The organism is Streptomyces sp. NPDC002092 (assembly GCF_053593775.1).
The window spans coordinates 114,337-172,007 of the sequence record NZ_JBSFDG010000019.1; the positions used below are offsets into that span (position 1 = coordinate 114,337).

52 protein-coding genes and 1 pseudogene (2 of these 53 only partly in view) are annotated in these 57,671 nt (G+C 70.1%); 11 read left to right on the forward strand and 42 right to left on the reverse strand.

The features are described 5' to 3' along the window. The 6 genes from carB to pyrR form a co-directional block, all read right to left on the reverse strand. Positions 1–1,631, reverse strand: partial view of a carbamoyl-phosphate synthase large subunit gene (carB, locus tag ACWCRD_RS35940; RefSeq protein WP_450969913.1) — the 5' portion only. Its footprint begins 1,678 nt before the window's first position; only the first 1,631 of its 3,309 coding nucleotides appear in the window; it begins with the start codon at positions 1,629–1,631; the stop codon falls past the left edge of the window. Further along, on the reverse strand, positions 1,624–2,781 hold the full coding sequence (gene carA, locus ACWCRD_RS35945; protein WP_351466651.1) for a glutamine-hydrolyzing carbamoyl-phosphate synthase small subunit: 1,158 nt from the start codon (positions 2,779–2,781) through the stop codon (positions 1,624–1,626). Before carA ends, carB begins: the two co-directional genes overlap by 8 nt. Continuing rightward, positions 2,778–3,347, reverse strand: a complete 570-nt coding sequence (locus tag ACWCRD_RS35950; protein WP_450969914.1) for a PH-like domain-containing protein — start codon at positions 3,345–3,347, stop codon at positions 2,778–2,780. The genes carA and ACWCRD_RS35950 overlap by 4 nt, the downstream gene beginning before the upstream one ends. Next, a complete protein-coding gene (locus tag ACWCRD_RS35955; RefSeq protein ID WP_450969915.1) occupies positions 3,344–4,630 on the reverse strand; it encodes a dihydroorotase in 1,287 nt (428 codons plus the stop codon). The genes ACWCRD_RS35950 and ACWCRD_RS35955 overlap by 4 nt, the downstream gene beginning before the upstream one ends. Before the next feature lie 5 nt (positions 4,631–4,635). Further along, positions 4,636–5,622, reverse strand: coding sequence for an aspartate carbamoyltransferase catalytic subunit (locus ACWCRD_RS35960; protein ID WP_344405789.1), 987 nt, complete (start codon positions 5,620–5,622; stop codon positions 4,636–4,638). 143 nt (positions 5,623–5,765) lie between these two features. Next, complete coding sequence (gene pyrR, locus ACWCRD_RS35965; RefSeq protein WP_450969916.1) at positions 5,766–6,356, reverse strand: bifunctional pyr operon transcriptional regulator/uracil phosphoribosyltransferase PyrR; 591 nt, start codon at positions 6,354–6,356, stop codon at positions 5,766–5,768. Positions 6,357–6,609: 253 nt separating this feature from the next. On the opposite strand from pyrR, the gene bldD reads away from it, so the two are divergent. Beyond that, positions 6,610–7,110: a transcriptional regulator BldD gene (bldD, locus tag ACWCRD_RS35970; RefSeq protein WP_099927449.1), complete on the forward strand. Its 501-nt coding sequence runs from the start codon at positions 6,610–6,612 to the stop codon at positions 7,108–7,110. Positions 7,111–7,274: 164 nt separating this feature from the next. Here the strand turns inward: bldD and nusB are convergent, their stop codons facing one another. The 13 genes from nusB to ACWCRD_RS36035 form a co-directional block, all read right to left on the reverse strand. Then, positions 7,275–7,709, reverse strand: coding sequence for a transcription antitermination factor NusB (nusB, locus tag ACWCRD_RS35975; RefSeq protein ID WP_030946863.1), 435 nt, complete (start codon positions 7,707–7,709; stop codon positions 7,275–7,277). A gap of 2 nt (positions 7,710–7,711) precedes the next feature. Next, positions 7,712–8,278, reverse strand: coding sequence for an elongation factor P (gene efp / locus ACWCRD_RS35980; RefSeq protein WP_020117452.1), 567 nt, complete (start codon positions 8,276–8,278; stop codon positions 7,712–7,714). Positions 8,279–8,358: 80 nt separating this feature from the next. Continuing rightward, positions 8,359–9,465 (reverse strand): aminopeptidase P family protein, encoded by a 1,107-nt coding sequence (locus ACWCRD_RS35985; protein WP_450969917.1) that lies wholly within the window; start codon positions 9,463–9,465, stop codon positions 8,359–8,361. A 151-nt stretch (positions 9,466–9,616) separates the two neighbouring features. Next, positions 9,617–10,498, reverse strand: coding sequence for a Pro-rich N-terminal domain-containing protein (locus tag ACWCRD_RS35990; RefSeq protein WP_450969918.1), 882 nt, complete (start codon positions 10,496–10,498; stop codon positions 9,617–9,619). 285 nt (positions 10,499–10,783) lie between these two features. Continuing rightward, the gene (aroB, locus tag ACWCRD_RS35995) at positions 10,784–11,875 is read right to left on the reverse strand and encodes a 3-dehydroquinate synthase (RefSeq protein WP_450969919.1); all 1,092 of its coding nucleotides are present in this window, start codon (positions 11,873–11,875) and stop codon (positions 10,784–10,786) included. After that, on the reverse strand, positions 11,872–12,387 hold the full coding sequence (locus tag ACWCRD_RS36000) for a shikimate kinase (protein ID WP_450969920.1): 516 nt from the start codon (positions 12,385–12,387) through the stop codon (positions 11,872–11,874). The genes aroB and ACWCRD_RS36000 overlap by 4 nt, the downstream gene beginning before the upstream one ends. Continuing rightward, positions 12,384–13,568, reverse strand: a complete 1,185-nt coding sequence (gene aroC, locus ACWCRD_RS36005; RefSeq protein ID WP_450969921.1) for a chorismate synthase — start codon at positions 13,566–13,568, stop codon at positions 12,384–12,386. Before aroC ends, ACWCRD_RS36000 begins: the two co-directional genes overlap by 4 nt. A 155-nt stretch (positions 13,569–13,723) precedes the next feature. Beyond that, a complete protein-coding gene (locus tag ACWCRD_RS36010) occupies positions 13,724–14,539 on the reverse strand; it encodes a shikimate dehydrogenase (RefSeq protein ID WP_450969922.1) in 816 nt (271 codons plus the stop codon). Further along, complete coding sequence (gene mltG, locus ACWCRD_RS36015; protein WP_450969923.1) at positions 14,539–16,224, reverse strand: endolytic transglycosylase MltG; 1,686 nt, start codon at positions 16,222–16,224, stop codon at positions 14,539–14,541. Before mltG ends, ACWCRD_RS36010 begins: the two co-directional genes overlap by 1 nt. A gap of 121 nt (positions 16,225–16,345) precedes the next feature. Continuing rightward, entirely contained in the window at positions 16,346–16,810 is a 465-nt protein-coding gene (gene ruvX, locus ACWCRD_RS36020) for a Holliday junction resolvase RuvX (protein ID WP_275774424.1), read from the reverse strand. A 2-nt stretch (positions 16,811–16,812) separates the two neighbouring features. Next, positions 16,813–19,485, reverse strand: coding sequence for an alanine--tRNA ligase (gene alaS / locus ACWCRD_RS36025; RefSeq protein WP_450969924.1), 2,673 nt, complete (start codon positions 19,483–19,485; stop codon positions 16,813–16,815). Continuing rightward, positions 19,485–19,847 carry a hypothetical protein gene (locus ACWCRD_RS36030; protein WP_450969925.1) on the reverse strand — a complete coding sequence of 121 codons (363 nt, stop codon included), beginning with the start codon at positions 19,845–19,847 and terminating at the stop codon, positions 19,485–19,487. Before ACWCRD_RS36030 ends, alaS begins: the two co-directional genes overlap by 1 nt. An 8-nt stretch (positions 19,848–19,855) precedes the next feature. Next, positions 19,856–20,302 carry a DUF948 domain-containing protein gene (locus ACWCRD_RS36035; RefSeq protein ID WP_351466611.1) on the reverse strand — a complete coding sequence of 149 codons (447 nt, stop codon included), beginning with the start codon at positions 20,300–20,302 and terminating at the stop codon, positions 19,856–19,858. A 161-nt stretch (positions 20,303–20,463) separates the two neighbouring features. Between ACWCRD_RS36035 and ACWCRD_RS36040 the strand changes: the two are divergent. Next, a pseudogene (locus tag ACWCRD_RS36040) lies at positions 20,464–22,054 on the forward strand (ATP-binding protein). Positions 22,055–22,078: 24 nt separating this feature from the next. On the opposite strand, the gene rpsD reads toward ACWCRD_RS36040, so the two are convergent. The 3 genes from rpsD to ACWCRD_RS36055 form a co-directional block, all read right to left on the reverse strand. After that, positions 22,079–22,693, reverse strand: coding sequence for a 30S ribosomal protein S4 (rpsD, locus tag ACWCRD_RS36045; protein WP_015661793.1), 615 nt, complete (start codon positions 22,691–22,693; stop codon positions 22,079–22,081). A 303-nt stretch (positions 22,694–22,996) separates the two neighbouring features. Then, a complete protein-coding gene (locus tag ACWCRD_RS36050; protein WP_450969926.1) occupies positions 22,997–24,352 on the reverse strand; it encodes a replication-associated recombination protein A in 1,356 nt (451 codons plus the stop codon). 71 nt (positions 24,353–24,423) lie between these two features. Further along, complete coding sequence (locus tag ACWCRD_RS36055) at positions 24,424–25,086, reverse strand: vitamin K epoxide reductase family protein (RefSeq protein ID WP_450969927.1); 663 nt, start codon at positions 25,084–25,086, stop codon at positions 24,424–24,426. A 146-nt stretch (positions 25,087–25,232) separates the two neighbouring features. On the opposite strand from ACWCRD_RS36055, the gene ACWCRD_RS36060 reads away from it, so the two are divergent. From ACWCRD_RS36060 to ACWCRD_RS36075, 4 genes are read left to right on the forward strand one after another with little or no spacing between them, the layout of a single operon-like run. Continuing rightward, a complete protein-coding gene (locus ACWCRD_RS36060) occupies positions 25,233–26,099 on the forward strand; it encodes an ABC transporter ATP-binding protein (protein WP_450969928.1) in 867 nt (288 codons plus the stop codon). Beyond that, positions 26,096–26,941: an ABC transporter permease gene (locus tag ACWCRD_RS36065; RefSeq protein WP_450969929.1), complete on the forward strand. Its 846-nt coding sequence runs from the start codon at positions 26,096–26,098 to the stop codon at positions 26,939–26,941. The genes ACWCRD_RS36060 and ACWCRD_RS36065 overlap by 4 nt, the downstream gene beginning before the upstream one ends. Then, entirely contained in the window at positions 26,938–28,149 is a 1,212-nt protein-coding gene (locus ACWCRD_RS36070; RefSeq protein WP_450969965.1) for a sensor histidine kinase, read from the forward strand. The genes ACWCRD_RS36065 and ACWCRD_RS36070 overlap by 4 nt, the downstream gene beginning before the upstream one ends. Further along, a complete protein-coding gene (locus tag ACWCRD_RS36075; protein WP_450969930.1) occupies positions 28,146–28,769 on the forward strand; it encodes a response regulator in 624 nt (207 codons plus the stop codon). Before ACWCRD_RS36070 ends, ACWCRD_RS36075 begins: the two co-directional genes overlap by 4 nt. Before the next feature lie 191 nt (positions 28,770–28,960). On the opposite strand, the gene hisS is transcribed toward ACWCRD_RS36075, so the two are convergent. Further along, a complete protein-coding gene (gene hisS, locus ACWCRD_RS36080) occupies positions 28,961–30,223 on the reverse strand; it encodes a histidine--tRNA ligase (RefSeq protein WP_450969931.1) in 1,263 nt (420 codons plus the stop codon). 11 nt (positions 30,224–30,234) lie between these two features. Further along, positions 30,235–30,948, reverse strand: coding sequence for an MBL fold metallo-hydrolase (locus ACWCRD_RS36085; RefSeq protein ID WP_450969932.1), 714 nt, complete (start codon positions 30,946–30,948; stop codon positions 30,235–30,237). 167 nt (positions 30,949–31,115) lie between these two features. Here ACWCRD_RS36085 and ACWCRD_RS36090 point away from each other — a divergent pair, with 167 nt between their 5' ends. Both ACWCRD_RS36090 and ACWCRD_RS36095 read left to right on the forward strand, forming a co-directional pair. Then, positions 31,116–31,970: a peptidylprolyl isomerase gene (locus tag ACWCRD_RS36090; protein ID WP_450969933.1), complete on the forward strand. Its 855-nt coding sequence runs from the start codon at positions 31,116–31,118 to the stop codon at positions 31,968–31,970. A gap of 135 nt (positions 31,971–32,105) precedes the next feature. Then, a complete protein-coding gene (locus ACWCRD_RS36095; protein WP_450969934.1) occupies positions 32,106–33,335 on the forward strand; it encodes a DUF349 domain-containing protein in 1,230 nt (409 codons plus the stop codon). Positions 33,336–33,403: 68 nt separating this feature from the next. Here ACWCRD_RS36095 and ACWCRD_RS36100 read toward each other — a convergent pair whose 3' ends face one another. The 15 genes from ACWCRD_RS36100 to pgsA all read right to left on the reverse strand — a co-directional run bounded on the left by ACWCRD_RS36100 (position 33,404) and on the right by pgsA (position 49,179). Then, positions 33,404–35,938, reverse strand: coding sequence for a RelA/SpoT family protein (locus ACWCRD_RS36100; protein WP_450969935.1), 2,535 nt, complete (start codon positions 35,936–35,938; stop codon positions 33,404–33,406). A gap of 662 nt (positions 35,939–36,600) precedes the next feature. Then, a complete protein-coding gene (locus ACWCRD_RS36105) occupies positions 36,601–37,140 on the reverse strand; it encodes an adenine phosphoribosyltransferase (RefSeq protein ID WP_450969936.1) in 540 nt (179 codons plus the stop codon). Next, positions 37,137–38,255 carry a protein translocase subunit SecF gene (gene secF, locus ACWCRD_RS36110; RefSeq protein ID WP_450969937.1) on the reverse strand — a complete coding sequence of 373 codons (1,119 nt, stop codon included), beginning with the start codon at positions 38,253–38,255 and terminating at the stop codon, positions 37,137–37,139. The genes ACWCRD_RS36105 and secF overlap by 4 nt, the downstream gene beginning before the upstream one ends. Before the next feature lies 1 nt (position 38,256). Continuing rightward, a complete protein-coding gene (secD, locus tag ACWCRD_RS36115) occupies positions 38,257–40,029 on the reverse strand; it encodes a protein translocase subunit SecD (RefSeq protein ID WP_450969938.1) in 1,773 nt (590 codons plus the stop codon). Positions 40,030–40,161: 132 nt separating this feature from the next. After that, positions 40,162–40,653 carry a preprotein translocase subunit YajC gene (gene yajC, locus ACWCRD_RS36120; RefSeq protein ID WP_450969966.1) on the reverse strand — a complete coding sequence of 164 codons (492 nt, stop codon included), beginning with the start codon at positions 40,651–40,653 and terminating at the stop codon, positions 40,162–40,164. Between the two features lie 187 nt (positions 40,654–40,840). Beyond that, positions 40,841–41,911, reverse strand: coding sequence for a Holliday junction branch migration DNA helicase RuvB (gene ruvB / locus ACWCRD_RS36125; RefSeq protein WP_450969939.1), 1,071 nt, complete (start codon positions 41,909–41,911; stop codon positions 40,841–40,843). Positions 41,912–41,945: 34 nt separating this feature from the next. Beyond that, the gene (ruvA, locus tag ACWCRD_RS36130) at positions 41,946–42,551 is read right to left on the reverse strand and encodes a Holliday junction branch migration protein RuvA (RefSeq protein WP_450969940.1); all 606 of its coding nucleotides are present in this window, start codon (positions 42,549–42,551) and stop codon (positions 41,946–41,948) included. Continuing rightward, on the reverse strand, positions 42,548–43,087 hold the full coding sequence (gene ruvC, locus ACWCRD_RS36135; protein WP_099927474.1) for a crossover junction endodeoxyribonuclease RuvC: 540 nt from the start codon (positions 43,085–43,087) through the stop codon (positions 42,548–42,550). Before ruvC ends, ruvA begins: the two co-directional genes overlap by 4 nt. Before the next feature lie 143 nt (positions 43,088–43,230). Then, positions 43,231–43,983: a YebC/PmpR family DNA-binding transcriptional regulator gene (locus ACWCRD_RS36140; RefSeq protein ID WP_099927475.1), complete on the reverse strand. Its 753-nt coding sequence runs from the start codon at positions 43,981–43,983 to the stop codon at positions 43,231–43,233. Between the two features lie 65 nt (positions 43,984–44,048). Continuing rightward, the gene (gene pdxT, locus ACWCRD_RS36145) at positions 44,049–44,648 is read right to left on the reverse strand and encodes a pyridoxal 5'-phosphate synthase glutaminase subunit PdxT (protein ID WP_450969941.1); all 600 of its coding nucleotides are present in this window, start codon (positions 44,646–44,648) and stop codon (positions 44,049–44,051) included. 13 nt (positions 44,649–44,661) lie between these two features. After that, on the reverse strand, positions 44,662–45,573 hold the full coding sequence (gene pdxS, locus ACWCRD_RS36150; protein WP_450969942.1) for a pyridoxal 5'-phosphate synthase lyase subunit PdxS: 912 nt from the start codon (positions 45,571–45,573) through the stop codon (positions 44,662–44,664). Positions 45,574–45,690: 117 nt separating this feature from the next. Continuing rightward, positions 45,691–46,242 carry a hypothetical protein gene (locus ACWCRD_RS36155; RefSeq protein ID WP_450969943.1) on the reverse strand — a complete coding sequence of 184 codons (552 nt, stop codon included), beginning with the start codon at positions 46,240–46,242 and terminating at the stop codon, positions 45,691–45,693. A gap of 164 nt (positions 46,243–46,406) precedes the next feature. Beyond that, positions 46,407–47,576 (reverse strand): glycosyltransferase family 4 protein, encoded by a 1,170-nt coding sequence (locus ACWCRD_RS36160; protein WP_450969944.1) that lies wholly within the window; start codon positions 47,574–47,576, stop codon positions 46,407–46,409. Beyond that, a complete protein-coding gene (locus tag ACWCRD_RS36165; protein WP_450969945.1) occupies positions 47,573–48,502 on the reverse strand; it encodes a phosphatidylinositol mannoside acyltransferase in 930 nt (309 codons plus the stop codon). The genes ACWCRD_RS36160 and ACWCRD_RS36165 overlap by 4 nt, the downstream gene beginning before the upstream one ends. After that, the gene (pgsA, locus tag ACWCRD_RS36170) at positions 48,499–49,179 is read right to left on the reverse strand and encodes a phosphatidylinositol phosphate synthase (RefSeq protein WP_450969946.1); all 681 of its coding nucleotides are present in this window, start codon (positions 49,177–49,179) and stop codon (positions 48,499–48,501) included. The genes ACWCRD_RS36165 and pgsA overlap by 4 nt, the downstream gene beginning before the upstream one ends. Positions 49,180–49,460: 281 nt before the next feature. On the opposite strand from pgsA, the gene ACWCRD_RS36175 reads away from it, so the two are divergent. Both ACWCRD_RS36175 and ACWCRD_RS36180 read left to right on the forward strand, forming a co-directional pair. Beyond that, on the forward strand, positions 49,461–51,659 hold the full coding sequence (locus ACWCRD_RS36175) for an elongation factor G-like protein EF-G2 (protein ID WP_450969947.1): 2,199 nt from the start codon (positions 49,461–49,463) through the stop codon (positions 51,657–51,659). 214 nt (positions 51,660–51,873) lie between these two features. Then, positions 51,874–53,535: a hypothetical protein gene (locus ACWCRD_RS36180; RefSeq protein WP_450969948.1), complete on the forward strand. Its 1,662-nt coding sequence runs from the start codon at positions 51,874–51,876 to the stop codon at positions 53,533–53,535. A gap of 21 nt (positions 53,536–53,556) precedes the next feature. Here the strand turns inward: ACWCRD_RS36180 and ACWCRD_RS36185 are convergent, their stop codons facing one another. Next, positions 53,557–54,105 carry an HIT family protein gene (locus ACWCRD_RS36185; RefSeq protein ID WP_450969949.1) on the reverse strand — a complete coding sequence of 183 codons (549 nt, stop codon included), beginning with the start codon at positions 54,103–54,105 and terminating at the stop codon, positions 53,557–53,559. Positions 54,106–54,184: 79 nt separating this feature from the next. Between ACWCRD_RS36185 and ACWCRD_RS36190 the strand changes: the two genes are divergently transcribed. After that, positions 54,185–54,841 (forward strand): potassium channel family protein, encoded by a 657-nt coding sequence (locus tag ACWCRD_RS36190; protein WP_450969950.1) that lies wholly within the window; start codon positions 54,185–54,187, stop codon positions 54,839–54,841. Positions 54,842–54,893: 52 nt separating this feature from the next. Here the strand turns inward: ACWCRD_RS36190 and thrS are convergent, their stop codons facing one another. Both thrS and ACWCRD_RS36200 read right to left on the reverse strand, forming a co-directional pair. Next, on the reverse strand, positions 54,894–56,870 hold the full coding sequence (gene thrS, locus ACWCRD_RS36195) for a threonine--tRNA ligase (protein WP_450969951.1): 1,977 nt from the start codon (positions 56,868–56,870) through the stop codon (positions 54,894–54,896). A gap of 120 nt (positions 56,871–56,990) precedes the next feature. Continuing rightward, positions 56,991–57,671, reverse strand: partial view of a hypothetical protein gene (locus tag ACWCRD_RS36200; RefSeq protein ID WP_450969952.1) — the 3' portion only. 546 nt of this gene lie beyond the right edge of the window; the window shows 681 of its 1,227 coding nt (coding positions 547–1,227); the start codon falls outside the window, past its right edge; it ends in the stop codon at positions 56,991–56,993.

Below are 57,671 nucleotides of genomic sequence, written 5' to 3' on the forward strand. Positions count from 1 at the left end.
TAGAAGTACGGCGTCTTGGCGGCGAACTCGGCGGCGCAGGTGTCGACCGTCTTGTAGACCGGGCGGATGCCCAGCGCGTGCCGGACCTCGCGCACGACGTCCTCGCGCAGGCCGCGGATCTCGGCGACCTGCTGGTCGGAGAAGCCGTGCCGCTTGGCCTCGGCCAGCAGCTCGCGGGTCAGCTCGGGCGCCTCGGCGAGCTCGTCCGCGATCTCCTTGATGAGGAAGAGCTGGTCGACGAACCAGGGGTCGATCTTCGTGTACTCGAAGACCTCCTCCTGGGTGGCGCCGGCGCGGATGGCCTGCATGACCGTGTTGATACGGCCGTCGGTCGGGCGGACGGCCTCTTCGAGGAGCTGCGCCTTGTCTCCGGGGTCGCCGACGAAGGTGAACTGGCTGCCCTTCTTCTCCAGCGAGCGCAGCGCCTTCTGGAAGGCCTCGGTGAAGTTGCGGCCGATGGCCATGGCCTCGCCGACCGACTTCATGGTGGTGGTCAGCGTGGAGTCGGCCTGCGGGAACTTCTCGAAGGCGAACCGCGGGGCCTTGACGACCACGTAGTCGAGCGTCGGCTCGAAGGAGGCCGGGGTCTCCTGGGTGATGTCGTTCGGGATCTCGTCGAGCGTGTAGCCGACGGCCAGCTTGGCGGCGATCTTGGCGATCGGGAAGCCGGTCGCCTTGGAGGCGAGGGCCGAGGAGCGCGACACGCGCGGGTTCATCTCGATGACGATCACGCGACCGTCCTCGGGGTTGACCGCGAACTGGATGTTGCAGCCGCCGGTGTCGACGCCGACCTCGCGGATGACCGCGATGCCGATGTCCCGCAGGAGCTGGTACTCGCGGTCCGTCAGCGTCATCGCGGGCGCGACGGTGATCGAGTCGCCGGTGTGCACGCCCATGGGGTCGAAGTTCTCGATGGAGCAGACGACCACCACGTTGTCGTGCTTGTCGCGCATCAGCTCCAGCTCGTACTCCTTCCAGCCGAGGATGGACTCCTCCAGGAGCACCTCGGTGGTCGGCGAGAGCGTGAGGCCCTGGCCTGCGATGCGGCGCAGCTCCTCCTCGTCGTGCGCGAAGCCGGAACCGGCGCCGCCCATGGTGAAGGACGGGCGGACGACGACCGGGTAGCCGCCGAGGGTCTCGACGCCCGCGAGGACGTCGTCCATGGAGTGGCAGATGACCGAGCGGGCGGACTCGCCGTGGCCGATCTTCTGGCGGACGGCCTCGACGACCTCCTTGAACAGGTCGCGGTCCTCGCCCTTGTTGATGGCCTCGACATTGGCGCCGATCAGCTCGACGCCGTACTTGTCGAGGGTGCCCGCCTCGTGCAGCGAGATGGCCGTGTTGAGGGCCGTCTGGCCGCCCAGGGTGGGCAGGAGCGCGTCGGGGCGCTCCTTGGCGATGATCTTCTCGACGAACTCCGGGGTGATCGGCTCGACGTACGTGGCGTCCGCGATCTCCGGGTCAGTCATGATCGTCGCCGGGTTGGAGTTGACGAGGATGACCCGCAGGCCTTCGGCGCGCAGGATGCGGCACGCCTGGGTGCCGGAGTAGTCGAACTCGGCGGCCTGGCCGATGACGATCGGGCCGGAGCCGATGACCAGGACGGACTGGATATCGGTGCGCTTAGGCACGCTGGCCCTCCATCGAGACTGTGCTCATCAAAGACGTGAAACGGTCGAACAGGTAGGCGGCGTCGTGCGGTCCCGCTGCCGCCTCCGGGTGGTACTGGACGCTGAAGGCCGGCTGGTCGAGGAGCTGCAGGCCCTCCACCACGTTGTCGTTGAGGCAGACGTGGGAGACCTCGGCGCGGCCGTAGGGGGTGTCGGAGACCTTGTCGAGCGGGGCGTCCACGGCGAAGCCGTGGTTGTGCGCGGTGACCTCGACCTTGCCGGTGGTGCGGTCCTGCACCGGCTGGTTGATGCCGCGGTGGCCGTACTTGAGCTTGTACGTGCCGAAGCCGAGCGCGCGGCCCAGGATCTGGTTGCCGAAGCAGATGCCGAAGAGGGGGGTCTTGCGCTCCAGCACGCCCTGCATGACGGAGACGGCGTGGTCGGCGGTGGCCGGGTCGCCCGGGCCGTTGGAGAAGAACACACCGTCGGGGTTCACGGCGTACACGTCCTCGACGGTCGCCGTGGCGGGCAGCACGTGCACCTCGATGCCGCGCTCGGCCATGCGGTGCGGGGTCATGCCCTTGATGCCGAGGTCGATGGCAGCGACGGTGAACTTCTTCTCACCGATCGCCGGGACGACGTACGCCTCCTTGGTGGCGACCTCCGCGGAGAGGTCGGCGCCCTTCATCTCGGGGGCCTGGCGGACCTCGGCGAGCATGGTGCCCTCGTCGGGCAGCGCGTTGCCGGAGAAGATGCCCACCCGCATGGCGCCGCGCTCGCGCAGATGACGCGTGAGCGCGCGTGTGTCGATGCCGGAGATCCCGACCACGCCCTGGTGGCGCAGCTCCTCGTCCAGCGAGCGGCGGGAGCGCCAGTTGGACGGCACGCGCGCGGGGTCGCGCACGACATATCCGGCGACCCAGATCTGCTTGCTCTCCGGGTCCTCGTCGTTGACGCCGGTGTTGCCGACGTGCGGGGCGGTCATCACGACGACCTGGCGGTGGTACGAGGGGTCGGTCAGGGTCTCCTGGTAGCCGGTCATGCCGGTCGAGAAGACCGCCTCGCCGAAGGTCACCCCCACGGCCCCGTAGGCACGACCGCGGAAGATCCGGCCGTCCTCCAGGACGAGTACGGCGGGAACCTTGGCGGCTCCCCTGGTGGAGGTTGTCATCGTGCGCCTTCCGTCTTGTTGATCATCAGGTTCAGGGCCTCGACCCATTCGGTGTGCTCGGCCGCGCGGTCCGAGCGGAAACCGGAGTCGATCAGCCGGTCGCCGTGCGCCCAGGTCACCACGAGCAGTCCGCCCTCGGTCAGCACCTTGCCGGCGATGCCCTTGTCGAGCCGGGCCTCGCGCAGTTGCGCGGCCGGGACGAAGAAATCGCTCGCACCCGGGCGTACGACATCCAGTCCCGCGTCCGTCAGCGTGAGCTCGACCCGGCTGCGGGTGCCGAGGCCGTGCGCGACGATGCGGTCCAGCCACTGCCCGGCGGTGGTGGAGCCGTGGTAGCGGCCGCTCATCGACAGCACAGTCAGTCTCGCCTCGCCCGGCTCGTCCGGCGCGCTGGGCAGCTCCGGCAGGTCACCCTGGAGGGTGCCGCGCCACTTCCAGCCCTCGCGCATCAGCCAGTAGACGAGCGCGATGAAGAGGGCGAGGCCGACGAGCCAGCCGACCCGGGCGGCCCAGTCGGTGACCTCGGCCGACTTCTTCTCGGCTGCGAGCAGGATTACAGGTGTCACGTGAGCTTCCCGTCGACGAGCGTGGCCTTGCCCCGGAGCCACGTGTGCGTGACACGGCCCGGCAGCTCACGCCCCTCGTACGGAGTGTTGCGGCTGCGCGAGGCGAAGCCCGCGGGGTCCACGGACCCACGGTATTCCGTGTCGACGAGCGTGAGGTTGGCGGGCTCACCAGCCGAGACGGGACGCCCGTGTCCCTTGGCCTGCCCGATCCGGGCGGGCGTGCAGGACATGCGGTCGGCGACCTCGGCCCAGGTGATCAGCCCGGTGTCCACCATGGTCTCCTGCACCACTGACAACGCGGTCTCCAGGCCGACCATCCCCATGGCGGCGGCGGCCCACTCGCAGTCCTTGTCCTCGTGCGGGTGCGGGGCGTGATCGGTGGCGACGATGTCGATGGTGCCGTCGGCGAGCGCCTCACGCAGGGCGAGGACATCGCGCTCGGTGCGCAGCGGCGGGTTCACCTTGTAGACCGGGTTGTACGTCCGCACCAGCTCGTCGGTGAGGAGCAGGTGGTGCGGGGTGACCTCGGCGGTGACGTCGATGCCGCGGGACTTGGCCCAGCGGACGATCTCGACCGAGCCGGCCGTCGACAGATGGCAGATGTGGACTCGGGACCCCACGTGCTCGGCGAGCAGGACATCCCGGGCGATGATCGATTCTTCGGCCACCGCCGGCCAGCCGCCGAGGCCCAGCTCGGCGGAGACGATGCCCTCGTTCATCTGGGCGCCCTCGGTCAGCCGCGGCTCCTGCGCGTGCTGCGCGACGACCCCGCCGAAGGCCTTCACGTACTCCAGCGCCCGGCGCATGATCACGGCGTCGTCGACGCACTTGCCGTCGTCGGAGAAGACGGTGACACCCGCGGCCGACTCGTGCATGGCGCCCAGTTCGGCGAGCTTCTTGCCCTCCAGGCCGACGGTGACGGCGCCGATGGGCTGCACATCGCAGTAGCCGTGCTCCTGGCCGAGTCGGTAGACCTGCTCGACGACGCCGGCGGTGTCGGCGACCGGGAAGGTGTTGGCCATGGCGAACACGGCCGTGTACCCGCCGCTCGCCGCCGCGCGTGTGCCGGTCAGCACGGTCTCGGAGTCCTCGCGCCCGGGCTCGCGCAGATGGGTGTGGAGGTCGACCAGCCCCGGCAGCAGCACCTTGCCGGCCGCCTCGACGACCTCGGCGCCCTCGTCACTGAGACCGACGCCCACCTCGGCGATCGTCTGGCCGTCGATCAGCACGTCCTGCGGCTCGCCGCCGAGCACCTTCGCACCACGGATCAGGATCTTGCTCATGGGTCTTACTTCTCCTCGGAACCGGTGGGGCGGGTGTGGGTGACGGCGGGCTCGTTTCCACCGAGCAGCAGATACAGAACGGCCATCCGGATGGAGACTCCGTTTGCGACCTGCTCGACGACGGTGCAGCGCTCGGAGTCGGCGACCTCGGCGGTGATCTCCATGCCGCGGACCATCGGGCCGGGGTGCATCACGATGGCGTGCTCGGGCATCCGCGCCATGCGGTCGCCGTCGAGCCCGTAGCGCCGCGAGTACTCGCGCTCGGTCGGGAAGAACGCGGCGTTCATGCGCTCGCGCTGCACGCGCAGCATCATCACCGCGTCGGACTTGGTGAGGGTGGAGTCGAGGTCGTACGACACCTCGCAGGGCCAGGTCTCGACGCCGACCGGCACCAGGGTGGGCGGCGCGACGAGGGTGACCTCGGCGCCCAGCGTGTGCAGCAGGTCGACGTTGGAGCGGGCGACCCGGCTGTGCAGCACATCGCCGACGATCGTGATCCGCTTGCCGGACAGGTCCTGCCCTATCCCGGCGTCCCGGCCGACCAGGCGGCGGCGCATGGTGAACGCGTCGAGCAGGGCCTGGGTGGGGTGCTGGTGGGTGCCGTCGCCGGCGTTGATGACGGCCGCGTCGATCCAGCCGGAGTTGGCGAGGCGGTAGGGGGCCCCGGAGGCGCCGTGCCGGATGACCACGGCGTCGACGCCCATGGCCTCCAGGGTCTGGGCGGTGTCCTTCAGGGACTCGCCCTTGGAGACGCTCGACCCCTTGGCGGTGAAGTTGATGACGTCCGCGGACAGGCGCTTCTCCGCGGCTTCGAAGGAGATACGCGTGCGTGTGGAGTCCTCGAAGAAGAGGTTCACCACGGTACGGCCGCGCAGGGTCGGCAGTTTCTTGATCGGCCGGTCGGCGACCCGGGCCATCTCCTCGGCGGTGTCGAGGATCAGGACGGCGTCGTCGCGGGTGAGGTCGGCGGCCGAGATGAGATGACGCTGCATCTGTCAGGCTCCGTAAGGCAGTTCAGGTTTGTGGGAGGCCGGGGGTCCGGGGCCCGCGGCGGCAGCCGCCGGTATCAGGCCCCAGAGGGCACCGCCGGGCATACGGGCGCGCAGGCGCGCGCTCGGAGTCGTACGACCGAGTGCTACTGCTGCTCGCCCGGGGCGGCCGGCTTCGCACCGAGCAGCACGGTGTCGCGACCGTCCTCCTCGGCGAGCTGGACCTTGACCGTCTCCCGCAGCGACGTGGGGAGGTTCTTGCCGACGTAGTCGGCGCGGATGGGCAGTTCACGGTGACCGCGGTCGACGAGGACGGCGAGCTGCACCGCGCGCGGCCGCCCGATGTCGTTCAGGGCGTCCAGGGCCGCGCGGATGGTGCGGCCGGAGAAGAGCACGTCGTCGACGAGGACGACCAGGCGGCCGTCGATGCCGTCACCGGGGATATCGGTCCGGGCCAGCGCACGCGGGGGATGCATGCGCAGGTCGTCGCGGTACATGGTGATGTCGAGCGAACCGACCGGGATCTTCCGGTCGGTGATCTCCTCGAGCTTGGCGGCGAGCCGCTGGGCGAGGAAGACCCCTCGGGTCGGAATGCCGAGGAGCACCACGTCGTCGGCGCCCTTGGCGCGCTCGACGATCTCGTGGGCGATGCGGGTCAACACCCGCGCGATGTCGGGGCCTTCGAGAACCGGCCGCGCATCGGACGCCGGATTCCCGGATGTGTCCTGCTTGTCCATACGAAACGGACCTCCTTCTCCGCCTCACGGGACGGACCTTAAAGGACGTCGGATTTGCGCCATCCACGGTAGCAGGCCCGGGCGGCGCCCCTGATCACCCCCCTGGCGTAATCGGCCACCGCGGCCACGGAAGAGTCGGTGTGGACCATTCGGCTTGACGCAGAAGAGTCACGCTGCGTAACCTCACAGTGAGTTACCAGACGCGCGGCTCGGACCCTCTGCAGCCGCGTCGACACAGTGTCCGGGGAGCTATATGTCCAGCGAATACGCCAAACAGCTCGGGGCCAAGCTCCGGGCCATCCGCACCCAGCAGGGCCTTTCCCTCCACGGTGTCGAGGAGAAGAGCCAGGGACGCTGGAAGGCGGTCGTGGTCGGTTCGTACGAGCGCGGCGACCGTGCCGTGACCGTACAGCGCCTCGCCGAACTGGCGGATTTCTATGGGGTCCCGGTGCAGGAGCTCCTGCCGGGCACCACCCCGGGCGGCGCCGCCGAGCCGCCGCCGAAGCTGGTCCTGGACCTGGAGCGGCTGGCGACCGTGCCGGCCGAGAAGGCGGGCCCGCTGCAGCGCTATGCGGCGACGATCCAGTCGCAGCGCGGTGACTACAACGGCAAGGTGCTGTCGATCCGCCAGGACGACCTGCGCACACTCGCCGTCATCTACGACCAGTCCCCCTCGGTCCTCACCGAGCAGCTGATCAGCTGGGGCGTGCTGGACGCGGACGCGCGCCGCGCGGTCGCCCACGAGGACGCCTGACATGGCCTGACCGCCCTGAGCAGAAACGTGCCGCCGGGGTGGCCGGAACCAGACGGTTCCGGCCACCCAGGCGGCTTTCTGCGGCCTTCGAGGACCACACAGGTACAGGAACGCCAGGGGGCCCGCAACAGTCACGCTGCGGGCCCCCTGGCGATGCCTGCCTCTTACGCCTCGTCGCGGCGCAGTGAGGGCTTCAGCTCCTTGAGCCGGCCCAGCAGGCCGTTGACGAACGCGGGCGACTCGTCCGTGGAGAACTCCTTCGCCAGCTGCACCATCTCGTCCAGCACGACGGCGTCCGGGATCTCGTCGGCCCAGATCAGCTCGTAGGCGCCGAGACGCAGGACGTTGCGGTCGACGACCGGCATGCGGTCGAGCGTCCAGCCGACCGAGTACTGCGCGATCAGCTCGTCGATGCGCTTCGCGTGCTTCGCGTAGCCCTCGACCAGCTGCATCGTGTACTCGCTGACCGGCGGCTGCCGGGTGTCGTCCCGGGACAGCCGGATCCAGTCCGCGAGGACCGTCAGGACGTCGGCGCCACGCTGGTCGCCCTCGAAGAGGATCTGGAAGGCGCGCTTGCGGGCCGTGTTGCGGGCAGCCACGGTTAGCTGTTCACCCGGCCGAGGTAGTCGCTCGTACGGGTGTCGACCTTGATCTTCTCACCGGTGGTGATGAAGAGCGGGACCTGGATCTGGTGGCCGGTCTCCAGCGTGGCGGGCTTGGTGCCGCCGGTGGAGCGGTCGCCCTGCAGGCCCGGCTCGGTCTCCTGGACGACGAGCTCGACGGCGGCCGGGAGCTCGACGAAGAGCACCTCGCCCTCGTGCTGCGCGACGGTGGCCGTGAAGCCCTCGATGAGGAAGTTGGCGGCGTCGCCGACAGCCTTGCGGTCGACCATGAGCTGGTCGTAGGTCTCCATGTCCATGAAGACGAAGTACTCGCCGTCCATGTACGAGAACTGCATGTCGCGCTTGTCGACAGTGGCCGTCTCGACCTTGACGCCGGCGTTGAACGTCTTGTCGACGACCTTGCCGGAGAGCACGTTCTTCAGCTTGGTGCGCACGAAGGCCGGGCCCTTGCCGGGCTTGACGTGCTGGAACTCGACGACGGACCACAGCTGGCCGCCTTCGAGCTTGAGCACCAGGCCGTTCTTGAGGTCGTTCGTGGAAGCCACGGTTGCGGAATCTCCTGGACTGACGTGGACGACCCCGGCGCACGCACCCGCCGGCGGCGCCAGGGTCTTCCCTGGGGTCGCTAGAGTGCGAGCAGCTCCTTGGTCGTGATGGTGAGTAGCTCGGGTCCGCCGTCCGCCTCGGGGCGGACGACGAGCGTGTCATCGATCCGGACGCCGCCCCGGCCCGGGAGGTGGACCCCCGGTTCGACGGTGACCGGCACGCAAGCGTCCAGTTTACCCATGGCCGCAGGGGCCAGCTGCGGGTCCTCGTCGATTTCGAGCCCCACGCCGTGCCCCGTCAGGGCCGGGAGCCCCTGCGCGTACCCCGCGGAATCCAGCACCTGACGCGCGGCGCGGTCCACATCGCGGCAGGCCGCGCCGGGCACCAGCGACTCCCGTCCGGCGCGCTGGGCGGCGAAGACGAGGTCGTACAGCTCGATCTGCCAGTCCGCGGGAGAGGTGCCGATGACGAAGGTACGGCCGATCTCGCAGCGGTAGCCGCGGTAGGCGGCGCCCAGGCAGACGGAGAGGAAGTCACCCTCCTCGACACGGCGGTCGGTGGGCCGGTGGGCGGGTCTGCCGGCGTTGGGGCCGGTGGCGACGGAGGTCGGGAAGGCGGGCCCGTCGGCGCCGTGGTCGACGAGTCGCCGCTCCAGCTCCAGGGCGAGATGCCGTTCCGTGCGGCCGACGAGGATGGACTCCAGGAGTTCCCCGAGGGCCTGATCGGCGATCTCGGCGCCGATGCGGAGGCAGGAGATCTCCTCCTCGTCCTTGACGACCCTGAGCTGCTCCACGGCTCCGCCGAGGTCGGTCAGGCGCAGGCGTGGGACGACCGAGCGGATCTCCCGGTGCCGGGCCACCGTGAGGTGGTGTTCCTCCACGGCGAGGGTGTCGGCGCGCTGGGCCTCGGCGAGGTCGGCGGCGGCCACCGCGGGATCACCCGCGGTGCCGGGCAGGGTCTGCACGCGCAGCGCCTCGTCCGGCCGGCCCTCGGCGGGCCGGGCGTCCGGCGGGCCGGCGCAGAGCAGCAGGTCGTGGGTCTTGCCCAGGAGCAGGACGGCGCCCCGCGGGGCGGTGCCCGCGAGGTAGCGGACATTGGCGGGGCGCGAGATCAGCGCGGCCTGGCTGCCGCCGGCCTTGCAGCGGTCTCGCAGCCTTGCTCGGCGGAGTGCGTACACCTCTGACATGAGATGAGCGTAGGAGCGGTGGGGGAATTGTGCCGGTTGGGGTGTCGTTCGGGGGACGGGGGTGCCAGGTCTTGTTGTGTGCCCAGTGCGGGTGAGTGGGGGCTGGTCGCGCAGTTCCCCGCGCCCCCGAGAAAGCTGCGTTCCCCTGCGATTACCAGTTCGGGGGGCTCGCGATGGACCTCGCCAGGACGTCGTCCAGGACTCTGGCGGTCTGGGGGACGTCCAATTGGGAGTTGTCGATGATCGGGAGGCCCGAGCCGTACCAGCCCGCCATGCGGCCGTGGATGCGGGCGACCTCCTCGTCGGTGAGGCGGCGGTTGCCGGAGCGTTCCGCGTTGCGTTCCAGGACGATCTCCAGGCCGGGGAGGAGCACCACCGGGAGGAGACCGGGGCCCACGTGGCGCTTCCAGCCGCCGAGGCCGACGACCGGGCGGTCGGGGAAGACGGCGTCGTCGAGGATGCAGGAGATGCCGTTGGCCAGGAAGTTCCGGGCGGCGAAGCCGCAGGTGCGGCGGGCCAGGCGGTACTGCGCCTCCGAGTGGTCGTTCCACCCCGACTGCGGGTCGGCGAAGCCGGAGCGGACCCATTCGCGTACGTCGTCGAGGCTGATGTGGGCGGTGGGGACCCGGCGGTGGTCCGCCCAGTACTTGGCGACGCTCGTCTTGCCGGCGCCCGCGGGGCCGATGAGCAGCACCGCGAGGGTCGTGGCGGCGGGGTCGGGCGCGCTGGTGGCGGGCGGCGCGCTGGGCATCGCGACGGGGGCCCCGGGGGGCAGCGGGACGTGGCCGGTGGTGTCCGGGGCCGGTGGGGCCGGGGCGTGCTGCGGTGTGGGCGGGACCGGGGGCGAGGACGCCCCGGGGTAGCCCGGTGCCGGGGGCGGCGGGGGCACGGGGGCGGAGCCCTGGTGCGGGCCCGCCTGGTGCGGACCCGGCTGGTGCGGACCCGGCTGGTGTGCGGCCGGCGACCAGCCTCCGGCCGGTCCGTGCCCCGGCTGATGGGGCGGCGGCAGCGGAGAACCCACTGCGTGCTGCATCCGGTGCCACTCCGTCTCGTTCTTTGGGCTCGGTCCACCTCCGGGGCAGTGCAGCCGGTCTTGAGAGCCCGACCGTGCTCAGCCCTCCGGGCCTCCGCGTGCTCGACCTCTCGACACCGGCGCGCCCCTTCGGCTCACTCGCCGCAGGCAATTGGCGCTGGCAGCGGGGCCCGAGGCCCGCTCCCTACCGAACGGTACCTGCCCCGGCCGCCGTTTGGTGAACGGCCGGGGGCGGCCCGAAGTGCCCATGTCCGTAAGGCGAATCGGACGGATGCTCCGGCGGACTTACTCGCCCACTTCGCCGTACGCGGCCAGCAGGACGGCCGGGTCGGGGCTCTCCAGGACGGTCGGCTTGGCCAGGCCGTCCAGGACGATGAAGCGCAGCAGGTCACCGCGGGACTTCTTGTCGACCTTCATCGTCTCCAGCAGCTTGGGCCACTGGTCGTAGCGGTAGTGGAGGGGAAGACCGACGGATTCGAGGATCGTGCGGTGCCGGTCGGCGGTGGCGTCGTCCAACCGCCCTGCCAGACGGCCGAGTTCGGCGGCGAAGTGCATGCCGACCGAGACCGCGGCGCCGTGCCGCCACTTGTAGCGCTCGTTCTTCTCGATGGCGTGGCCCAGGGTGTGCCCGTAGTTGAGGATCTCCCTGAGGCCCGCCTCCTTCAGGTCGGACGAGACGACCTCGGCCTTGACCCTGATGGAGCGCTCGATGAGCTCGGCGGTGTGCGGGCCTGCGGGGGTCCGCGCGGCCTGCGGGTCGGCCTCGATCAGCTCCAGGATGGCCGGGTCGGCGATGAAGCCGGCCTTGATGATCTCGGCGAGCCCGGACACGTAGTCGTTGACCGGCAGGGAGTCCAGAGCCGCCAGGTCGCACAGCACACCGGCGGGCGGGTGGAAGGCGCCGACGAGGTTCTTGCCCTCGGCGGTGTTGATGCCGGTCTTGCCGCCGACCGCGGCGTCCACCATGGCCAGCACGGTGGTGGGGACCGCGATCCAGCGCACCCCGCGCAGCCAGGTGGCGGCCACGAACCCGGCGAGGTCGGTGGTGGCGCCGCCGCCGACGCCGACGATGACGTCGGTGCGGGTGAACCCGGACTGGCCCAGCGCCTTCCAGCAGTAGGCGGCGACCTCGGCGGTCTTGGCCTCCTCCGCGTTCGGCACCTGGATGGCGACGGCCTCGAAGCCCTGCCCGGCCAGGTCGGCACGGAGGGCGTCACCGGTCTCGGCGAGCGCCTCGGGGTGGACGACGGCGACCCGCTTGGCCTTGTCGCCGATCAACCCGCCCAGCTCGCCGAGCAGTTGACGCCCCACCAGGACCTCATACGGGTCGGTGCCCGCGCTCCCGCCGACCTGGATCCGGGTGACTGCCTCGCTCATGCTTCCTTCAACTCCAGTGCGTCCAAGGCGACTTGGGTGACTTCTTCGGGTGTACGGCCGTCGGTGGCCACGACTGCCGTGGCCACCTCCTCGTACAGCGACCGCCGGGCCTCCATCAGCTCGCGCCACTGCTTGCGCGGGTTGACGGCGAGCAACGGCCGGGCCGCGTTCAATCCGGTGCGCTTGACGGCCTCTTCGACGTCCATGGAGAGGTAGACCACGCGCTGCCCGGCCAGTAGCGCCCGCGTGTCCGCGTCCAGGATGGAGCCGCCGCCCAGGGCGAGGACACCGTCGTGCTCGGCCAGCGCCTTGTGCACGGCGGCCTTCTCGATCGCCCGGAAGACCGGCTCACCCTCATCGACGAAGATCTCCGCGATCGAACGGCCCTGCTCGGCCACGATGTCGTCGTCGGTGTCCCGGTAGCCGACCCCGAGCCGCTCGGCCAGCAACCTGCCGACGGTGGACTTGCCCACACCCATCGGACCGACCAGCACCACCTCAGGAGCGGTCACCGGATGGCCAGGTTGTCGAGGTAGGACTGCACATTACGGCGGGTCTCGGCCACGCTGTCGCCCCCGAACTTCTCCGCCACCGCGTCCGCCAGCACCAGGGCGACCATCGCCTCCGCGACGATGCCCGCCGCCGGCACCGCGGAGACATCGGAGCGCTGGTGGTGGGCCTGGGTCGCCTCACCGGTCGTGACGTCCACGGTCTGCAGCGCCCGCGGCACGGTCGCGATGGGCTTCATCGCCGCCCGCACCCGCAGCAGCTCACCCGTGGTCAGGCCACCCTCCGTGCCGCCCGAGCGGCCAGAGGTACGCCGGATGCCCTCGGGCGTGCCCACGATCTCGTCATGCGCCTTGGAGCCCGGCACCCGGGCCAGCTCGAACCCGTCGCCGACCTCCACGCCCTTGATCGCCTGGATGCCCATCAACGCTCCGGCCAGGCGGGCGTCCAGCCGGCGGTCCCAGTGCACATGCGAGCCAAGGCCCACGGGCACGCCGTACGCGAGGATCTCCACCACCCCGCCCAGGGTGTCACCGTCCTTGTGAGCCTGGTCGACCTCCGCGACCATCGCCTTCGACGCATCCGCGTCCAGGCAGCGCAGCGGATCCGCGTCCAGCCTCTCGACATCGGCAGGCGTCGGGTACACCCCCTGCGGGGCCTTCACGGAGCACAGCTCGACGACATGGCTGACGATCTCGATGCCGGCCGTCTCCTGCAGGTACGACCGGGCCACCGCCCCCAGCGCCACCCGGGCCGCCGTCTCCCGCGCCGAGGCACGCTCCAGGACCGGGCGGGCCTCGTCGAAGCCGTACTTCTGCATGCCCGCCAGATCCGCGTGGCCGGGACGCGGCCGGGTCAGCGGGGCGTTGCGGGCCAGCCCCGCCAGGATCTCCGGGTCGACCGGGTCGGCCGCCATCACCTGCTCCCACTTGGGCCACTCGGTGTTGCCCACCATGACCGCCACCGGGGAACCGAGGGTGAGGCCGTGCCGGACGCCGCCGAGGAAGGTGACCTCGTCCTGCTCGAACTTCATGCGCGCACCGCGTCCATAACCGAGCCGGCGCCGGGCCAGGTGATCCGCCACCATCTCCGTGGTGATCGGCACACCGGCGGGAAGACCCTCCAGCGTCGCCACGAGTGCGGGACCGTGGGACTCCCCCGCGGTCAGCCAGCGCAACCTGCTCAACGGTGCTCCTCAGTTGCTCGCGCCCTGGTACTGCCCTGCGTACGCACGTCCTCGCGTACGGCGACGGCTCGACCAGGTGCGCGGCCCTGGCCCGCCACCCCCGATCCTCCCACGTCCGGGCAACGGGTCCGAGCCGAGTCCGACAAACGGACAGATCAGCCCAGCTGTGCGGCTTCGCGCATGGCGGCGAGCGGGGAGCGCGGGTCGCCGGTGAACTGGCGGAACTGGAAGACGGCCTGGTGCACCAGCAGGTCAAGGCCGCCGAGCACCTGCCCGCCCCGCTGCTGCCAGGCCGCGGCAAGAGGTGTGGGCCAGGGTTCGTAGAGCACGTCGAAGAGGGTGCCGACCTGAGCGGGCAGTTGCCCGGCCAGCGCGTCGGTGCCGCCGGCGGGCGTCGTGGAGATCACCAGCGGCGCCTCGAAGGCCCGTACCGCATCGGTCCAGTCGGCCGGGCGGACCTGCACGCCGAGCCGTTCGCCCCACTGCCGCATCTCGTCCGCGCGCCGCTCGCTGCGCAGGTACACCGTGACCTCGCCGGTGCAGATCCGGGCGAGCGCGGCCAGGGCCGAGGAAGCGGTGGCACCGGCGCCCAGGATCGCCGCCGACTCGATCTTCTCCACGCCCCGCTCCTGCAGCGCCGCCACCAGGCCGGGGATGTCGGTGTTGTCGCCGACCTTCCGCCCGTCGGGACGGAACACCACGGTGTTGACCGCCTCCACCGAGGCCGCCGTGTCGGTGATCTCGTCGAGCAGCGGGATCACCGCCCGCTTCAGCGGCATCGTCAGCGACAGCCCCGCCCACTCCGGGCCGAGCTGCGCGAAGAACCCGGGCAGCGCGGCCTCGTCGATCTCGAACCTGTCGTACGACCAGTCGTCCAGGCCGAGCGCCCGGTACCCCGCGTTGTGCAGCTGCGGGGACAGGGAGTGGGCGATGGGCGAGCCGAGCACGGCCGCCCTTCGGGTCGCAGTCATCAGTTCTTTTTCCTCGACGCATTGAATTCGTCGACCAGCTTGTTGTGCTCGGCGAGCGTCTTGGTGAACTTGCTGGTCTTGCCGTCCAACGAGATGAAGTAGTACCAGCCGTCGTGCGTCGGGTCGAGCGCTCCCTTGAGCGCCTCCTCACCGGGGTTGTCGATGGGCCCCGGAGGCAGGCCCTTGACGTAGTACGTGTTGTACGGGTTGTTGTACTTCCGCAGCTCGGCAATGCCCAGGTCGATCTTGCTCTGGTTCTTGATGTAGTTGTACGTGGAGTCGAACTCGAGCGAGCCGTAGGTCTCCGGGTTGCCGGGCTTGAGGCGGTTGTAGACGACCTCGGCCATCTTGCGGAAGTCGGCGTGGCTGGTGCCTTCGGCCTGTACCAGGCTGGCCACGGTGAGCAGCTGCCACGGGCTGTCGAGGCCGAGGCTCTTCGCCTTCTTCGTAAGGCCGAGTTCCTCGTACTTGTCGTTGGCCCGGGTGACCATGTCCTTCAGGACGTCTTCGGGTTTCTGGCCCTTCGTGGCCGCGTAGCTGGAGGGGTAGAGGAATCCTTCCAGCGGATCCTTCACGTTCGGGTGGTTCAGCGCCCACGAGGGCAGACCGAGGTTCTTGTAGTCCTGCTGCGCGACCTTGGCCGTGGTGCCCGCCGCCACTCCGAGACGCGTGTCGATCAGCTTGTAGATCTGCGAGTTGCGCAAGCCCTCTCTGATGATCAGGTTGCTGCGGCTCTTCGAACTGAGCATCAGTTCGACCGCGCTCGCGGCCGACATGTGCTTCTCCAGCGTGTAGACGCCGTCCTGGATCTTCTTGCCGTCGGGGTTCGACTGCTGCGCGGAGACGAACGCGTCGACGCTCTCGACGACTCCTGCCTCCTTGAGCTTCTGCCCGATCACATAGCCACCGGCACCCTTGGGGATGGTGACTACGACCTTCTCGCCGTTTCCGTTGCCCGCGTAGTCGGCCGACGGGCCGAAACGATCCTTGTAGAAGTGGTAGCCGAAGTAGCCGACCCCGGCGGTGCCTCCGGCGAAGATCACGACCAGCACGAGGCAGGCGAGGCCGCTGCGGCGCTTCTTCGGCTTCTTGCCGCCGCGGGCCTTACGGCCTGCACGCGGATCGTCGTCCTCGTCCTCGTCGTCCTCGCGGTCGGCGAAGAAGGCGTGTTCTCCCTGGTCGGGGCCCGGGTCCCAGTCGGTCTGCGGCTCGGGCTCCGCCTGCCTGCGGCCGGGGGGCTCGGGCGGCGGGTACGCATCGGGCGTGCCGTAGTAGTCGGGCTGCTCGCCCCCGTACGCGGCGGCCTGCTGGGCATACGGGTCCGACGGATCCGTGTACTGGACGTGCGTGTGCGTGCCGGTGCCCCAGCTGCCCTGGTCGTACGACTGCTGTTGGCCCTGGCCTGCGTAGTACTGCTGGTCGTAGCCCTGGTACTGCTGCTGCGGGTACTGCTGTTGCGGGTACTGCTGTTGCGGGTACTGCTGCGCCTGACCGTATGCGGACTGTTCCCCGTTGCCCCAGTCACCGTAGTGCTGCTGCGGCTGCTCCGGATGGTGCTGTGGCTGGCCGCCGTAGGGGGACTGCGGGCCCGCCTGGGCCTGCTGTCCGCCCCATCCGTCGTTCCCGTACAACGGGTCCTCCGGATGCCACGGTTCGGAGCCTGGGCCCCGGCCATACTCAGTCATCGATCCCCTAGAGCCGCGAGGCGGCGGTTACGCGGCTTTCGGGCCGGTTCCGTCCCGCCTCTTGCTGTGCAGCCGCTGTTCGAACAGCGGCGCAGACGCGCGGAACGTTACCGTATCGCGATCAGATGACCACTTCGACGCCCTCGCCGGGTGCTTTACCTGACACCCGTTCGGATTCGAGGGCCTGCTGGAGGATGATCACAGCGGCTGCCTGGTCGATGACCGAGCGGCCCTTCTTCGACTTCACGCCCGAGGCGCGCAGTCCCTGACTGGCCGTCACCGTGGTCATCCGCTCGTCCACGAGGCGGACCGGGACGGGGGCGATGCCCTTCGCGAGTTCCTGAGCGAAGCCGCGAACCTTTACCGCCGCGGGGCCCTCGCCCCCCTTGAGGGAGCGAGGGAGGCCGACGACGACCTCGATCGGCTCGTACTCCTCGACGAGTTGCTTGAGCCGTCGGTGCGCTGCCGGGATGTCCCGGCCGGGGACCGTCTCCACCGGGGTGGCGAGGATCCCGTCGGGGTCGCACGAGGCGACCCCGATGCGGGCGTCCCCGACGTCGATCGCGAGTCGACGGCCTCTGCGCATCGTCACTTCGCGGTGTCCGTGACCAGCCGCTCGACGGCGTCCACGGCCTCGCCGATCGCGGCCGGGTTCTGGCCGCCGCCCTGGGCGACGTCCGGCTTGCCGCCACCGCCGCCGCCGAGGGTCTTGGCGGCCGTGCGGACCAGGTCACCGGCCTTGAGGCCGCGCTCGCGGGCCGCCTCGTTGGTGGCGATGACCGTCAGCGGCTTGCCGCCCGTGACCGTGAACAGGGCGACCACGGCGGCCCGGCCGCCCTGGATGCGGCCGCGCACGTCGAGGACCAGCTTGCGCAGGTCGTCGGGGGTCGTACCGTCCGGGACCTGGCCGGTGACGACGGCGATGCCGCGGATGTCCTTGGCGGACTCGACGAGACCGGCGGCGGCCTGCAGCACCTTCTCGGCGCGGAACTTCTCGATCTCCTTCTCGGCGTCCTTCAGCTTGCCGAGCATGGCGGAGACCTTCTCCGGGAGCTCCTCCGGGCGGCCCTTGATCAGCTCCTGGAGCTGGGCGACGACGGTGTGCTCACGGGCGAGGAAGTTGTAGGCGTCGACGCCGACGAGGGCTTCGATACGGCGGACACCCGAGCCGATCGACGACTCGCCGAGCAGCTTGACCAGGCCCAGCTGGGCGGTGTTGTGCACGTGCGTGCCGCCGCACAGCTCCTTGGAGAAGTCGCCGATGGTCACCACGCGGACCCGCTCGCCGTACTTCTCGCCGAACTCGGCGATGGCGCCCTGCTTCTTGGCCTCGTCGATGCCCATGATGTCGGCGCGGACGTCGAGGTCACGCGCGAGGACCTCGTTGATCTTCTGCTCGACGTCGGTCATCACAGCCGTGGGAACGGCTGACGGGGAGCCGAAGTCGAAGCGGAAGCGGCCGGGCTGGTTCTCGGAACCGGCCTGGGCGGCCGTCGGGCCGAGCGCGTCCCGCAGCGCCTGGTGGGTGAGGTGGGTGGCCGAGTGGGCGCGGGCGATGGCCGTGCGACGGCGGGCGTCGATCGAGGCGTGGGCCTTGGCACCGACGGTCACCTCACCGACCTGGACGACGCCCTTGTGGACGTAGACGCCCGGGACCGGCTTCTGGCAGTCGCGGATCTCGATGACGGCACCGGTGTCGACCTTGATACGGCCGGTGTCGCCGATCTGGCCGCCGCCCTCGGCGTAGAACGGGGTGCGGTCGAGGACGATCTCGACCTCGTCGCCCTCGGTGGCGGCCGGGGAGGAGGTGCCGTCGACCAGGATGCCGACGATCGTGGACTCGCCCTCGGTGTCCGAGTAGCCGATGAACTCGGTCTCGCCGGTCTTGTCGGCGATCTCCCGGTAGGCGCCGGCGCCGGCGTGCCCGGTCTTCTTTGCCTGGGCGTCGGCCTTGGCGCGCTCCCGCTGCTCCTTCATCAGGCGGCGGAAGCCCTCCTCGTCCACGGAGAGCCCCTGCTCGGCGGCCATCTCCAGGGTGAGGTCGATCGGGAAGCCCCAGGTGTCGTGGAGCAGGAACGCCTTGTCGCCGGCGAGGACCGTGCCACCGGAGGCCTTGGTCTCGGTGACGGCGGTGTCGAGGATGTTGGTGCCGGCCTTCAGCGTCTTCAGGAAGGCGTTCTCCTCGGCGAGGGCGACCTTCTCGATGCGCTCGCGGTCGGTGACCAGCTCGGGGTACTGCTGGCCCATCATGCCGATCACGGTGTCGATGAGGTCGAGCACGACCGGGCCGGTGGCGCCGAGCAGACGCATGTTGCGGATGGCGCGGCGCATGATGCGGCGCAGGACATAGCCGCGCCCTTCGTTGCCCGGGGTCACGCCGTCGCCGATGAGCATGACGGACGTACGCATGTGGTCGGTGACCACGCGCAGGGAGACGTCCGAGTCGTGGGCGTCGCCGTAGCGGACACCGGTCAGCTCGGTGGCCTTGTTGATGACGGCCATGGAGGTGTCGATCTCGTACATGTTCTGCACGCCCTGCAGAATCATCGCGAGTCGCTCGAGGCCGAGCCCCGTGTCGATGTTCTTGCTGGGGAGCTCGCCGAGGATCTCGAAGTTGTCCTTGCCGATGCCCTCGCCGCGCTCGTACTGCATGAAGACGAGGTTCCAGATCTCCACGTACCGCTCGTCGTTGACGGCGGGGCCGCCCTCGACGCCGAACTCGGGGCCGCGGTCGTAGTTGATCTCGGAACAGGGGCCGCAGGGTCCGGGGACGCCCATGGACCAGTAGTTGTCCTTCATGCCCAGGCGCTGGATGCGCTCCTCGGGCACGCCGACGACCTCGTGCCAGATGCGCTCGGCCTCGTCGTCGTCCTTGTAGACGGTGATCCAGAGCTTCTCCGGCTCCAGGCCGTAACCCCCCTTGTCCTGGGGGCTGGTGAGCAGCTCCCAGGCGTGCTTGATGGCGCCTTCCTTGAAGTAGTCGCCGAAGGAGAAGTTGCCGCACATCTGGAAGAACGTGCCGTGCCGGGTGGTCTTGCCGACCTCTTCGATGTCGGGCGTGCGCACGCACTTCTGCACGCTGGTGGCGCGCGGGAAGGGCGGCTTGACCTCACCGAGGAAGTAGGGCTTGAAGGGCACCATGCCGGCCGGGACCAGGAGCAGAGTCGGGTCGTCCGCGATGAGCGACGCCGAAGGGACGACGGTGTGACCGCGCTCCTCGAAGAAGCTCAGCCAGCGGCGGCGAATCTCGGCCGACTCCATCAGTGGTCCTCATTCCGGTTGTACGAGTTGTTCGAGTACGACTGGTACGTCGAGCCCTCGACGTACTTCGGGCTGTTGCGGTTCTCGATGGCGGGATACCGCCGGGGCGCGGGGAGTTCGGGGGCCGCGTTGATGCCGAGGGCCTCCCCCAGCTCCTCCTCCCGCACGGCCATGTTGTCCCGGACGTCCAGCGCGAAGCCGACCGCGCGGTCCTTGAGCCGGTGACCGGCCTCGATCGCCTTGTTGGCCGCGGAGGCGGCAAGGTTCTCGGGGGTCAGCTGCTTCAGCTTGCGATTGACCTTGGTGGTGGCCCACACACCGGCGGCGACGCCCGTGCTGAACCAGAACGTACGGCGGAACATCGCTGGTCTCAGTCCCTCTTCCCACGGAGGTTTCGCTTGCCCCGCCGCGCAGCCGGGACGGTCCGGCCCACGATCACGGTACGCCTGGACTCCTTGGCGGGCACGTCGTCCCGGCGGGCGCCCAGGGCCCGGCGGACGCCGTAGCCGAACGCCGCGACCTTGACCAGGGGGCCACCGAAGGTGGAGGCGACGGTGGTCGACAGCGCCGACGCGTTCGACGTGACCTCCTGGACGTCCGTGGCGATCGCGTCGACCCGGTCGATCTGGGTCTGTGCGGAGCGCACCGCCGCGGAGGCGTCGGCCAGCAGCGGGACGGCCTGGTCGGTCACGTCCGCCACCAGCTTGGTGGTCGCCTTGAGCGTCTGGGCCACCCTCGCCAGCGCGACGGCGAGGAAGGAGACCAGGATCGCCCAGAAGACGGCCACCAGGATCCCGGCCACCTCTCCACCGGACACCACGTGCACCCGCTCCCTGGAACATGCCTGAACATCGAAAAGTCGTAGGCCGAGCCTATCGCGCCGGGGGCGGGGCTCCGCACCGGATTACGGTCCACGCTCCGCCGAGTTGCGCGAAGCGATTGTACGGACTGAATACGGGTCAGTACGCTCCGTATCCCATGCGGGATCATCAGCTCGGCGGCAGCTCGTTGCACGGCAATCTTCCCCTGGAGCTCAATGCGTTCGTGGGACGCTCGGCCGAACTCGCCGGGCCGGCGGGGGTGCTCGGCGCGGCTCGTCTGGTGACGGTGACGGGTGCGGGCGGGGTCGGCAAGTCACGGCTCGCGGCGCGCGGCCGTGCGGTGCGCGCCGCGTGACGGGGTGTGGCGGGTGGAGCTGGCGCCGGTGCGCGATCCGGAGTTCGTCGACCACGCCGTCGTGGAGGCGCTGCGGCTGACCGATCACACCATGCGGCTGCCGCGCGAGACACTGCTCGCTCATCTCGCCGAGCGTCAACTCCTGCTCGTACTGGACGGGTTCGAGCATCTGGTGGAGGCGTGTGCCGGTCTGGTGGGCGAGTTGCTCGGGCAGCTGCCCGGGCTGCGGGTGCTCGCCGTGGGGCGAAGGCCGCTGGACGTGGCGGGTGAGCGGGTGTTTCCGCTGTCGCCGCTGGGCGAGGACGAGGCGGTCGGGCTGTTGCTGAGCCGGGCGGCCGAGCAGGGGCCGGCGGTGGCGGACGGGCCGGAGGTACGGGAGGTGTGCCGGCGCCTGGACGGCATCCCGCTCGCCGTGGAGCTGGCCGCGGGCCGGCTGCGGGCGCTGTCTCCCGGGCAGCTGCTGGAGCGGCTGGACGACCGCTTCCGGCTGCTGACCGGCGGCGGATGCGATGTGCTGCCCTGCCATCGGACCCTGCGGCTGGCCATCGGCTGGAGTCATGAACTGTGCACGCCCCAGGAGCGGTTGCTGTGGTCGCGGCTCTCGGTGTTCGCCGGGCAGTTCGAGCCGGAGGCCGTCGAGTACGTCTGCAGCGGGCACGGTCTGGAGGCCGACGACGTCCTCGACGTGCTCACCGAGTTGCTCGCGCAGTCGCTGGTCGTGCGCGAGGAGACGCCCGCGGGTGTGCGCTACCGGATGCTGGACACGGTCCGGGCGTACGGCGCCGACTGGCTGGAGGCGGCAGGGGACGCGGCCCGGCTGCGGCGGCGGCACCGCGACTGGTACCTGGGTCTTGCGACCTGGTGTGAGCTCGACCGGTTCTCGCCGCGCCAGTGGACGCGCACCTGTGCCCTGTACGTCCTGGCGTACGCGGCCTGGGCCGACGGCGACCCGGTGAGGGCTCGCACCCTGCTGACCGACTGCCTGGCCGGCGCCCACTCCTTCCACGACCTGCTCGGTTCGGTGCTGGCGGTCGAGCTGCTGGCGCTGGTCACGGCGGTGCAGGGCGATGCGGCGGAGGCGGCGGTGCTGCAGGGTGCGGCGGCCCGGATGTGGCCCTCGGTCGGTCTTCCGCTGTTCGGCTCGGCTTATTACAACGCCCCGCACGAGCTGTGCGAGGCGACGGCTCGGGAGCGGCTCGGGAACGAGCGGTACGAGGAGTGTGTGGCGGAAGGGGCCCGGCTGGTGCGGGAGGCGGCGGTGTCGCGGGCCTTGGAGCGGCCGGTGGGGGCCGTCCCGTCGCCGCGGGGGCCGGTCCGGCATGCGACGGCGAGCGTGAACATGCACGAACCCGCCGCCTCCCGCACCCACAAGGGCGGGGAGACGGCGGGCTGAGGTGGTGCTACCGCCTGCTGGTGATCAGCGGGCGTAGTACTCGACGACGAGCTGCTCGTCGCAGATCACCGGGATCTCCTTGCGGTTCGGCTCACGGTCCAGGCGGAACGCCAGGGCCTTGAGGTTCACCTGGAGGTAGCGCGGGGTCTCGCCCTCGGGGGCGAAGCCGCCCTCACGGGCGATGGAGAAGAGGGTCTTCTCGCGGCTGCGCTCGCGGACCATCACGACGTCGTCGGGACGGACACGGAAGGAAGGCTTGTCGACCTTCTGGCCGTTGACCTCGATGTGGCCGTGCACGACCATCTGACGGGCCTGGTAGATGGTGCGGGCGATGCCCGAACGCAGGACCAGGGCGTCGAGACGGCGCTCGAGCTCGATGATCAGGGCCTCACCGGTCTTGCCCTGGACCTTGGAGGCACGCTCGTAGGCGCGGACGAGCTGGCGCTCGGACACGTCGTACTGCGCGCGCAGGCGCTGCTTCTCGAGCAGACGGACCTTGTAGTCCGAGTTCTGCTTGCGGCCACGGCCGTGCTCACCCGGCGGGTAGGGGCGGGCCTCGAAGTACTTGACGGCCTTCGGGGTCAGCGCGATGCCGAGGGCACGCGACTTCTTGACCTTGGGGCGGGACTGGTTCGCCACGATCTCTCATTTCTCAGTGTTCGGCTTGTCAGAGTTGAGGGAGGTCGCATCCGCAGCCGGGGAAACCCGCCGGGTCCGTTGCCGGGCCTGGTGGGCAGCCGCTCCCCTGGTCTGGGCACATATGTGCAGCACGCGAGTGGCCCACCGACCGGTCCCGCCGTGCGGCGAGTGGTGGTGGGCTGCCCGCGACACCATTCGAACGGTGCGCGACGCTCCTGGAGCCTGGTCCGGGGACCGGACTCCGGCTGACCGTCCCGTTCTGACTGCACGGGACACAGCACTTCGAGGGATTCTACAGGTCGCTCAGGACCGCTTGCGCCCGAGGTGCTGTCTGGTCCATTCGACCGCGTCCGCGTAGCGGGCCTCGGCTCCGTGTCTGGTCGGGGTGTAGTACTCGCGGTCCTTGAGGGCGTCCGGGGCGTACTGCTGCTCGGCGATGCCTTCCGGCAGGTCGTGCGGATACACATACCCCTGCGCGTGCCCGAGCTTGGCGGCGCCCTTGTAGTGCCCGTCGCGCAGGTGCGGGGGCACCGGGCCGGCCAGCCCCTTGCGTACGTCCTCCATGGCTGCGCCGATGGCCGTCGTCGCGGCGTTCGACTTCGGGGCGAGCGCGAGGGCGATGGTGGCGTGGCTGAGGGTGAGGGCGGCCTCGGGAAAGCCGATCATGGCGACGGCCTGGGCAGCGGCGACGGCTATGGGCAGGGCGTTCGGATCGGCGAGGCCGATGTCCTCGCTGGCGGAGATCATCAGGCGGCGGGCGATGAAGCGGGGGTCCTCGCCGGCCTCGATCATGCGGGCCAGATAGTGCAGGGCGGCGTCGACGTCCGAGCCCCTGATGGACTTGATGAGGGCGCTGGCGACGTCGTAGTGCTGGTCGCCGTCGCGGTCGTACTTCACCGCCGCCCGGTCGACCGTCTCCTCCAGGGTCGTCAGGGAGACCTCCGTCTCGCCCTTGTCGAGGGCGGCTCCGGCGGCCGCCTCCAGCGCGGTCAGGGCGCGGCGGGCGTCCCCGCCGGCGATGCGCAGGATGTGGTCCTCGGTGTCCTCGGGGAGAGTGACGGCGTCCTTCAGACCGCGCTCGTCGCTCAGCGCCCGCTTGAGCAGCCCCCGGACGTCGTCGTCGGTGAGGGGTTCGAGGGTCAGCAGGAGGGAGCGGGACAGGAGCGGGGAGATCACCGAGAAGTACGGGTTCTCCGTCGTCGCCGCGATCAGGGTCACCCAGCGGTTCTCGACGGCGGGCAGGAGGGAGTCCTGCTGGGCCTTGCTGAAACGGTGGATCTCGTCGAGGAAGAGGACGGTCTCCTTGCCGAAGCCGCCCGTGGCCCGGCGGGCGCCGTCGATGACCGCGCGGACCTCCTTGACGCCCGCGGTGATCGCCGACAGTTCGACGAAGCGCTTGTTGGTGGCCTTGGAGACGACGTACGCCAGGGTCGTCTTGCCGGTGCCGGGCGGGCCCCAGAGGATCACCGAGGACGGTCCCGCGGGGCCGCCCGCGCCCTCGCCGACCAGGCGGCGCAGGGGGGAACCGGGCTTCAGCAGGTGCTGCTGGCCCACCACCTCGTCGAGGGTGCGCGGGCGCATCCGCACCGCCAGGGGGCTCCCGGTCGGGTCCTTCTCCTGGCGTTCTTCTGCGGCTGCGGTGAACAGGTCGGGCTCCACGTCAAGAACCCTAAATCACGGCACTGACAATCCCCTCGGGCGCCGGGAAGCCGGGGCCCGGAAGCAGGGGCTCAGCTGGTCCAGAAGTCCCACCAGCGGGTCAGCACCAGCATGCCGATGATGCCGACGTGCAGTACGGGCAGCACCCAGGTGAACTCGCCGAAGAAGCTCTTCAGCCAGCGCGGGGCGGGCAGGAAGCTGTTGCGGATGTTGAACGAGGTCACGTACCAGAACATGGTGATCGTCGCGACCCAGGCCAGGGAGCACCACAGGCACAGTGCGTTGATGCGGTACAGCGACTGGAACTGCAGCCAGGTGCAGAAGCCCACGCCGAAGAGCGTGCCGAAGTTGAAGGTGAGCCAGTACCAGCGCGGGAAGCGGGCGCGGGCCAGCAGGCTCATGCCGACGCAGATGACGATGCCGTAGCAGACCAGGCCCAGCATCGGGTTGGGGAAGCCGAAGGCGGCGGCCTGCTTGGACTCCATCACGCTGCCGCAGGAGACGACCGGGTTGAGGCTGCATCCCGGGGTGAAGGTCTTGCCCTCGACCTTGGCCTCGAGCAGCTTGAACTTGTCGATCGTGATGACCCACGCGGCGAGCAGACCGGCCGCGCCCGTGATGATCAGCAGCAGGGCGAAGGCCCGGCTGCCCCCCACTGTGCGTGATCCCTCGGGGCTGTGGTCCCCGGCGGGTCCGGGCTCGGTGGAGACGTCTTTGACTGTGGTCTTGCTCATCACGCCGATTCCGTCTGCTTGAGAGTTGGACCTTCTTCGGGCAGGGGCCATTGTGCCGCACCAATGCCACTGTCCACCGTTCGGTGGACATAAGGAAGTACGCAAGGTCGTCCCGGAGCGTTCGGTTCCGGCCGAGGCTGAACGGCATGACAGCACACGCGAACGAACTCGCGGTGGACGTACGGGGGCTGCGCAAGCAGTACGGGGACGTGACCGCAGTGGACGGCATCGATCTGGGCATTCGGCGTGGCGAGGTGTTCGGCCTGCTGGGACCCAATGGCGCGGGCAAGAGCACCACGGTGGAGATCCTCCAGGGCAACCGCACGCGGGACGCGGGCGAGGTGTCGGTGCTCGGCTCGGACCCGGCGACCGGCACGCGCGCGTGGCGGTCACGTGTCGGAATCGTCTGGCAGGACGAATCGGCGCCCGCCGAGTTGACGGTCCGCGAGACCGTACGGCACTTCGCCCGCTACTACCCGCGTCCGCGCGACCCGGAGGAGGTCATCGGCCTGGTGGGTCTGGAGGCGAAGGCGACCAGCCGGATCAAGGCGCTCTCCGGAGGTCAGCGGCGGCGCCTCGACGTCGCCCTGGGGGTCATCGGCGACCCCGAGCTGCTGCTTCTGGACGAGCCGACGACCGGTTTCGACCCGGCGGCCCGGAGGCAGTTCTGGGAGCTGATCAGGCTGCTGTCCGACGAGGGCACGACGATCCTGCTGACCACGCACTATCTGGAGGAGGCGGAGGCGCTCGCCGACCGGCTCGCCGTCGTCGCCAAGGGGCAGGTCGTCGCCGAGGGCGAGCCCGCCGCCCTGCGGGAGCGGTACGGCACGGAGGCCACCGTCGAGTGGACCGAGCCGGACGGCGTCATCCGCACCGAGCGCACCGCCACCCCGACCAGGGCGGTCGCCGAGCTCATGCGCCGCTTCGACGGCGAGATCCCGGGCCTGAAGGTGGCCCGCCCCACCCTGGAGGACGTCTACCTCCGGCTGACCGGGCAGGAGGACGCGCGATGACCGCGACCGCCGTACGGACCAGGGCCGAGGTGCCCGCCCAGCGGCTGCCGGGAGCCTGGGGGCTGGGCCTGCGCCGCGGCGCGCTGGAGATCAAGCAGTTCTTCCGGCAGCGCGACCAGGTGGTGTTCACGTTCGCGTTCCCGGTCGTGTTCCTCTTCCTGTTCGCGTCGATCTTCCACGACGATGTCCACGGCTCCGGCGTCACCGCCTCCCAGCTGTACGTTCCCGCGATGATGGCCTCCGGCATCATGTCGACCAGCTTCCAGTCGCTGGGTATCTCGATCGCGGTCGAACGGGACGAGAAGGTGCTGCGCCGGCTGCGCGGCACACCGATGCCTCCGTCGGCGTACTTCCTGGGCAAGATCTGGCTGGTTCTGTTCACGGGTGTCGTGGAGACGGCGATCCTCCTCCTCGTCGGCACCACCTTGTACGGCGTGGACCTGCCGTCGGACGCGTCCCGGTGGTTCGACTTCGCGTGGATCTTCGTCCTGGGGCTGACCGGGTGCGCGCTGCTCGGCATCGCGATCAGCTCGGTGCCCAAGTCGGCGAAGAGCGCGAGCTCGGTGGTCGTACTCCCCTTCCTGGTCCTGCAGTTCATCTCCGGGGTGTACATCTCCATCAACACCATCCCGGACTGGATGCTGAACATCGGTGCCCTGTTCCCGCTGAAGTGGCTGTGCCAGGGTCTTCGGGGCGTGTTCCTGCCGGATTCCGCGCGGGTCCTGGAGCAGGCCGGGAGCTGGGAGTTCGGGAAGGTCGCGCTGGTGCTGGCCGCCTGGTGCGTCGGAGGATTGGTGCTGTGTCTGCTGACCTTCCGCTGGAAGACCCGGCGCGACGGATGAACCGTCCAGGGGTGGCCCGTGAGGAGCACGCCTGGGACCGGACGATACGGCTCTGGGACGGGTACTTCGCGGTCGTCTGGGCGGCCACCCTCGCCTTCGTGCTCGCCGCGGCCCACCCGGGACTCCCGGTGCGTGCGGTCGCGGCGGCGCTGCTCGTCCCGTTGGTGCCCTGGTACGTGCTGGTCGGGCGCCCGATGCTCCAGGAGGACCCGCCGGGCCAGGGGCGGGCGGTGCGCTACCTCGCCGGCGCCGTCGCGCTGTTCCTGCCCTCGGCCGTCCTGGTGGGCGAGACAAGATTGATGGCGTTCGCGCTCATCCCCCAGTGCTTCATGACCCTGCGGATGCGGTGGTCCCTGGTGGCCGTCACCGTGATCAACCTGCTGCCGGTCGCGGGCTGGGCGTTGCTGTGGCGGCCCAGCGGCGAGGATCTGTTCGCCAACGCCCTGTTCTCGCTGGTGACCCTCGCCTTCTCGGTGGCGATCGGCGGCTGGATCATCAGGATCATCGAACAGAGCATGGAACGGGCCGATCTGATCGCCGAGTTGGACGCGAGCCGGCACGAGATCTCCCGGCTCTCCGCCGCACACGGTGCCCTCACCGAGCGCGAGCGCATGGCCCGCGAGATCCACGACACCCTCGCGCAGGGCTTCACCAGCCTGCTGATGCTGATCCAGGCGGTGGAGGCCGAACTCGACAACGACGTCCCGCAGGCCCGCCGCCATCTGGCGCTGATGGACGAGACGGCCCGGCAGAACCTGGCCGAGGCCCGCGCCCTGGTCGCCGGTGCCGCGCCCGCCGACCTCGACGGCAGCTCCCTCCTGGACGCCCTGCGCCGCCTGGCCGCCCGTCACGAGGCGACGCTGGAGGTGCAGGGCCCTGTGCGCCCGCTGCCCGCCGCTCCCGAGGTGGTGGCCCTGCGCTCCTGCCAGGAGGCCCTGGCCAACGCCCGTAAGCATGCCGGGAGTTCGGCGTCGGTGGGCATCGCGCTCGGGTACTCCGACGACACGCTCACCGTGTCCGTACGGGACGACGGGTGCGGCTTCGACCCCGGCGCCCCGTGCGACGGCTACGGTCTGGCGGGGCTGCGCGCCCGGGCCGGCGAGGTCGGCGGGACGGCGCGGATCCGCAGTGCACCGGGGGACGGCACGACGGTGACGGTCAGCCTGCCCGTATCGCTGCCCCTATCACCGGGGAGGAGCTCATCGTGATCCGGATCGTCATGGCCGACGACCACCCCGTCGTACGGGAGGGCCTACGGGCGATGCTCAGCGCCGAGCCGGACCTGGAGGTCGTCGCCGACGCGGCGAGCGGCCCGCAGGCGGAGGCGCTCGCGGCCGAACTGCGGCCCGACATCGTGCTGATGGACCTGCGGATGCCGGGCGGCGGGGGCGTGGACTCGATCGTGCGGATGGGCGAGGCGGGGCTGCCGTGCCGTGTGATCGTCCTGACGACGTACGAGACGGACCGGGACATCCTGCGGGCGGTGGAGGCGGGAGCGGCGGGCTACCTGCTCAAGGACATGCCGCGGGCGGAACTGGCGGAGGCGGTGCGGGCGGCTGCGCGCGGCGAGACGGTGCTGGCGCCGTCGGTGGCGGCCCGGCTGGTCGACCAGCTGCGCACCCGGCCGGAGCGGCCGCGGCTGTCGGAGCGGGAGGCGGCGGTGCTGCGGCTGGTGGCGGAGGGGTGTACGAACGCGGAGATCGGGCGGCGGCTGTTCATCGGCGAGTCGACGGTGAAGACCCATCTTCTGCGGGCCTTCGGCAAGCTGGGGGTGGACGACCGGACGGCGGCGGTGACGAGCGCAATGCGGTTCGGTTTGCTCGACTGAACTTTTGCGCCCCCGCCGCCCCTTCCCCTCCCGACCCGGGGGCCAGCCCCCGGACCCCCGCTCCTCAAACGACGGAGGGGCTATTTCCAGCCCGTCCGGCGTTTGAGGACGAGGCCGTTCAGGCCGAACGGGGGTCTGGGGGCAGAGCCCCCAGGGACGGGAATGGGAAGGGGCGGCGGGGGCGAAAACCCTCAGCCCAGCCTCGACTCCAGCTCCGCCACGATCTCGTTCACGCCAACCGCAGCCTGCTCACCGGACTCCATGTCCTTGAGCTGCACGACGCCCTCGGCCAGGTCACGTTCGCCGGCGACGATCGTGTAGCGCGCACCACTGCGGTTGGCGTTCTTCATCGCACCCTTGAGCCCCTTGGCCCCGTACGAGAAGTCCGCCGCGACGCCCAGCTTGCGCAACTCGGTGACCTTGGCGAACAGCACACGACGTGCCTCCTCGCCGAGCGGCACCGCGAACACGCTGGTCGTGGAGGGGAGTTCGAGCTCGACCCCCTCCGCTTCCAGGGCGAGGACCGTGCGGTCGACGCCCAACGCCCAGCCGACGGACGGAAGCGCCGGACCGCCGATCATCTCCGACAGTCCGTCGTAGCGGCCGCCGCCGCCCACCGCGGACTGGGAGCCCAGACCGTCGTGGACGAACTCGAAGGTGGTACGCGTGTAGTAGTCCAGGCCGCGCACCAGCTTGGGGTCGTCCTCGAAGGCGACGCCCGCCGCCGTGATCAGCTCACGGACCTCCTCGTGGTACGCCTTGCAGGCGTCGCAGAGGTAGTCGCGGAGCAGCGGGGCGTCACCCAGCTGCTTCTGGACCGACTCACGCTTGTCGTCCAGGACGCGCAGCGGGTTGATCTCGGCACGGCGGAGGGTGTCCTCGTCGAGGTCCAGACCGCGCAGGAAGTCCTGCAGCGCGGCCCGGTAGACGGGACGGCACTCCTTGTCGCCCAGGCTGTTGAGCAGGATCCGGAAGTTGCTCAGCCTCAGCGAGCGGTACGCCTGGTCGGCCAGGATGATCAGCTCGGCGTCCAGCGCCGGATCCTCCGCACCGATCGCCTCGGCGCCGACCTGCGAGAAGTGCCTGTAACGGCCCTTCTGCGGGCGCTCGTAGCGGTAGTAGGAGCCCGAGTACCAGAGCTTGACCGGCAGGTTGCCCAGCTTGTGCAGGTTGGCCTCCAGCGCCGCGCGCAGCACGGACGCCGTGCCCTCGGGACGCAGGGCGAGCTGGTCGCCGCCCTTGGTCTCGAAGGCGTACATCTCCTTGGTCACGATGTCGGTGGACTCGCCGACACCGCGTGCGAAGAGCTCCACGCTCTCGAAGCCGGGGGTCTCGATGTAGCCGTAACCGGAGTTGCGCAGCGGCGCGGCGATCGCCTCGCGGACCGCCAGGAACTTGGCGCTGTCCGGCGGGATCAGGTCGTACGTGCCCTTGGGGGCCTTGAAGGTGCTCACGGAAAGTCTCGTCACATTCCTCGTCGGGGAGCGTCGACATCCGCTCCCTGGCCGGCGACGGCCACCTGCCGCAGATACGGGTTGGTGGCGCGCTCCTGGCCGATGGTCGTCTGGGGGCCGTGGCCGGACAGCACCACGGTCGAGTCCTCGAGGGGCAGGCACACGCGGGCCAGCGAGTCGAGCATCTCGGCCATGTCACCGCCGGGCAGGTCGGTGCGTCCGATGGAGCCGGCGAAGAGCAGATCCCCGGAGAAGAACACGGAGGGGATCTCCGTGGTCTCGGGCATCTGGAAGGTCACCGACCCCTTGGTATGGCCGGGCGCGTGCGCGACGGAGAACTCCAGGCCCGCGAGCGCCAGCTTCGCGCCGTCGGTCAGCTCCTTGACGTCGTCGGGCTCCCCCACCGTCAGCTCGCCCATCAGCTGCATGCCGATGGAGCGGCCGAGGGCCTTCTCGGGGTCCGCCATCATGTAGCGGTCCTCGGGGTGGATCCAGGCCGGTACGTCGTGCGCGCCGCACACCGGGACGACCGAGGCCACATGGTCGATGTGGCCATGGGTGAGGACGACCGCGACGGGCTTGAGCCGATGCTTCTTCAGCGCTTCCTCGACTCCTTGGGCGGCCTGATGGCCCGGGTCGATGATCACGCACTCCTCACCGGCGGCGGGGGCGACGAGATAACAGTTCGTCCCCCAGGCCCCGGCGGGGAACCCGGCAATGAGCACGATCGTCCTTCGTTGTGTCGATACGGGCGGCTGCTGCTGACCTCAGAGCCTACCGGCGCTGCCGATTCCTCAGCGAACCCATATACGGTACGGGGCACACGCAGGCGGTCGGCTCACAAGACACACGCGTACCGGTCCACGTACGAGACGCATGAGGAGAGAACCCGGTGGTCACCCAGGAACAGCGCAAGCGTCAGCTCGCCCGCGAGAAGTTCTTGCGCCAGCAGCAGCGCCGTACGGCCGCGCGGCGCAAGGCGAAGATGCGCAACTCCGTGATCGCGTCGGTGCTCGGTGTGGTCGTGATCGGCAGCGTGGCGCTGTACACGACCGGCGTGCTCAAGGGCGACAAGAGCGACGACAAGGCCAACGCGAGTTCGCAGACGTCCCCGAGCGCCGCCCCGACCAGCAAGGCGCCGGACCCGTGCGCGAAGCCGGCCAAGGGCTCGGTGAAGAAGCTGAGCTGGAAGAAGGAGCCGGCGATGACCATCGACAAGTCGGCGAAGTACACGATGGATCTCGCCACGACGTGCGGTGACATAGACATCGCGCTGAAGGCGTCGGCGGCGCCGCACACCGTCAACTCGTTCAACTTCCTCGTCAATCAGGGCTACTTGGACCACACCAAGTGCCACCGGCTGGTCCCCCAGGGCATCTACGTGCTGCAGTGCGGCGACCCGACGGGTACCGGCACCGGCGGTCCCGGCTACACGATCCCCGACGAGAACCTCAAGGACAAGAGCCTCAAGGGGCAGGTGTACCCGGCGGGTACGGTCGCCATGGCCAACCAGTACAACGCGCAGACGAAGCAGGGTCGTAACACCGGCGGCAGCCAGTTCTTCCTCGTCTACCAGGACAGTCCGCTGCCGCCCGACTACACACCCTTCGGCACGATCTCCCCGGCGGGCATGAAGGTTCTCAAGAAAATCGCCGCCGCGGGCGCCCAGGCCCCCGACCCCACGTCGCAGAACACGGCACCCAATGCGACCGTGGTGATCAACAAGGCGACGATCACCAAATCCTGACCGTCAAGTGCGAAATTTCGGTCGCGCGGGATGCGGACAGGCCACCCGCCGGTCGCCTATGTTGGCCGTGACGAAACTGTGGACGATGCCCGGGGGCAGTGAGGCTCCTTGCAGGCATCATGTGGAGGAGGCGCTGTGAGCAGCGACCCGTGGGGCCGCGTCGACGAGACGGGGACCGTGTACGTGCGTACGGCCGACGGCGAGCAGGTCGTCGGTTCCTGGCAGGCAGGCTCCCCCGAGGAGGCGCTGGCCTATTTTGAGCGCAAGTACGAGGGCCTGGTTGTCGAGATCGGCCTCCTCGAGAAGCGAGTGAAGACCACCGACCTGTCCGCGAAGGACGCGCAGGCCGCCATCGACCACATCCGTGAGCAGGTCGACGCGCACCACGCGGTCGGCGACCTGGACGCGCTGCGGACACGGCTGGACAAGCTCGTCGCGACGGTCGAGGCGCGGCGTGAGGAGCGCAAGCAGCAGCGCGCGAAGCAGTCCGACGAGGCGCGCAACGCCAAGGAGGCCCTGGTCGCCGAGGCGGAACAGCTGGCGCAGTCCGACCAGTGGCGGGCGGCCGGTGAGCGGCTGCGCTCGCTGGTGGACACCTGGAAGGGGCTGCCGCGGCTCGACCGCAAGTCGGACGACGAACTGTGGCACCGCTTCTCGCACGCACGGTCGGCGTTCTCCAAGCGCCGCAAGGCGCACTTCGCCTCGCTGGACGCGCAGCGCGAGGAGGCCCGCAAGGCCAAGGAGCGGCTGGTCGCCGAGGCCGAAGCGCTGTCCGGTTCGACGGACTGGGGCCCCACGGCCGCCCGCTACCGCGAGCTGATGACGGAGTGGAAGGCCGCGGGCCGCGCCCAGCGCGAGCACGAGGACGACCTGTGGAACCGCTTCCGCGGCGCCCAGGACGTGTTCTTCGCCGCCCGCAGCTCGGTCTTCGCCGAGCGGGACGCCGAGCAGTCGGAGAACCTGAAGCTGAAGGAGGAGCTGGCCGAGGAGGCCGAGAAGATCCTCCCGGTCACGGACCTCAAGGCGGCGCGCGCCGCGTTCCGTTCGGTCAACGAGCGCTGGGAGGCCATCGGCCACGTACCCCGGGACGCGCGCCCCAAGGTCGAGGGCCGGATGCACGCCGTGGAGCGGGCCATCCAGGAGGCCGAGGAGGCCGAGTGGCGCCGGACGAACCCGGAGGCACGCGCGCGTGCCGAGGGTCTGACCGGCCAGCTCCAGGCCGCCGTCGACAAGCTGAAGGGCCAGATCGAGCAGGCCCGCGCCCAGGGCAACAACGCCAGGGCCGACAAGCTCGAGCGCGAGCTGGAGGGCCGCCAGGCGCTCCTGGACCAGGCGCTGAAGGGCCTGCAGGAGTTCGGCGGCTGACCCGCCTGTTGCGTGAGGAAGGGGCCCGTACCGGGAGGTACGGGCCCCTTCTCGTCGTACGACTGGTTCTACGACCTGCTGCGCGCCGATGTCACGCGGTACACGTCGTAGACGCCCTCCACGCCACGCACCGCCTTCAGGACGTGGCCGAGGTGCTTCGGGTCGCCCATCTCGAAGGTGAAGCGGGAGGTGGCCACGCGGTCGCGGGAGGTCTGGACGGCCGCGGAGAGGATGTTGACGTGCTGGTCGGACAGGACGCGGGTGACGTCCGAGAGGAGCCGGGAGCGGTCCAGTGCCTCGACCTGGATGGCGACCAGGAAGACCGAGGACTGGGTGGGCGCCCACTCGACCTCGAGGATGCGCTCGGGTTCGCGGGACAGTGACTCCACGTTGACGCAGTCGCTGCGGTGAACCGATACTCCGCTACCGCGTGTGACGAAACCGATGATCCCGTCGCCGGGGACGGGTGTACAACAGCGGGCCAGTTTGACCCACACGTCCTCGACGCCCTTGACGATGACGCCGGGGTCGGCGCTGGAGCGCCGCTTGCGGCTGCGGCTGCGGGACGGCGGGACCGACTCGTCGATCTCCTCGGTGGCCGCCTCCTCGCCGCCGAGCGCGGAGACGAGCTTCTGCACGACGTTCTGCGCGGACACATGGCCCTCGCCGATCGCCGCGTACAGCGCGGAGATGTCCGGGTAGCGCATCTCGTGGGCGAGCGTGACGAGCGAGTCACCGGTGAGGATGCGCTGGATCGGCAGGTTCTGTTTGCGCATGGCACGGACGATGGCGTCCTTGCCCTGCTCGATCGCCTCGTCGCGGCGCTCCTTGGAGAACCATGCCCGGATCTTGTTGCGGGCGCGCGGCGACTTCACGAAGCCGAGCCAGTCGCGGGAGGGGCCCGCGCCTGCCGCCTTGGAGGTGAAGACCTCCACCAGGTCGCCGTTGTCGAGGGTCGATTCCAGCGGTACGAGACGGCCGTTGACCCGTGCTCCTATGGTGCGGTGGCCGACCTCCGTGTGGACGGCGTACGCGAAGTCCACCGGGGTGGCACCCGCCGGGAGCGCTATGACGTCGCCCTTCGGGGTGAAGACGAAGACCTCGTTGCGCGACAGGTCGAAGCGCAGGGACTCCAGGAACTCGCCCGGGTCCTCGGTCTCCTTCTGCCAGTCGAGGAGCTGGCGCAGCCACGCCATGTCGTTGAGGTGGTCGTCCTTGCCGCCGCCCTTGGGTGCGTCCGAGCGCACCTTGGAGGCGCCGGCGACGGCCTCCTGCTTGTACTTCCAGTGGGCGGCGATGCCGTACTCGGCGCGGCGGTGCATGTCGAAGGTGCGGATCTGCAGCTCAACGGGCTTGCCGTTGGGGCCGATGACCGTCGTGTGCAGCGACTGGTACATGTTGAACTTGGGCATCGCGATGTAGTCCTTGAACCGGCCGGGGACCGGGTTCCATCGCGCGTGCACGGTGCCGAGGGCGGCGTAGCAGTCGCGGACGGTGTCGACGAGGACGCGGATGCCCACCAGGTCGTAGATCTCCGCGAAGTCGCGACCGCGGACGATCATCTTCTGGTAGACGCTGTAGTAGTGCTTCGGGCGGCCGGTGACGGTGGCCTTGATCCGCGCGGCCCGCAGATCCTGCTGCACCTCGTCGGTCACTATGGCGAGGTACTCGTCCCGCTTGGGCGCCCGCTCGGCGACGAGCCGCACGATCTCGTCGTACATCTTGGGGTAGAGGATCGCGAAGGCGAGGTCCTCCAGCTCCCACTTGATGGTGTTCATGCCCAGGCGGTGGGCGAGCGGCGCGTAGATCTCGAGGGTCTCGCGCGCCTTCTTCTCCTGCTTCTCCCGCTTGAGGTAGCGCATGGTGCGCATGTTGTGCAGGCGGTCGGCGAGCTTGATGACCAGGACGCGCGGGTCCTTGGCCATGGCGACGACCATCTTGCGTACGGTCTCGGCCTGCGCGGCCTCACCGAACTTGACCTTGTCCAGCTTGGTGACGCCGTCCACGAGCAGGGCGACGGAGTCGCCGAAGTCGCGGCGGAGCTGGTCGAGGCCGTACTCGGTGTCCTCGACGGTGTCGTGCAGCAGGCCGGCCATCAGCGTGGCCGGATCCATCCCCAGCTCGGCCAGGATGGTGGTCACGGCGAGCGGATGCGTGATGTACGGGTCGCCGCTCTTGCGCTTCTGGCCGCGGTGCCAGCGCTCGGCGACCTGGTAGGCCTTCTCTATCTGCCGCAGCGTCGACGTCTCGATCTTCGGGTCGTTGCTGCGCACTATCCGCAGCAGCGGCTCCAGGACCGGGTTGTACGGGTTGGAGCGCTGGACGCCGAGGCGGGCGAGGCGGGCGCGGACGCGGTTGGAGGAGCCGGAGCGGGCGGGCTGGCCGGTGTTCGGGCGCACCGCGGGGGAGGGCGTGGGCTGCTCGGGTGGCGGGGGCTTGGGGCGCGACTGCTCGGCCGACTTGTCGACGGGCGCGGACTGGGCGTGCTCGACCGGCCCGGCGCTGTCGTTCTTCACGTGCGGCGTACTCGGCGCGGGCTTGGCCGCGGCGGCCGAGGCGGACTCGGGCTTGGCGGCGGTCAGGTGCTGGGCCTCGTCTGGCAAGAGGACTCCTCGTGCGCGATCCGGGTCCCCCGGTCAGGCTCCGGAGCACCCATGGTAGCGATCCTGGGCCGCAGGATCGCCTTCAGGCCGATGTGAGGGCCGTCTACGTGAGAAACACAAGGGGCTGCTGCCGGATTCCGGGGGGCGGCTTGGGGGTGATCTGGGGGTGTCCTGCGGGTGGCCGGGGCCCTCCACTGCATGCGCCGAGAGGGTCCCCACCCCCGACGCGGGGACGCGGGCGGCTCGCGGGGGGGCGGCCGTGGAGGGCGGCGCGGCCACTCACGCCGGAGCGCAACCCTCCGCGCAGCGGGTCCCGGCACCGACGAGAAGCCGACGCGGGGGCGAGGGCGGTTCGTGGGAGCGCGACCGTGGGTGGCGCGGGGGCGCGGGCCGCCCGCTCTGGGGGGTGCGACCGTGGAACGCGGCCCGGCCACTCACGCCGGACCAGCCGGGCGCTCATGCAGCCTGCGGGGCGTCCGGGTTGGGCGGTGCCAGGTCGCGGTGGCGTGCGGCATCCGCACAACTCGGTCTCGGGCGGAGTGCGGGCGCGCGCCGGGGGTGCGTGGCGCAGCGAAGTGCCCGGGCGGGGAACCGGGTCGGTGACGGGCGAACGGCCGTCCCGGAGGACCGGGGCGGCCGTTCGTTGGGGGTGTGCCGTTGGGTCAGACGGTGAGCAGAGCCTCCAGCGGGGCCCCCGTGAGACTCGGCTCCAGGCGGGCGCGGCCGCCGAGGAAGCCGAGCTCCATCAGGACCGCGAGGCCGGCGACCTCGGCGCCCGCGCGGCGGATCAGCTGGATCGAGGCCTCGGCGGTGCCGCCGGTGGCGAGGACGTCGTCGATGATGAGGATGCGGTCCTCGGCCGACAGGTCCTCCGCGTGCACCTCGATCTCCGCCGAGCCGTACTCCAGGTCGTACGTCTGGCCGAGCGTGGCTCCGGGGAGCTTGCCCGCCTTGCGTACGGGGATGAAGCCGAGGCCGGCGCGGACGGCGACCGGGGCGCCGAGGATGAAGCCGCGGGCCTCCAGGCCGACGACCTTGGTGGCGCCCGTGTTCTCGGCGATCTCGGCGAGCGCGTCGGTGAGCGCCGTGAAGGCCGCCGGGTCCGCAAGCAGCGGGGTGATGTCCTTGAACATCACGCCCGGCTCCGGGTAGTCCGCCACGTCGCGGATGCGGCTGAGCAGCAGCTCCTTGATGTCGGTCATCGGCGCTTCCCGGAGGGGCGGCCCCGGCCGCGGTTGCGCGACGCCGGCTGGTTGCGCGGCCCGACGACCGCGTGCGCGGCGTCCTCCGGCTCGTCGTCGTAGCGGTCGTCCGCGGTCTCGGTCTCCAGCGGCCCGCCCTCCGCGGCGGCCTGGGCGCGCTTGGCGAGGACGCGCTTCTTGAGCGCCTTCATCTGCGGCTCGCGCTCCTTGAGGTCGGCGACGAGCGGCGTGGCGATGAAGATCGAGGAGTACGCACCGGCGGCGAGGCCGACGAACAGCGACAGCGAGATGTCGTTGAGCATGCCGGCGCCGAGGAAGCCGCCACCGATGAACAGCAGGCCGGCGACCGGCAGCAGCGCCACGACCGTGGTGTTGATGGACCGCATCAGGGTGCTGTTGATCGAACGGTTGGCGACGTCGCTGAACGTCCAGCGGGTCTGCTTGGTGATGTCCTTCGTCTGCTCCTTGAGGCTGTCGAAGACGACGACCGTGTCGTAGAGCGAGTAACCGAGGATCGTGAGCAGACCGATCACCGTGCCCGGCGTGACCTCGAAGCCGACGAGGGCGTAGATGCCGGTCGTGATGGTGATGTCGTGGATCAGGGCGACCAGGGCGGCGACCGCCATCCGCCACTCGAACGCGATCGCCAGGTAGATCACCACGAGCACCATGAAGATCGCCAGGCCCTGCCAGGCCTTGTTGGCGATCTGGTCACCCCAGCTGGGGCCGACCAGGTCGGCGTTGATGTTCTCGGTGTTGACGTTCAGGTCCTTGGCGAGCTTGTCCTTGATCGCGTCGGACTTGTCGGTGTCGATGCCCGCGATCTGGATGCGCAGGCTGCCGTCGCCGAGCTTCTGGACGACCGCGTCGTGACCGGACGCATCCTGGGCGTAGCCCTCGGCCTTGGCGACCGAGGCGGTCATGTGCTTCGGGGTGGTGAAGACGGCACCGCCCTGGAACTCGATGCCCATGTTCAGGCCGCGCACCGCGAGGCCGAGGACAGCCGTGATGGTGATCAGGATCGAGATGCCGTACCAGATCTTGCGGTTGCCGACGAAGTCGTAGCCGACCTCACCGCGGTGCAGACGGGCGCCGAGGCTGCCGAGTTTCGACATCTCACGCCTCCTTCGGGTCGACGGGGGCGGAGGGACGACGAGTACGGCGCAGCGGCGGCTTGGCGCCCAGTGCCTTGGGGTCGAGGCCCGACCACTTGTGGCCGCCGTAGAAGAACCGCCTGCGGGCCAGGAGCGTCATCAGTGGCTTGGTGAACAGGAACACGACGACCACGTCGAGAACGGTGGTCAGACCGAGCGTGAACGCGAAGCCCTGGACCTTGCCGACCGTCACGATGAACAGCACCGCGGCGGCGAGGAACGACACGAAGTCGGAGACCAGGATGGTGCGCCGGGCGCGCGGCCAGGCCCGCTCGACGGCGGGGCGCAGCGACCGGCCCTCGCGGATCTCGTCCCGGATGCGTTCGAAGAACACGATGAACGAGTCCGCCGTGATACCGATCGCGACGATCGCACCGCAGACCGCCGGGAGGTTCAGCGCGAAGCCGATGGCCTTGCCGAGCAGCGACATGAGCGCATAGGTGAGGATCGCGGAGACCAGCAGCGAGGGGATGGCGATGACCGACAGGCCGCGGTAGAAGATCAGCAGGTACACGACGACCAGTGCGAGGCCGATGGCGCCGGCGATCAGACCGGCGTGCAGCTGCTCGCCGCCGAGCGCTGCGGTCACCGTGGTGACGCTGTCCTCCTTGAAGGTCAGCGGCAGCGCGCCGTACGACAGCATGTTGGCGAGGCTCTGGGCCTCCTGCTGGCTGAAGCTGCCGGTGATCTCCGCGTTGCCGCCGGTCAGCGCCTGGTTCACGGACGGGTCGGAGACGACGTTGCCGTCGAGGACGATCGCGAACTGGTTCTGCGGGGGCTGGTTCTTGGCCAGCTTGCCGGTGATGTCGCCGAACTTCTTGGAGCCCTTGCCCGTGAAGTCCATGGTGACGGTCCAGCCCGCGGCTGTCTGCGTGTTGAAGCGGGCTTGGGCACTCTTGACGTCGGTGCCGTCGACCTCGGCGGGGCCGAGGATGTACTTCTGCCACTGGCCCTGCGAGTTCTTGCCGCAGGCCACGGTCGGGTCGCTGGACTTGGCGCCCCTGCCGGCGTTGGCGCGAGCTTTGTCGTCCTTGCAGTTCAGCGCGGCGTACTGCGCCTCGAGCTTGCTGGCGGCCGCGTTGCCGGAGGAGGTGGGGCTCGCGGACGGGGAGGCGGTGGTCTTCGCGCTCGAGGAGGCGGTGGCGCTCGGCGTCGCGCCGGCCTTCAGGGCTCCGGTGACGGCGCGGCCCTGCGAGGTGGCGGTCGGCGAAGGAGTCGCGGAGGAGGACGGGGTCGACTTGCCCGTGGCCTTCTCGGTGGCCTTGCCCGTGGCCTTGCCCGAGGGACTGCCGGAAGCGCTCGGCGACGGGCTGGTCGCGGGGCCGCCGGAGACCTCGGTGGTGAGCACCGGGCGGAAGTACAGCTTGGCGGTGGTGCCGACCTGCTGACGCGCTTCCTTGGAGTTCGTGCCCTTGGGGATGTTGACGATGATGTTCTTGTTGCCCTGGGTCTGAACCTCGGCCTCCGTGACACCAAGACCATTGACGCGGTTGTTCATGATCTGGACCGCGGTGTCCATGTTGGTCTTGTTGATCGCGGACTCCTGGCCCGGCTCTGCGACCGCACGCAGCGTGATGCTCGTACCACCGGCCAGGTCGATACCGAGACGCGGAGTGGTGATTCCGGAGGCGAACATTCCTCCGGTGAGCGCCACGATGGCGATCAGGATGAGGGCCAGCGAGCGCCCCGGCTTGCTCTGGGCGCTCGCGCTCCGGCCCTTTTTAGGTGCTGCCACCTTCTCGTACTCCCTCTCGGGCCGCTCCGCGCCGGGTCAGCGCGGTGTCGGCCATGACTGGTGTCGGGATCCCCGTGTGCGAGATGCGCACGTCCCGGGGCGCGCGAGGTCGGCAGCGCGCCCGGGATGTGACTACTTCGCCTCGGAGTCGCCGTCGGTCTTCTTCGGCTCTTCGTCCGACGTGGCCTCGGCGGCCGGGGTGTCGTCGGCCGGCTCCTCGGGTGCGTCCTTCTTGTCGAGGTCGACGGACTTGTCGTCGGAGGCGGCGGCAGCTTCGTCGGCGGAGTCGTCGGTCTCGGTGAGGGAGGAGGCGTCGTCCGGGACCAGGTCGGAGTCGGACTTCAGGTCGTGCTCGATGCCGTGCACGATGCGGTTGTACTCGTCGTCGCTGAGCACGGAACCGATGGCGTTCTTCGCGAAGAGGAGCTCGACGCCCGGGCCGGCGTCGAGGAGGACCGTGTCCTCGTTGACCTCCTTGACCGTCGCGTACATGCCCCCGATCGTGCGGACGCCGCTGCCGGGCTGCATCTCGTTGCGCATCTGGGCGGCCTGCTGCTGCTTGCGCTTGGCCGAGCGGGTCATGAGGAACATGGCCCCGATGAGCACGATGAACGGGAGGAGCATGGTGATATTCACGGGACGGAATTTCCTTCGCACGACCGCGATGGAGAGCGGCCTCATGGATGGGGGTATGTATACCGCCGACAAAGGCGGCATCGGCGGAGTCTAAGCGAGTCTCCGCGCAGGGAACAACGCTCAGCATGGCACCTGGGTTCCTGGCCCGGCCAATGCCCGCGCCGTCACAAAGGCATCACGTCCCGAACAGGTCCTGTTGTCCGTTTCCCGCAGTGGTCGAGCGGGGCGGGGTGAGGCCGAGGTGCGCCCATGCGGCAGGCGTGGCGACCCGGCCGCGGGGGGTACGCGCGAGCAGTCCTTCCCGCACGAGGAAGGGCTCGGCGACCTCTTCCACGGTCTCGCGCTCCTCCCCCACCGCGACGGCGAGGGTGGACAGGCCGACGGGCCCGCCGCCGAAAAGCTTGAGCAAAGCCTCCAGCACGCCGCGGTCGAGCCGGTCGAGACCGCGGGCGTCGACCTCGTACACCGCGAGGGCGGCCCCCGCGATGTCCCGCGTGATGATTCCGTCGGCCTTGACCTGGGCGTAGTCGCGCACCCGGCGCAGCAGGCGGTTGGCGATACGGGGCGTGCCGCGCGAGCGGCCGGCGATCTCGGCGGCGCCGTCGGCCTGGATCTCGACGTCGAGCAGGTTCGCCGAGCGGTGGATGACGCGCTCCAGTTCGGCCGGCTCGTAGAACTCCATGTGCGCGGTGAAGCCGAAGCGGTCGCGCAGCGGGGGCGGCAGCAGGCCCGCGCGCGTGGTGGCGCCGACCAGCGTGAACGGGGGCAGTTCGAGCGGGATGGCGGTGGCGCCGGGGCCCTTGCCGACGATGACGTCGACCCGGAAGTCCTCCATCGCCATGTAGAGCATCTCCTCGGCGGGCCGGGACATGCGGTGGATCTCGTCGAGGAAGAGGACCTCGCCCTCCTGGAGGGAGGAGAGGATCGCGGCGAGGTCGCCGGCGTGCTGGATAGCGGGGCCGGAGGTGATGCGGATGGGGGCGCCCATCTCCGCCGCGATGATCATCGAGAGGGTCGTCTTGCCGAGGCCCGGGGCGCCGGAGAGCAGCACGTGGTCGGCGGTGGCGCCACGCGCGCGTGCAGCCCGCAGGACCAGGTCGAGCTGCTCGCGCACCTTCTCCTGCCCGATGAACTCGTCCAGGTCCTTGGGGCGCAGGGCCGCCTCGACGGCCTGGTCCTCACGGTCGGCGACAGAGCCCACCAGCCGCTCGGGGCCGGGGGTTTCGGTCGGGTCGTCCCAGTTCACTGAGATCTCTCCTCACTGGGGTGGCGCAGGTGGGTCAGCGGGCGCGGTTGAGGGTCTGCAGGGCCGCCTTCAGCAGCTGACCGACCTGGGGCGTGCCCCCGGCCGCCTCGGCCTGCGGTGCCACGGCGGACACGGCCTCGTCGGCCTCGCGGGTGGCGTACCCGAGGCCGATCAGCGCGGCGTGCAGCTGGTCGCGCCAGCCGGCGGTGACCGCCGTACCGACGGCCGGGGCGCCGATCGGCTCGCCGAGCCGGTCCTTGAGCTCCAGCAGCAGCTTCTGGGCGCCCTTCTTGCCGATGCCGGGGACGGCGACGAGGGCCTTCTCGTCGCTCGTGGACACCGCCCGGCGCAGGGCGTCCGGGGTATGCACGGCCAGCATCGCCTGCGCCAGCCGCGGGCCGACGCCGCTGGCCGTCTGCAGCAGTTCGAACACCTGGCGCTCGTCGTCGTCCACGAAGCCGTAGAGCGTCAGCGAGTCCTCCCGTACGACGAGGGAGGTGGCGAGCTTGGCCGGCTGGCCGAGACGGAGCGTGGAGAGCGTGTTCGGCGTGCACTGCACGGCCATGCCGACACCGCCGACCTCGACCACGGCGGCGTCGGGGGCGAGTGCGGCGACCGTGCCGCTCACGAAGGCGATCATGCCGTACGGCCTTTCGTTGCGTTGGCTGCGTGCAGGGCGACCGCCTGCTGGAGTCGGTTCTGGGCGGGGGCGCGCCAGATGTGGCAGATGGCGAGCGCGAGGGCGTCGGCCGCGTCGGCCGGTTTCGGGGGTGCGTCGAGCCGGAGCAGACGGGTCACCATGGCTCCGACCTGCGCCTTCTCCGCGCGGCCGCTGCCGGTGACGGCGGCCTTGACCTCGCTGGGGGTGTGCAGGGCGACGGGGAGTCCGCGGCGGGCGGCGCACAGCATGGCGACGGCGCTGGCCTGGGCGGTGCCCATCACGGTCCGTACGTTGTGCTGGCTGAACACCCGCTCCACGGCGACGACTTCGGGCCGGTGCTCGTCCAGCCACTGCTCGATGCCCTGCTCGATGGCGACGAGGCGCTGCCCCAACTCGGCGTCCACGGGCGTCCGTACGACACCGACGCCCACCATGGTGAGCGGCCGGCCCGCGACCCCCTCGACCACGCCGACACCGCATCGCGTGAGCCCAGGGTCCACCCCCAACACCCGCACGCGCCCCTCCCATCAGTGATCTTTGACGCCATCAGTGATCTTTGACGTCCACGCCAGGCTAGCCGCTGCCACCGACAACGGCGGCGGGCCGGTGGGACGTGTTGTCCCACCGGCCCGCCGAAACCGCTTCGTTCGCGGCAGCGTTACGCGTCGACCTTCTCCATGACCTCGTCGCTGACGTCGAAGTTGGCGAAGACGTTCTGCACGTCGTCGCTGTCCTCGAGCGCGTCGATCAGCTTGAAGATCTTCTTGGCGCCCTCCTCGTCCAGTTCGACCTGGACGGACGGCACGAAGCTGGAGTCGGCGGAGTCGTAGTCGATCCCGGCCTCCTGGAGGGCGGTGCGGACCGCGACCAGGTCGGTGGCCTCGCTGATGACCTCGAAGGACTCACCGAGGTCGTTGACCTCCTCGGCACCCGCGTCCAGGACGGCGCCCAGGACGTCGTCCTCGGTCAGCTCGCCCTTGGGGACGATGATGACGCCCTTGCGGCTGAACATGTAGGACACGGAGCCCGGGTCGGCCATGTTGCCGCCGTTGCGGGTCATGGCGACGCGGACGTCGGAGGCGGCGCGGTTGCGGTTGTCGGTGAGGCACTCGATGAGGACCGCGACGCCGTTCGGGCCGTAGCCCTCGTACATGATCGTCTCGTAGTCGGCGCCACCGGCCTCGAGACCACCGCCGCGCTTGATCGCGGAGTCGATGTTCTTGTTCGGCACCGACTGCTTCTTGGCCTTCTGTACGGCGTCGTACAGCGTCGGGTTGCCTTCGAGGTCGACTCCGCCCATGCGCGCAGCGACCTCGATGTTCTTGATCAGCTTCGCGAAGAGCTTGCCGCGCTTGGCGTCGATCACGGCCTTCTTGTGCTTCGTCGTGGCCCATTTAGAGTGGCCGGACATCTGCCTGTCTCCTTCGCGTAACCCATCTATGAACGAACGCCAGAGATCCTACAAGGACTCCGGTGTTACTCCGCTGTCCGGTTCGCGCGCACCATGTCGACGAACAGGGAGTGCACGCGGTGGTCGCCGGTCAGTTCCGGATGGAACGACGTGGCGAGCGCGTTGCCCTGGCGGACCGCGACGATGTGGCCGTCGTGCTCGGCGAGCACCTCGGTCTCGGCGCCGACGGACTCCACCCAGGGGGCGCGGATGAACACGCCCTCTACAGGATGGCCCTCGACGCCCCGGACGTCGACCGCCGCTTCGAAGGACTCGTTCTGCCGCCCGAAGGCGTTGCGGCGCACGATCATGTCGATGCCGCCGATGGTCTCCTGGCCCGAGCGCGGGTCGAGGATCTTGTCGGCGAGCATGATCATGCCCGCGCAGGTGCCGTAGACGGGCATTCCGTCACGCACGCGCGCGCGTAGGGGCTCCATCACGCCGAACAGGGCGGCCAGCTTGGAGATGGTGGTGGACTCGCCGCCGGGGATGACCAGGCCGTCCACCTCTGCGAGTTCCTCGGGGCGCCTGACCGGCCTGGCCACGGCGTCGGCCGCGGCCAGGGCGATGAGGTGCTCCCGTACGTCGCCCTGGAGGGCCAGGACGCCTATGACGGGGGTGTTCATGTGATCCGGTGCCTTACCAGCCGCGGTTGGCGTAGCGCTCGGCCTCGGGGAGGGTGTCGCAGTTGATGCCGACCATGGCCTCGCCGAGGTTGCGGGACGCGTCCGCGATGATCTTGGGGTCGTCGTAGAAGGTGGTCGCCTTGACGATGGCGGCGGCGCGCTTGGCCGGGTCGCCGGACTTGAAGATGCCGGAGCCGACGAAGACGCCCTCGGCGCCGAGCTGGCGCATCAGCGCGGCGTCGGCGGGGGTGGCGACGCCACCGGCGGAGAACAGCACCACCGGGAGCTTGCCGAGCTCGGCGACCTCCTTGACGAGCTCGTACGGGGCGCGCAGGTCCTTGGCGGCGGCGTACAGCTCGTTGTTGTCGAAGCCGCGCAGGCGGGCGATCTCGTTCTTGATCTGGCGCAGGTGGCGGACGGCCTCGACGACGTTGCCGGTGCCGGCCTCGCCCTTGGAGCGGATCATGGCGGCGCCCTCGGCGATGCGGCGCAGGGCCTCGCCCAGGTTGGTGGCACCGCAGACGAAGGGGGTGGTGAAGGCCCACTTGTCGGAGTGGTTGACCTCGTCGGCCGGGGTGAGGACCTCGGACTCGTCGATGTAGTCGACCCCGAGGGACTGCAGCACCTGGGCCTCGACGAAGTGGCCGATGCGGGACTTGGCCATGACCGGGATGGAGACGGCCTCGATGATGCCCTCGATCATGTCCGGGTCGGACATCCGGGCCACGCCGCCGTCCTTGCGGATGTCGGCGGGGACCCGCTCCAGGGCCATGACGGCGACGGCGCCCGCGTCCTCGGCGATCTTCGCCTGCTCCGGCGTGACGACGTCCATGATCACGCCACCCTTGAGCTGCTCGGCCATTCCGCGCTTCACGCGCGCGGTGCCGGTCTCGGGGGCGTGGTTTTCGGAGAGCGTGCTGGACACGGGTGACCTCGCTGAAGTGAAAGAGGGTTTCTGCAAGCACCGAGGAAACGTGAGTGGACCAGTCCACGGCAAGGGCCAATGGGAAGCCGGTGGATCCTTTTCGGGGCCGCGGTGGCGTTACGGCTGCTGGGCGACCCGGTCGGCAAGCGCGGCCGGTGGCTCGTCGTCCATCTCGAAGGCCATCGGGAAGGGGGCGTGGCCGGCCAGGCGGAACCAGCGGACCTTGCGGTGTTCGCGCAGACGGCGGGCCGCGCCCACCGCGTCGTTGTGGAAGCGGCGGGCCATCGGGACCCGGCGTACGGCCTCGGTGAGCTCGTGGGCGGCGGCTTCCCCGCCGGGTGCCTCGCGGACCGCCTCCACCTGGGGCGCCTCCGCGAAGACGGCCCGCAGCGCCTGGCTCAACTCGCTCTCGGCGACCTCCCGTTGGTCCTCCTCGGCCTGCCGGGCGGCGTGCGCCGCCTCGTACAGGACGATCGACGCCGCCGGGTCGAGGACGCCGGAGGTGGCGAGTTCCTGGGCCACGGAGGCCCTGCGCAGCAGCTGTGCGTCGAGAGCGGCGCGTGCGGCGTCGATGCGGGCGTGCAGTCGGTCCAGACGGCCCGCCGTCCAGCTCAGGTACAGGCCGATCGCCAGGAGGGCGACGAGGATCCAGATGAGGGTTGCGGTCACGGGCGGCAACCCTACGCTCCGCCGGGCCGGCCGAAAGACGCGCGAGGCATCGACGTGACCGTCCCCGGCGGCTGCCGCCCCCGGACCCCCGCTTCGGCCTCAACGGCCTTGTCCTCAAACGCCGGACAGGCTGGTTCGACCAGACCGGCGCCCGCGAGCGCCCCTCAGTCCCGCGCCAGCCCAAACCGCGACCGCAGGCCCGGTCCCCGCTCGTCCTCCGCCGCCGCGACCGCGGCCGCTCCCGCCGTCACCGTCTCGTAGACCGACAGGATGTCCGCGCCGACCGTCGACCAGTCGAAGCGCCGTACATGGGCGCTCCCCCGCTCCCGCAGCTCGGCCCGGCGCTCCGGGTCCCCCAGCAGCCGCAGGGCCGCCTCGGCCAGCGCGTCGGAGTCCTCGTTGGCGAACAGCTCGCCCGCCGCGCCCTGGTCCAGCACCTGGGCGAAGGCGTCCAGGTCGGAGGCGAGGACGGGGGCGCCGGCGGACATGGCCTCCACGAGGATGATGCCGAAGCTCTCGCCGCCGGTGTTCGGCGCCACGTACAGGTCGACGCTGCGCAGGAAGCGGGCCTTGTCCTCGTCGCTGACCATGCCGAGGAACTCCACGCGCGGGCGCAGTTCCGCGGGCAGCCACTCGACCGCCTCCTCCTCGTCCCCGCGCCCGGCGACCAGCAGCCGGGTCTGCGGGCGCTCGGCGAGGATCCTGGGCAGCGCCTTCATGAGCACCGGCAGGCCCTTGCGGGGCTCGTCGATGCGGCCGATGAAGCCGATGGTGTCGCCCTGCCACTGGGCCTTGGGCTCGGCCCGGGCGAAGAAGTCGACGTCGACGCCGTTCGGGATGACGACCGCGTCGCCGCCGAGGTGTTCCACCAGCGTGCGGCGGGCGTACTCGCTCACCGCGATCCGGGCGCTGATCTTCTCCAGGGCCGCCTGCAGGATCGAGTAGGCGGCGATCATCGCCCGCGAGCGCGGGTTGGAGGTGTGGAAGGTGGCCACGATCGGGCCGGAGGCCGCCCAGCAGGTCAGCAGGCCGAGCGACGGCGAGGTCGGCTCGTGGATGTGGACGACGTCGAACTCGCCGTCGTGCAGCCAGCGCCGGACCCGGGCGGCGCTCAGGAAGCCGAAGTTCAGCCGGGCCACCGAGCCGTTGTACGGCACCGGGACCGCCCGTCCTGCCGAGACGACGTACGGCGGCAGGGGCGTGTCGTCGTCGGCGGGAGCCAGGACCGACACCTCGTGGCCGAGGCGGATGAAGTACTCGGCAAGGTCGCGGATGTGGAACTGGACGCCGCCCGGCACGTCCCAGGAGTACGGGCAGACGATGCCGATCCTCACGACGTGCCCTTCTCGGGAGCCGGGGGTTTCTTCGCAGGATCGAGGTCCTTGAGCCACAAGCGCTGGAGCATGTGCCAGTCCTCCGGATGGTCGGCGATCCCGGTGGCGAAGGCATCGGCCAGCGCCTGTGTCATGACAGACGTCTTTTCGGCCCGGCCACCTGTCTCGGGCACCTCTACCGGCGGGTGCACACGCCCCTGCATGACGGGCGAGTCGTCGTACCAGAGCGTGACCGGCAGGAGCAGTGCGCCGGTCTGCTGGGCGAGGAGGGCGGGGCCGGCCGGCATCCGGGTGGCCTCGCCGAAGAACTCGACCTCGACGCCCGAGGACGACAGGTCGCGCTCGGCGACCAGGCAGACCAGGCCGCCGTCGCGCAGCCGCCGGGCGAGCGTGCCGAAGGCGGTGCCGCCGCTGTGCGGCAGGACCTCCATGCCGAGGCCCTCGCGGTAGGCGACGAAGCGGTCGTAGAGGGTCTCGGGCCTGAGGCGCTCGGCGACCGTCGTGAACGGCGTCTCCAGCTTGGTGGTGACCCAGGCCCCGGCGAGGTCCCAGTTGGCCATGTGCGGGAGCGCCAGGATGACGCCCTGGTCGGAGGCGATCCCGTCGGTCAGGTAGTGCACGTCCTTGGGGTCGAAGGCGGCCTTTATCCGCTCGGCGCTCCACGCCGGGAGCCGGAAGGACTCCATCCAGTAGCGCAGATACGAGCGCATGCCCGCGCGCGAGAGCTCGGCGAGCCGCTCGGGGCTCGCGTCGGGCACCACGCGCGCGTAGTTGCTCTCCAGGCGCTGCACGCCCTTGCCGCGCTGCTTCCAGGCGAGGTCGGCAATGGAGCGGCCGAGCCGTACGGCGACGGGCTCCGGGAGTTTCTTGACGGTGCCCCAGCCGAGGCCGTACAGCGCGTCCGTCAGCTGATCGCGAAGGCTCACTTCGCCGCCTCGCTCCCCTGTGAGGCGTTCTCCGGGGAGGCCGCCGCGGCCTCCGCCTCCGCCGATTCACGACGGACGGTGACCACCCGCTGGATGAGCGTGACCAGGCTGCCCACGGCGACGATCCACAGAGCGATCGGCAGCAGGTACTGGATGCCCGGCACCCCGAACTTGTGCAGTCCCGCGAACCCGGCCGCGACCAGCGAGATGACCAGGCGCTCGGCACGCTCCACGAGTCCGTTGACGGCGACGGGCAACCCGATCGACTCGCCGCGGGCCTTGGTGTACGACACCACCTGGCCGCTGGCCAGGCAGAAGATCGAGACGGCGCACAGGACGTTGTCGTTGCCGCTTCCGGCGTACCAGAGGGCGAATCCGCCGAAGATCGCGCCGTCGGCGACCCGGTCGAGGGTGGAGTCCAGGAAGGCGCCCCAGCGGCTGGTGCGGCCCAGCTGGCGGGCCATGTTGCCGTCGACGAGGTCGGAGAACACGAACAGCGTGATCACGACCGTGCCCCAGAAGAACTCACCCCGCGGGTAGAAGACCAGTGCGCCCGCGATCACGCCGGCGGTGCCGAGGAGCGTGACCGTGTCGGGGCTGACACCCCGGCGGATGAGAAACGCGGCGAACGGCGTGAGGACACGCGTGAAGAATGCACGCGCGTACTTGTTCAGCATGGCCTTCCCGACGGTCGGTGTGGCCGCGGCCCCTGCTGGCCTCCGGCTGGCCCATCGTAGCCACGCGCGCGCGTGTGCGACTGCCGGGCACCCGGACGTCTGCGGGGAGATCGGGCGAACGACCCCGGGCCGGGCGGGCGGCGCGATCACGTCCTTCGTATGGACGCACCGTGACGGGAGTGGAAAGCTCGAAGAACCGCGGGCGTCATCGGAGCCGCCACCGCACGCGGCCCGGCATGCCCGCGCCCACAGTGACCTCACCGTGCACGGGAGGCAAGGCCATGGGCGACAAGGCAAGCGCACACCCCGGAGCCGCCGGCAGGGCTACAGCGGCCGACCACCCCGCGTCCGTACGGAATGTGGTGCTGGTCGGCCACAGCGGATCGGGCAAGACGACACTGGTGGAAGCTCTCGCGCTCACCGCGGGAGCAGTGAACCGGGCGGGCCGCGTGGAGGACGGCGGCACCGTCTCCGACTACGACGAGATCGAGCACCGGCAGCAACGCTCGGTGCAGCTCTCCCTGGTGCCGGTCGAATGGGACGGCATCAAGGTCAATCTTCTCGACACCCCCGGATACGCCGACTTCGTCGGGGAGCTGCGGGCCGGTCTGCGAGCGGCGGACGCGGCCCTTTTCGTCGTCTCGGCCTCCGACGGCGTGGACGGCTCGACCCGCATGGTGTGGGAGGAGTGCGCGGCCGTCGGCATGCCACGGGCGATCGTGATCACCCACCTGGAGGCCGCCCGGGCGGACTTCGAGGAGATGACGCGGACCTGCGCGGAGGCCTTCGGCGGTGACGACCCCGACGCCGTGCTCCCGCTCTACCTGCCGCTGCACGGCCCGCAGGGCCCGGACGGGCACGCGCCAGTGACGGGGCTGACCGGGCTGCTGTCGCAGAAGGTCTTCGACTACTCGTCCGGCGAGCGCAAGGAGTCGGAGCCTGGCGAGGACCAGCTGCCTCGCATCGAGGAGGCCCGCAACCGGCTGATCGAGGGGATCATCTCGGAGAGCGAGGACGAGACCCTCATGGACCGCTATCTGGGCGGCGAGCAGATCGACTTCAAAACGCTCGTCGAGGACCTGGAGCGGGCCGTCGCGCGCGGGGTCTTCTTCCCGGTCCTGGCCGCCGCCCCCGCGGCCGAGGGCGCCAAGCAGGGCCTCGGCACCGTCGAGCTGCTGGAGCTGGTCACGGGCGGCTTCCCGACGCCGTTCGAGCACCCCACACCCGGGGTCACCACGATTGACGGCAAGCCGCGCGAGGTGAAGGCCTGCGACACGGACGGCCCGCTGGTCGCCGAGGTGGTACGGACGGCCTCCGACCCCTACGTCGGCCGGGTCTCCCTGGTCCGCGTCTTCTCCGGCACGCTGCGCCCCGACGAGACGGTGCATGTGTCCGGACACGGGCTCGCGGACCGCGGGCACGAGGACCACGACGTCGACGAGCGCATCGGCGCGCTGTCCACCCCCTTCGGCAAGCAGCAGCGCACCGTGACGCACGCCATCGCGGGCGACCTGGTGTGCGTGGCGAAGCTGAACCGGGCGGAGACCGGCGACACCCTCTCGGCCAAGGACGACCCGCTGCTCATGGAGCCGTGGCAGATGCCCGACCCGCTGCTGCCGCTCGCCATCGAGGCGCACAGCAAGGCGGACGAGGACAAGCTCTCGCAGGGTCTTTCCCGGCTGGTCGCCGAGGACCCGACCATGCGGCTCGAACAGAACCAGGACACCCACCAGGTGGTGCTGTGGTGCCTGGGCGAGGCACACGCGGACGTGGCGCTGGAACGGCTGCGCAGCCGCTACGGCGTCCAGGTCGACGTCGTACCGCACAAGGTCTCCCTGCGGGAGACGTTCGCGGACAAGTCTGCGGGCCGCGGCCGCCATGTGAAGCAGTCCGGTGGGCACGGGCAGTTCGCGATCTGCGAGATCGAGGTGGAGCCGCTGCCCGGCGGCTCGGGCATCGAGTTCGTGGACAAGGTCGTCGGCGGCGCGGTACCGCGGCAGTTCATCCCCTCGGTCGAGAAGGGCATAAGGGCCCAGGCCGCGAAGGGAGTTGCGGCGGGCTATCCGCTCATCGACGTCCGTGTGACCCTGCTGGACGGCAAGGCGCACTCCGTGGACTCCTCGGACGCGGCCTTCCAGACGGCCGGCGCGCTGGCGCTGCGGGAGGCGGCGGCCGACGTGAAGATCCATCTGCTGGAACCGGTGGCCGAGGTGACCGTCCTGGTCGGCGACGAGTACGTGGGCGCCGTGATGAGCGACCTGTCCGGACGGCGCGGCCGGGTGCTCGGCACGGAACAGACCACCGGAAACCGCACGCTCATACGGGCCGAGGTGCCCGAGATCGAGATCGGCCGGTACGCCGTGGACCTGCGCTCCCTCTCGCACGGCACCGCGCGCTTCAACCGCTCCTACGCACGGCACGAGCCGATGCCTGCGCAGATCGCAGAGAGGATTCGTGAAGAGGCGCGCGACGCCTCGTAGTTGGCGCCGGGCGCTTCCAAGTCGCTTTTGTGGAACGCTCCCCTCCGTAGGCGGGCGGCTTCGGCCGTCCGCCTACGAATGCCGGTGCCTGCGGATACGCTGATGACCTGATCAAGTTGTCGGACCAACACCGTGACGACCTGATCAACAGGTGTGCGGAGCAAAGAAGTCGGGAAAGCCGCAGAAGCGACGTCGGCGGCGATCGGGGGCGGGAATGACCGTTGAGAGCGGCTACGGGGACATCTTCGGCCCCCAGGTGCCCCGCACGGGCAACGAGGGCCAGACGGCCACGTTCGCGCTGGCCTCCGCGGCCTACCGGGACAACCCGGTCGCGGACATCAAGAAAGCGGACAACGAGTGGCATCAGACCACCGTCAAACCTGGCCTGAAATGGGCGAGGATATTCCGGCCCAACCTGGGTGAGGCCTTCTCGCGGGCGGTGGTGGACCGCATGGTGGGGTCCGGCCGCAAGCCGCTCATCCAGTCCTTCGGCGCCGAGCCCCCGGTCGTCGTCGAGCACTGCCTGGCGGCGAACAACATCCGCAGGGACCGGGACAATCTGCTGAGCATCGTGATGGTGCTGTGCGGCCTGCTCTTCCTGCCCGGTCTGCTCGTCTGGCTGCTGGTCTTCTCGATCCGCACCACCGTCGCCAGGCGCGACGACAAGCGGGCCGGCGCGCTGGCCACCACGCTGCTGGTGGCGGTGGGCGCCCTCGCCGTGATCTTCCTGATCCGCATGCCGTTCACGGGCTTCTGGGCCTGGTATGCGCGAGCCTCGGTGATCATGCCCGTCGTCGGCTGGTTCTGGGCCCGGCAGATCTGCGAGCGGACGGCCAAGGACCTGCGCGAGCGCTGGGACAGCCTGCTGGCGGGCAGCAGCATCGGGGCCAAGGTGCCCGAGGCGGTGCCGACCAGCCCGGGCGAGACCAAGGCGGACGCGCTGCGCCAGTCGCTGGCCAAGCTGAGCGCCGAGCAGCAGTCCAACTCGGTGTTCTACGCCGGTCCGAAGGGCATCCTCGGGATGGGCACCCGCTGGGGCAGCTGGCAGCTCGCGGAGGACCTGGTGCCCGCCGACCCGACCCGGGAGATCCACCCCTTCCGCAGCTGGGACGTCATCCGCTCGATCCACGACCGGCTGCGCATGCTGGAGCGGAACACGCTCAACACCGGCGGCTTCCCGACCCCCTCCGTACGGCACTGGATCGTCACGCCGATCGGCGAGGGCGCGAAGGAGGTGTCCCGGCCCGAGGGCACGGACGTGGACGCCTACCAGGTCAAGTCCCACGCGATACAGGACATCTGCAACAAGCAGCAGTTCGGCGCGGGTGACCGGCACTATCTGGGCGTGCAGTGGACCCTGTGGGACGGGCAGCTGGTCATCACCATGATGATCACGGTGACCGTGCTGCACGAGACGCTGCGCATCGAGGTCACCGGGCATGCGCTCGGTCCCGTGAACTCCCTGTTCACCAGCAAGCCCGAGGCGCCGACGAAGGAGGTCCAGAAGTCGTTCAAGCCGTGGGAGACCCGGAAGGTGTCCCTCCCGTTGGTCACCACCGACGAGGTCGTACGACTGGCCGTCCGCGCCCCGCTCTCCTGGTACCCGCCCCTGCTGAACTGGCTGGGCGGCACGATAGTCCTGCCCGAGCCCTTCGGCCTCCGGCATGCCTGGGCGGACCAGCCGTGGCGCCACCGCTTCATGGCCGACGACGCACTGCGCGCCGCCACGCCGGTGCTGCGGGTGGTGCACGCGGCAGCGATACGGGTCCTCGAGGAGAACGGCGTGGACACGGAGCAGTTCGGCACGAGGTCGGCGTTCCTGAGCACGCAGGTCCAGGACCCCACGCCCAAGAAAGCGGACGTGTACGACGCGTAGAACGTGTGCGGCCCGGTGGGCTTACGCCGAAGGCCAGGCCTCCGCGAGCATCTTCCGGGTGTCCGCCAGCAACTGCGGCAGCACCCTCGTGTGGCCGACGACCGGCATGAAGTTCGTGTCGCCGCCCCAGCGCGGGACGATGTGCTGGTGGAGGTGGGCCGCGATGCCGGCACCGGCGACCGAACCCTGGTTCATGCCGATGTTGAAGCCGTGGGCACCGGAGGCGGTGCGCAGGGCCGTCATGGCCTGCTTGGTGAGCGCAGCGAGCTCGACCGTCTCGGGGCCCGTGAGGTCCGTGTAGTCGGCGACATGGCGGTAGGGGACGACCATGAGGTGTCCGCCGTTGTACGGATACAGGTTGAGCACGGCGTAGACCTGCTCACCGCGCCGGACGACCAGCCCGTCCTCGTCGGACTTGGCCGGGATGGAGCAGAAGGGGCAGCCGTCGTCGGCACCGGGGCCGGTCGGCTTGTTCTCACCCTGGATGTAGGCCATCCGGTGCGGCGTCCACAGGCGCTGGAACGCGTCCTGGACCCCCACTCCCCACTGCTGCTCCGGCTCACTCGTCATGCCATGCAGCATATGGCGTCGCCCGTTCGCGGCGTGTCGGCGGGGTTGTGGGAAAAGCCCGCCGGGCCAAGCTGGGCCGGTGGACGATGACACTCGCGCAGCCTGCTGGGAGCAGCGGACCGAGCTTCCGCTCGCCGTCGCATCACTGGCCTTCCTCGCCTCGTACGCGGTCCGTGTCCTGTCTCCCGGTCTGATGGACACCTGGCAGGACCTGGCTCTCGCGGTGCTGCTGGCCTCCTGGGCATTGTTCGCCTTCAACTACGCGGTGCTATGGCGACTGAGCGGGCAGGGGCACAGATTCGTGCGGAAGCACCTGCTGGACACGGCGGTGGTGATCCTGCCGCTGCTGCGCCCCCTTCGGATCGTCAAGGTCTACGAAGCCATGCAGCGACGGCACGGCAAGCCCCGGCTCGCGCTGCACGCGCGCGTCATCGCGTACTCGGGGCTGGCCACGGTACTGCTCGGCTTCGCCGGTGCCCTCGCCGTCTACCAGCAGGAACGCGGGGCGGCTGGTGCGTCGATGCGGACGTTCGGGGACGCCGTCTGGTGGACCTGCGCGACCCTGACGACCGTCGGCTACGGCGACATCGCGCCGGTGACACCGCTGGGACGGCTGATCGCGGTCGGGATGATGGCCGTCGGGCTGGCTCTGCTCGGCGCGGTGACCGGCACCTTCGCCTCCTGGCTGCTGCAGGTCTTCGCCCGCGAGGACGACGAAGGGCCCCCGGGAGGCTGAACCTCCCGGGGGCCCTTCGACGTCGGCGGACCAGGCCGGCCGGACGGAACGGTCAGACCTGCGTCCGGTCCTCCACGACCTTGGCGATCTTGGCGAGGGCCTCGTCGAACGGAATGCCGTTCTCCTGCGAACCGTCGCGGTAGCGGAAGGAGACGGAACCGGCCGACATGTCCTCGTCGCCCGCGATGACCATGAAGGGCACCTTCTGCTTCTGGGCGTTGCGGATCTTCTTCTGCATGCGGTCGGAGGAGGAGTCGACCTCGACCCGCAGGCCCTTCTTCTTCGCGGCCGCGGCGAACTTCTCCAGGTACTCCACGTGCCCGTCGCCGATCGGGATGCCGACCGCCTGGACCGGGGCCAGCCAGGCCGGGAAGGCGCCCGCGTAGTGCTCCAGGAGCACCGCGAAGAACCGCTCGATCGAACCGAACAGGGCGCGGTGGATCATGACCGGGCGCTGCTTGGAGCCGTCCGGACCCGTGTACTCCAGGTCGAAGCGCTCCGGCAGGTTGAAGTCGAGCTGGATCGTCGACATCTGCCAGGTACGGCCGATGGCGTCCTTGGTCTGGACGGAGATCTTCGGGCCGTAGAAGGCGGCGCCGCCCGGGTCGGGAACCAGGGGCAGGCCCTGCTTCTCGGCGACCTGGCGGAGGGTCTCGGTCGCCTCCTCCCAGACCTCGTCCGAGCCCACGAACTTCTCCGGGTCCTTGGTGGAGAGCTCCAGGTAGAAGTCGGTCAGGCCGTAGTCGCGCAGCAGGCCGAGGACGAAGGTGAGCGTCTTGTCGAGCTCTTCCGACATCTGCTCGCGGGTGCAGTAGATGTGCGCGTCGTCCTGGGTGAAGCCGCGGGCCCGGGTCAGGCCGTGCACGACGCCCGACTTCTCGTACCGGTACACGGTCCCGAACTCGAAGAGACGGAGCGGCAGTTCACGGTAGGAGCGGCCGCGCGCGTCGAAGATCAGGTTGTGCATTGGGCAGTTCATGGGCTTGAGGTAGTAGTCCACGCCCTCGTCGAGCTGCATGGGCGGGTACATGCCCTCGGCGTACCAGTCCAGGTGCCCGGACGTCTCGAAGAGCTTCCCCTTCGTGGCGTGCGGGGTGTAGACGAACTCGTAGCCCTCCTCCTCGTGCCGGCGGCGCGAGTAGTCCTCCATCACTCGGCGGACGATGCCGCCCTTGGGGTGGAAGACGGCGAGGCCGGAACCGATCTGCTCCGGGATGGAGAACAGGTCGAGCTCGCTGCCGAGCTTGCGGTGGTCGCGCTTCTCGGCCTCGGCGAGGAAGTCGAGGTAGCCCTTCAGCTCGTCCTTGGAGGGCCAGGCGGTGCCGTAGATGCGCTGGAGCATCGGGTTCTTCTCGCTGCCGCGCCAGTAGGCGGCCGCGTTGCGCATCAGCTTGAACGCCGGGATGGTGCGGGTGGAGGGCAGGTGGGGACCGCGGCAGAGGTCCTTCCAGCACAGCTCGCCGGTCTTGGCGTCCAGGTTGTCGTAGATCGTCAGCTCGCCGGCTCCGACCTCGACGTCCGCACCGTCGTCACTCGACGCCGAGCCCTTGAGGCCGATCAGCTCCAGCTTGTACGGCTCGTCCGCCAGCTCCTCGCGGGCCGCCTCGTCGGTCACCACGCGACGGGCGAACCGCTGCCCGCGCTTCTGGATCTCCTGCATCTTCTTCTCGATGGCCTTGAGATCCTCGGGCGTGAACGGCTTCTCGACGTCGAAGTCGTAGTAGAAGCCGTCCTTGACCGGCGGGCCGATGCCCAGCTTGGCCTCGGGGAACAGCTCCTGCACGGCCTGTGCCATCACATGCGCGGTGGAGTGGCGCAGGATGTTGAGGCCGTCCTCGGAGGAGATCTCCACCGGCTCCACGACCTCGCCCTCGGCCGGCACGTACGCGAGGTCCTTGAGCTCGCCGCCCACGCGCGCGGCGACGATCGAGCGCTCGCCGGCGAAGAGCTCGGCGGCCGTAGTGCCCGTCGTCACCACGCGCTCTTCCCGCTCGGAATCGCGTTGGATGATCACACGGACGTCTGACACCGGTCTCTCCTGACTGAAGGTGGTTGCGGCGCCATACCAGGAGCGCGCGCAATAGGGGATCGTACCGACCCCGACCCGCCGACCGCGAAACGGTCGCCCTTCGTGCAGGCAGGCCCGCGCTCAGTCGTCGTCCTCCCCGGTGCACGCCTCCTCGAACCAGTCGAGATTTTCCTGCAGCGACTTCATGAGGCGGTCCCGCTCCGCCTCCTCCACCTGCACGGGTGCGACGCCTGAGGCCCCGGTCAGCCTCCGGAAGCCGCCCCGGCTCTCCAGCCGCCCGTGCAGCCGCACGGGCAGCCCCACGAGGTGGGCGTGCCCGGCGATGCGGTAGTCCTCCTCGTCCAGCGTGATCCGGACGTGCGGCACCTCGGCTCCCGCGATCACCCGCAGCCGCACGCTGCCTTCCCCGCGCGGTCCCGACCTGCGCATCCGCACCACCGTGCCGGTGATCCGCACGGGCACGGACGGCTCCTCGCGCAGATAGCGGGCGCCGGCCTCGCGCAGCACGGGCAGGTCGCCCGGTGAGAACTCCACCGGCTCGAGGCCCGCCACGCAGTCCTCCGGCACCCCGGCGGCCGGTGCCCACTCGACGGCGATCCTGGCGCCCTCGGTACCGCCCACCAGGGCGATCAGCGCCTCGGTGAGTTCACGGCTCACGCCCGCCTCGACGGCGCCGTCGAAGGCGTCCATGCCGCCGGTGGCCCGCTGGTAGTCGATGGCCTCGCGGGCGGCGTACAGGGCCTGGTGGAGGCGCACGGCGAGCTGCCGCCCCGTACCGACGGGCACGAAAGCGGTCAGGCG

Coding starts and splice junctions, on each gene's coding strand:
- carA (WP_351466651.1), bottom strand. CDS start 2,781: ATGACAACCTCCACCAGGGGAGCCGCCAAGGTTCCCGCCGTACTCGTC.
- ACWCRD_RS35955 (WP_450969915.1), bottom strand. CDS start 4,630: ATGAGCAAGATCCTGATCCGTGGTGCGAAGGTGCTCGGCGGCGAGCCG.
- ACWCRD_RS35960 (WP_344405789.1), bottom strand. CDS start 5,622: ATGCAGCGTCATCTCATCTCGGCCGCCGACCTCACCCGCGACGACGCC.
- pyrR (WP_450969916.1), bottom strand. CDS start 6,356: ATGGACAAGCAGGACACATCCGGGAATCCGGCGTCCGATGCGCGGCCG.
- bldD (WP_099927449.1), top strand. CDS start 6,610: ATGTCCAGCGAATACGCCAAACAGCTCGGGGCCAAGCTCCGGGCCATC.
- ACWCRD_RS35985 (WP_450969917.1), bottom strand. CDS start 9,465: ATGTCAGAGGTGTACGCACTCCGCCGAGCAAGGCTGCGAGACCGCTGC.
- ACWCRD_RS35990 (WP_450969918.1), bottom strand. CDS start 10,498: ATGCAGCACGCAGTGGGTTCTCCGCTGCCGCCGCCCCATCAGCCGGGG.
- aroB (WP_450969919.1), bottom strand. CDS start 11,875: ATGAGCGAGGCAGTCACCCGGATCCAGGTCGGCGGGAGCGCGGGCACC.
- ACWCRD_RS36010 (WP_450969922.1), bottom strand. CDS start 14,539: ATGACTGCGACCCGAAGGGCGGCCGTGCTCGGCTCGCCCATCGCCCAC.
- mltG (WP_450969923.1), bottom strand. CDS start 16,224: ATGACTGAGTATGGCCGGGGCCCAGGCTCCGAACCGTGGCATCCGGAG.
- ruvX (WP_275774424.1), bottom strand. CDS start 16,810: ATGCGCAGAGGCCGTCGACTCGCGATCGACGTCGGGGACGCCCGCATC.
- alaS (WP_450969924.1), bottom strand. CDS start 19,485: ATGGAGTCGGCCGAGATTCGCCGCCGCTGGCTGAGCTTCTTCGAGGAG.
- ACWCRD_RS36030 (WP_450969925.1), bottom strand. CDS start 19,847: ATGTTCCGCCGTACGTTCTGGTTCAGCACGGGCGTCGCCGCCGGTGTG.
- ACWCRD_RS36055 (WP_450969927.1), bottom strand. CDS start 25,086: ATGAGCAAGACCACAGTCAAAGACGTCTCCACCGAGCCCGGACCCGCC.
- ACWCRD_RS36060 (WP_450969928.1), top strand. CDS start 25,233: ATGACAGCACACGCGAACGAACTCGCGGTGGACGTACGGGGGCTGCGC.
- ACWCRD_RS36065 (WP_450969929.1), top strand. CDS start 26,096: ATGACCGCGACCGCCGTACGGACCAGGGCCGAGGTGCCCGCCCAGCGG.
- ACWCRD_RS36070 (WP_450969965.1), top strand. CDS start 26,938: ATGAACCGTCCAGGGGTGGCCCGTGAGGAGCACGCCTGGGACCGGACG.
- ACWCRD_RS36105 (WP_450969936.1), bottom strand. CDS start 37,140: ATGACCGACATCAAGGAGCTGCTGCTCAGCCGCATCCGCGACGTGGCG.
- secF (WP_450969937.1), bottom strand. CDS start 38,255: ATGTCGAAACTCGGCAGCCTCGGCGCCCGTCTGCACCGCGGTGAGGTC.
- yajC (WP_450969966.1), bottom strand. CDS start 40,653: ATGCTCCTCCCGTTCATCGTGCTCATCGGGGCCATGTTCCTCATGACC.
- ruvA (WP_450969940.1), bottom strand. CDS start 42,551: ATGATCGCCTTCGTGAGCGGCACGGTCGCCGCACTCGCCCCCGACGCC.
- ACWCRD_RS36140 (WP_099927475.1), bottom strand. CDS start 43,983: ATGTCCGGCCACTCTAAATGGGCCACGACGAAGCACAAGAAGGCCGTG.
- pdxT (WP_450969941.1), bottom strand. CDS start 44,648: ATGAACACCCCCGTCATAGGCGTCCTGGCCCTCCAGGGCGACGTACGG.
- pgsA (WP_450969946.1), bottom strand. CDS start 49,179: ATGCTGAACAAGTACGCGCGTGCATTCTTCACGCGTGTCCTCACGCCG.
- ACWCRD_RS36175 (WP_450969947.1), top strand. CDS start 49,461: ATGGGCGACAAGGCAAGCGCACACCCCGGAGCCGCCGGCAGGGCTACA.
- ACWCRD_RS36180 (WP_450969948.1), top strand. CDS start 51,874: ATGACCGTTGAGAGCGGCTACGGGGACATCTTCGGCCCCCAGGTGCCC.
- ACWCRD_RS36185 (WP_450969949.1), bottom strand. CDS start 54,105: ATGACGAGTGAGCCGGAGCAGCAGTGGGGAGTGGGGGTCCAGGACGCG.